This is a genomic window from Vibrio sp. Isolate34, from assembly GCF_022397915.1.
Classification (GTDB): domain Bacteria; phylum Pseudomonadota; class Gammaproteobacteria; order Enterobacterales; family Vibrionaceae; genus Vibrio.
Window position 1 is genome coordinate 1 of sequence record NZ_JAKEUO010000016.1, and the last position, 57,671, is coordinate 57,671.

General features: G+C 45.9%; 47 protein-coding genes, 5 tRNA genes, 3 rRNA genes and 2 pseudogenes (1 of these 57 running past the window's edge). 30 read left to right on the forward strand and 27 right to left on the reverse strand.

Annotated features, from left to right (window positions below):
- From L1D22_RS16465 to L1D22_RS16480, 4 genes are all read left to right on the forward strand, one after another.
- Window positions 1-217: ribosomal RNA gene (locus L1D22_RS16465) — 23S ribosomal RNA — on the forward strand; the annotation flags it as partial.
- A gap of 122 nt (window positions 218-339) precedes the next feature.
- Window positions 340-455 (forward strand): 5S ribosomal RNA (gene rrf / locus L1D22_RS16470).
- A 133-nt stretch (window positions 456-588) separates the two neighbouring features.
- Window positions 589-702: ribosomal RNA gene (rrf, locus tag L1D22_RS16475) — 5S ribosomal RNA — on the forward strand.
- A gap of 67 nt (window positions 703-769) precedes the next feature.
- Window positions 770-846: transfer RNA gene (locus tag L1D22_RS16480), tRNA-Asp, on the forward strand.
- A gap of 121 nt (window positions 847-967) precedes the next feature.
- Here the strand turns inward: L1D22_RS16480 and pssA are convergent.
- On the reverse strand, window positions 968-2,308 hold the full coding sequence (gene pssA, locus L1D22_RS16485; RefSeq protein WP_239830579.1) for a CDP-diacylglycerol--serine O-phosphatidyltransferase: 1,341 nt from the start codon (window positions 2,306-2,308) through the stop codon (window positions 968-970).
- Window positions 2,309-2,399: 91 nt separating this feature from the next.
- The gene (locus L1D22_RS16490; RefSeq protein ID WP_239830580.1) at window positions 2,400-2,831 is read right to left on the reverse strand and encodes a GNAT family N-acetyltransferase; all 432 of its coding nucleotides are present in this window, start codon (window positions 2,829-2,831) and stop codon (window positions 2,400-2,402) included.
- A gap of 66 nt (window positions 2,832-2,897) precedes the next feature.
- On the opposite strand from L1D22_RS16490, the gene murB reads away from it, so the two are divergent.
- Window positions 2,898-3,944, forward strand: coding sequence for a UDP-N-acetylmuramate dehydrogenase (murB, locus tag L1D22_RS16495; protein WP_239830581.1), 1,047 nt, complete (start codon window positions 2,898-2,900; stop codon window positions 3,942-3,944).
- The gene (birA, locus tag L1D22_RS16500) at window positions 3,941-4,906 is read left to right on the forward strand and encodes a bifunctional biotin--[acetyl-CoA-carboxylase] ligase/biotin operon repressor BirA (RefSeq protein WP_239830582.1); all 966 of its coding nucleotides are present in this window, start codon (window positions 3,941-3,943) and stop codon (window positions 4,904-4,906) included. The genes murB and birA overlap by 4 nt, the downstream gene beginning before the upstream one ends.
- Before the next feature lie 7 nt (window positions 4,907-4,913).
- On the opposite strand, the gene coaA is transcribed toward birA, so the two are convergent.
- A complete protein-coding gene (gene coaA, locus L1D22_RS16505) occupies window positions 4,914-5,837 on the reverse strand; it encodes a type I pantothenate kinase (protein ID WP_048657856.1) in 924 nt (307 codons plus the stop codon).
- 210 nt (window positions 5,838-6,047) lie between these two features.
- Here coaA and L1D22_RS16510 point away from each other — a divergent pair.
- The 15 genes and pseudogenes from L1D22_RS16510 to rpoC all read left to right on the forward strand — a co-directional run bounded on the left by L1D22_RS16510 (window position 6,048) and on the right by rpoC (window position 20,477).
- Window positions 6,048-6,123, forward strand: a tRNA-Thr gene (locus tag L1D22_RS16510).
- A 44-nt stretch (window positions 6,124-6,167) separates the two neighbouring features.
- Window positions 6,168-6,252: transfer RNA gene (locus L1D22_RS16515), tRNA-Tyr, on the forward strand.
- A gap of 39 nt (window positions 6,253-6,291) precedes the next feature.
- Window positions 6,292-6,366: transfer RNA gene (locus L1D22_RS16520), tRNA-Gly, on the forward strand.
- Window positions 6,367-6,379: 13 nt separating this feature from the next.
- Window positions 6,380-6,455, forward strand: a tRNA-Thr gene (locus L1D22_RS16525).
- Window positions 6,456-6,549: 94 nt separating this feature from the next.
- Window positions 6,550-7,011: pseudogene (locus L1D22_RS16530) on the forward strand (GTP-binding protein); the annotation flags it as partial.
- A 1-nt stretch (window position 7,012) separates the two neighbouring features.
- A pseudogene (locus L1D22_RS16535) lies at window positions 7,013-7,828 on the forward strand (elongation factor Tu); the annotation flags it as partial.
- Between the two features lies 1 nt (window position 7,829).
- Complete coding sequence (locus L1D22_RS16540; protein ID WP_165901742.1) at window positions 7,830-8,234, forward strand: elongation factor Tu; 405 nt, start codon at window positions 7,830-7,832, stop codon at window positions 8,232-8,234.
- A 223-nt stretch (window positions 8,235-8,457) separates the two neighbouring features.
- Complete coding sequence (gene secE, locus L1D22_RS16545) at window positions 8,458-8,835, forward strand: preprotein translocase subunit SecE (protein WP_017631512.1); 378 nt, start codon at window positions 8,458-8,460, stop codon at window positions 8,833-8,835.
- A 13-nt stretch (window positions 8,836-8,848) separates the two neighbouring features.
- Window positions 8,849-9,397 carry a transcription termination/antitermination protein NusG gene (gene nusG, locus L1D22_RS16550; protein WP_010435556.1) on the forward strand — a complete coding sequence of 183 codons (549 nt, stop codon included), beginning with the start codon at window positions 8,849-8,851 and terminating at the stop codon, window positions 9,395-9,397.
- A 213-nt stretch (window positions 9,398-9,610) separates the two neighbouring features.
- Window positions 9,611-10,039: a 50S ribosomal protein L11 gene (gene rplK / locus L1D22_RS16555; RefSeq protein WP_026084318.1), complete on the forward strand. Its 429-nt coding sequence runs from the start codon at window positions 9,611-9,613 to the stop codon at window positions 10,037-10,039.
- 4 nt (window positions 10,040-10,043) lie between these two features.
- On the forward strand, window positions 10,044-10,748 hold the full coding sequence (gene rplA, locus L1D22_RS16560; protein ID WP_239830583.1) for a 50S ribosomal protein L1: 705 nt from the start codon (window positions 10,044-10,046) through the stop codon (window positions 10,746-10,748).
- 250 nt (window positions 10,749-10,998) lie between these two features.
- The gene (rplJ, locus tag L1D22_RS16565; RefSeq protein ID WP_017060524.1) at window positions 10,999-11,493 is read left to right on the forward strand and encodes a 50S ribosomal protein L10; all 495 of its coding nucleotides are present in this window, start codon (window positions 10,999-11,001) and stop codon (window positions 11,491-11,493) included.
- A 57-nt stretch (window positions 11,494-11,550) separates the two neighbouring features.
- Window positions 11,551-11,919, forward strand: a complete 369-nt coding sequence (rplL, locus tag L1D22_RS16570) for a 50S ribosomal protein L7/L12 (protein ID WP_017060525.1) — start codon at window positions 11,551-11,553, stop codon at window positions 11,917-11,919.
- Window positions 11,920-12,154: 235 nt separating this feature from the next.
- Window positions 12,155-16,183: a DNA-directed RNA polymerase subunit beta gene (gene rpoB / locus L1D22_RS16575; RefSeq protein WP_017631517.1), complete on the forward strand. Its 4,029-nt coding sequence runs from the start codon at window positions 12,155-12,157 to the stop codon at window positions 16,181-16,183.
- Window positions 16,184-16,274: 91 nt separating this feature from the next.
- Window positions 16,275-20,477 (forward strand): DNA-directed RNA polymerase subunit beta', encoded by a 4,203-nt coding sequence (gene rpoC / locus L1D22_RS16580; protein WP_239830584.1) that lies wholly within the window; start codon window positions 16,275-16,277, stop codon window positions 20,475-20,477.
- 280 nt (window positions 20,478-20,757) lie between these two features.
- On the opposite strand, the gene rsd is transcribed toward rpoC, so the two are convergent.
- The gene (gene rsd, locus L1D22_RS16585; RefSeq protein ID WP_239830585.1) at window positions 20,758-21,255 is read right to left on the reverse strand and encodes a sigma D regulator; all 498 of its coding nucleotides are present in this window, start codon (window positions 21,253-21,255) and stop codon (window positions 20,758-20,760) included.
- Between the two features lie 165 nt (window positions 21,256-21,420).
- Between rsd and nudC the strand changes: the two genes are divergently transcribed.
- A complete protein-coding gene (gene nudC, locus L1D22_RS16590) occupies window positions 21,421-22,230 on the forward strand; it encodes an NAD(+) diphosphatase (RefSeq protein WP_239830586.1) in 810 nt (269 codons plus the stop codon).
- A 299-nt stretch (window positions 22,231-22,529) separates the two neighbouring features.
- Window positions 22,530-23,597, forward strand: a complete 1,068-nt coding sequence (gene hemE, locus L1D22_RS16595) for a uroporphyrinogen decarboxylase (RefSeq protein ID WP_017060530.1) — start codon at window positions 22,530-22,532, stop codon at window positions 23,595-23,597.
- Window positions 23,598-23,700: 103 nt separating this feature from the next.
- On the opposite strand, the gene L1D22_RS16600 is transcribed toward hemE, so the two are convergent.
- Complete coding sequence (locus L1D22_RS16600) at window positions 23,701-24,294, reverse strand: uracil-DNA glycosylase family protein (protein WP_239830587.1); 594 nt, start codon at window positions 24,292-24,294, stop codon at window positions 23,701-23,703.
- The gene (locus L1D22_RS16605) at window positions 24,294-25,220 is read right to left on the reverse strand and encodes a D-2-hydroxyacid dehydrogenase (protein WP_239830588.1); all 927 of its coding nucleotides are present in this window, start codon (window positions 25,218-25,220) and stop codon (window positions 24,294-24,296) included. The genes L1D22_RS16600 and L1D22_RS16605 overlap by 1 nt, the downstream gene beginning before the upstream one ends.
- Before the next feature lie 71 nt (window positions 25,221-25,291).
- Here L1D22_RS16605 and L1D22_RS16610 point away from each other — a divergent pair, with 71 nt between their 5' ends.
- Window positions 25,292-25,879: a DUF416 family protein gene (locus L1D22_RS16610; RefSeq protein ID WP_239830589.1), complete on the forward strand. Its 588-nt coding sequence runs from the start codon at window positions 25,292-25,294 to the stop codon at window positions 25,877-25,879.
- Window positions 25,880-25,958: 79 nt separating this feature from the next.
- Here the strand turns inward: L1D22_RS16610 and L1D22_RS16615 are convergent, their stop codons facing one another.
- Complete coding sequence (locus tag L1D22_RS16615) at window positions 25,959-27,110, reverse strand: hemolysin family protein (protein WP_239830590.1); 1,152 nt, start codon at window positions 27,108-27,110, stop codon at window positions 25,959-25,961.
- A gap of 270 nt (window positions 27,111-27,380) precedes the next feature.
- On the opposite strand from L1D22_RS16615, the gene hupA reads away from it, so the two are divergent.
- Both hupA and L1D22_RS16625 read left to right on the forward strand, forming a co-directional pair.
- Window positions 27,381-27,653 carry a nucleoid-associated protein HU-alpha gene (gene hupA, locus L1D22_RS16620; protein WP_004729753.1) on the forward strand — a complete coding sequence of 91 codons (273 nt, stop codon included), beginning with the start codon at window positions 27,381-27,383 and terminating at the stop codon, window positions 27,651-27,653.
- Between the two features lie 47 nt (window positions 27,654-27,700).
- Window positions 27,701-28,399: a DUF1481 domain-containing protein gene (locus L1D22_RS16625; RefSeq protein WP_239830591.1), complete on the forward strand. Its 699-nt coding sequence runs from the start codon at window positions 27,701-27,703 to the stop codon at window positions 28,397-28,399.
- Window positions 28,400-28,577: 178 nt separating this feature from the next.
- On the opposite strand, the gene purD is transcribed toward L1D22_RS16625, so the two are convergent.
- Together purD and purH are read right to left on the reverse strand one after the other, a co-directional pair.
- The gene (purD, locus tag L1D22_RS16630; protein ID WP_239830592.1) at window positions 28,578-29,867 is read right to left on the reverse strand and encodes a phosphoribosylamine--glycine ligase; all 1,290 of its coding nucleotides are present in this window, start codon (window positions 29,865-29,867) and stop codon (window positions 28,578-28,580) included.
- Window positions 29,868-29,951: 84 nt separating this feature from the next.
- Window positions 29,952-31,544, reverse strand: coding sequence for a bifunctional phosphoribosylaminoimidazolecarboxamide formyltransferase/IMP cyclohydrolase (gene purH, locus L1D22_RS16635; RefSeq protein WP_239830593.1), 1,593 nt, complete (start codon window positions 31,542-31,544; stop codon window positions 29,952-29,954).
- 326 nt (window positions 31,545-31,870) lie between these two features.
- Here purH and zntR point away from each other — a divergent pair, with 326 nt between their 5' ends.
- Complete coding sequence (gene zntR, locus L1D22_RS16640) at window positions 31,871-32,302, forward strand: Zn(2+)-responsive transcriptional regulator (RefSeq protein ID WP_239830594.1); 432 nt, start codon at window positions 31,871-31,873, stop codon at window positions 32,300-32,302.
- 121 nt (window positions 32,303-32,423) lie between these two features.
- On the opposite strand, the gene fis is transcribed toward zntR, so the two are convergent.
- The 9 genes from fis to L1D22_RS16685 all read right to left on the reverse strand — a co-directional run bounded on the left by fis (window position 32,424) and on the right by L1D22_RS16685 (window position 42,234).
- Window positions 32,424-32,720, reverse strand: a complete 297-nt coding sequence (gene fis / locus L1D22_RS16645) for a DNA-binding transcriptional regulator Fis (protein ID WP_004729744.1) — start codon at window positions 32,718-32,720, stop codon at window positions 32,424-32,426.
- 23 nt (window positions 32,721-32,743) lie between these two features.
- A complete protein-coding gene (gene dusB, locus L1D22_RS16650; protein WP_164913329.1) occupies window positions 32,744-33,712 on the reverse strand; it encodes a tRNA dihydrouridine synthase DusB in 969 nt (322 codons plus the stop codon).
- A 139-nt stretch (window positions 33,713-33,851) separates the two neighbouring features.
- Window positions 33,852-34,739 carry a 50S ribosomal protein L11 methyltransferase gene (gene prmA / locus L1D22_RS16655; RefSeq protein ID WP_009844690.1) on the reverse strand — a complete coding sequence of 296 codons (888 nt, stop codon included), beginning with the start codon at window positions 34,737-34,739 and terminating at the stop codon, window positions 33,852-33,854.
- Between the two features lie 186 nt (window positions 34,740-34,925).
- Entirely contained in the window at window positions 34,926-36,269 is a 1,344-nt protein-coding gene (gene accC, locus L1D22_RS16660) for an acetyl-CoA carboxylase biotin carboxylase subunit (protein WP_017633389.1), read from the reverse strand.
- A gap of 15 nt (window positions 36,270-36,284) precedes the next feature.
- Window positions 36,285-36,743, reverse strand: coding sequence for an acetyl-CoA carboxylase biotin carboxyl carrier protein (gene accB / locus L1D22_RS16665; RefSeq protein WP_239830595.1), 459 nt, complete (start codon window positions 36,741-36,743; stop codon window positions 36,285-36,287).
- 74 nt (window positions 36,744-36,817) lie between these two features.
- A complete protein-coding gene (aroQ, locus tag L1D22_RS16670) occupies window positions 36,818-37,267 on the reverse strand; it encodes a type II 3-dehydroquinate dehydratase (protein ID WP_010435475.1) in 450 nt (149 codons plus the stop codon).
- A gap of 322 nt (window positions 37,268-37,589) precedes the next feature.
- Window positions 37,590-39,539, reverse strand: a complete 1,950-nt coding sequence (gene acs, locus L1D22_RS16675) for an acetate--CoA ligase (RefSeq protein ID WP_009844693.1) — start codon at window positions 39,537-39,539, stop codon at window positions 37,590-37,592.
- Window positions 39,540-39,757: 218 nt separating this feature from the next.
- Complete coding sequence (locus L1D22_RS16680) at window positions 39,758-40,390, reverse strand: 3'-5' exonuclease (RefSeq protein WP_239830596.1); 633 nt, start codon at window positions 40,388-40,390, stop codon at window positions 39,758-39,760.
- Between the two features lie 11 nt (window positions 40,391-40,401).
- Window positions 40,402-42,234, reverse strand: a complete 1,833-nt coding sequence (locus tag L1D22_RS16685) for a DUF294 nucleotidyltransferase-like domain-containing protein (RefSeq protein WP_239830597.1) — start codon at window positions 42,232-42,234, stop codon at window positions 40,402-40,404.
- 230 nt (window positions 42,235-42,464) lie between these two features.
- Between L1D22_RS16685 and L1D22_RS16690 the strand changes: the two genes are divergently transcribed.
- Both L1D22_RS16690 and L1D22_RS16695 read left to right on the forward strand, forming a co-directional pair.
- Complete coding sequence (locus L1D22_RS16690; protein ID WP_239830598.1) at window positions 42,465-43,670, forward strand: 3-phenylpropionate MFS transporter; 1,206 nt, start codon at window positions 42,465-42,467, stop codon at window positions 43,668-43,670.
- Between the two features lie 129 nt (window positions 43,671-43,799).
- A complete protein-coding gene (locus L1D22_RS16695; protein ID WP_239830599.1) occupies window positions 43,800-47,231 on the forward strand; it encodes a PAS domain-containing hybrid sensor histidine kinase/response regulator in 3,432 nt (1,143 codons plus the stop codon).
- Between the two features lie 95 nt (window positions 47,232-47,326).
- On the opposite strand, the gene L1D22_RS16700 is transcribed toward L1D22_RS16695, so the two are convergent.
- The 4 genes from L1D22_RS16700 to L1D22_RS16715 all read right to left on the reverse strand — a co-directional run bounded on the left by L1D22_RS16700 (window position 47,327) and on the right by L1D22_RS16715 (window position 51,294).
- The gene (locus tag L1D22_RS16700) at window positions 47,327-48,712 is read right to left on the reverse strand and encodes a class II fumarate hydratase (RefSeq protein ID WP_239830600.1); all 1,386 of its coding nucleotides are present in this window, start codon (window positions 48,710-48,712) and stop codon (window positions 47,327-47,329) included.
- 12 nt (window positions 48,713-48,724) lie between these two features.
- On the reverse strand, window positions 48,725-49,111 hold the full coding sequence (locus tag L1D22_RS16705; RefSeq protein WP_017630893.1) for a hypothetical protein: 387 nt from the start codon (window positions 49,109-49,111) through the stop codon (window positions 48,725-48,727).
- 202 nt (window positions 49,112-49,313) lie between these two features.
- Window positions 49,314-51,017, reverse strand: coding sequence for a sodium:solute symporter family protein (locus tag L1D22_RS16710; protein WP_239830601.1), 1,704 nt, complete (start codon window positions 51,015-51,017; stop codon window positions 49,314-49,316).
- Window positions 51,018-51,027: 10 nt separating this feature from the next.
- Window positions 51,028-51,294 (reverse strand): DUF4212 domain-containing protein, encoded by a 267-nt coding sequence (locus L1D22_RS16715; RefSeq protein ID WP_010435433.1) that lies wholly within the window; start codon window positions 51,292-51,294, stop codon window positions 51,028-51,030.
- 413 nt (window positions 51,295-51,707) lie between these two features.
- On the opposite strand from L1D22_RS16715, the gene L1D22_RS16720 reads away from it, so the two are divergent.
- Complete coding sequence (locus L1D22_RS16720) at window positions 51,708-53,459, forward strand: potassium/proton antiporter (protein WP_239830602.1); 1,752 nt, start codon at window positions 51,708-51,710, stop codon at window positions 53,457-53,459.
- Here L1D22_RS16720 and L1D22_RS16725 read toward each other — a convergent pair.
- From L1D22_RS16725 to pyrB, 5 genes are all read right to left on the reverse strand, one after another.
- A complete protein-coding gene (locus L1D22_RS16725) occupies window positions 53,456-54,085 on the reverse strand; it encodes a response regulator transcription factor (protein WP_019821543.1) in 630 nt (209 codons plus the stop codon). The genes L1D22_RS16720 and L1D22_RS16725 overlap by 4 nt on opposite strands.
- A 211-nt stretch (window positions 54,086-54,296) precedes the next feature.
- The gene (locus L1D22_RS16730) at window positions 54,297-56,162 is read right to left on the reverse strand and encodes a protein-disulfide reductase DsbD (protein ID WP_239830603.1); all 1,866 of its coding nucleotides are present in this window, start codon (window positions 56,160-56,162) and stop codon (window positions 54,297-54,299) included.
- 175 nt (window positions 56,163-56,337) lie between these two features.
- Window positions 56,338-56,826, reverse strand: coding sequence for an arginine repressor (locus tag L1D22_RS16735; RefSeq protein ID WP_017630898.1), 489 nt, complete (start codon window positions 56,824-56,826; stop codon window positions 56,338-56,340).
- Between the two features lie 326 nt (window positions 56,827-57,152).
- On the reverse strand, window positions 57,153-57,617 hold the full coding sequence (pyrI, locus tag L1D22_RS16740; protein ID WP_017630899.1) for an aspartate carbamoyltransferase regulatory subunit: 465 nt from the start codon (window positions 57,615-57,617) through the stop codon (window positions 57,153-57,155).
- 15 nt (window positions 57,618-57,632) lie between these two features.
- On the reverse strand, window positions 57,633-57,671 hold the final stretch of the coding sequence (pyrB, locus tag L1D22_RS16745) for an aspartate carbamoyltransferase (protein ID WP_239830604.1). The gene runs 891 nt beyond the window's last position; only the last 39 of its 930 coding nucleotides appear in the window; its start codon lies off the right edge, out of view; the stop codon is at window positions 57,633-57,635.

The following is a 57,671-nucleotide window of genomic DNA, read 5'->3' on the forward strand; positions in this document are numbered from 1 at the left end:
GTTCGGGTTGTCATGCCAATGGCATTGCCCGGTAGCTAAGTTCGGAATCGATAACCGCTGAAAGCATCTAAGCGGGAAGCGAGCCCTGAGATGAGTTTTCCCTGACGCTTTAAGCGTCCTAAAGGGTTGTTCAAGACTAGAACGTTGATAGGCAGGGTGTGTAAGTGCTGCGAGGCATTGAGCTAACCTGTACTAATTGCCCGTGAGGCTTAACCATACAACACCCAAGGGGTTTTGTGGACTCAAAGAGAGACCTTGAATGAGTTTGAWGAGAMATAACTTTTAAATCAGTTTTCCGAATTATTAATTGCCGCTAACGCGTCAATTAAACAAAATTTGCTTGGCGACCATRGCATTGTGGACCCACCTGATTCCATGCCGAACTCAGAAGTGAAACACAATAGCGCCGATGGTAGTGTGGGGCTTCCCCATGTGAGAGTAGGACATCGCCAGGCTTTAAATTAAATCTTTAGGTTGACCGACCTGGAGATATGGACGCTCACTTAGTGAGTTGACCACTGCGGAGTGGTAGTTCAGTTGGTTAGAATACCGGCCTGTCACGCCGGGGGTCGCGGGTTCGAGTCCCGTCCACTCCGCCACTNTTGTGGACCCACCTGATTCCATGCCGAACTCAGAAGTGAAACACAATAGCGCCGATGGTAGTGTGGGGCTTCCCCATGTGAGAGTAGGACATCGCCAGGCTTTAAATTAAATCTTTAGGTTGACCGACCTGGAGATATGGACGCTCACTTAGTGAGTTGACCACTGCGGAGTGGTAGTTCAGTTGGTTAGAATACCGGCCTGTCACGCCGGGGGTCGCGGGTTCGAGTCCCGTCCACTCCGCCACTTATACTAAGCCCAAGTCGAAAGACTTGGGCTTTTTTACGTTTGGAGTTTGACAACTAAGTCGCTATCTCGTAGATACAAAAACGCCTAGCGTTTGCTAGGCGTTGATTGAAACTATTCGCTATAGAATCTGTTTAAGTACTCTGTCTGCTTTGACGCGAGTGATCTTGCGAATCAGCTTCTGAACTTCCGTTGGATAGCTGTCTACTTTATCTAATTGCTTATAAGTACAGATAAGCTGAGTGTGTTGAAGAATGTTGTCTACTTCAGCTTGGAACTTATCAGTTAGGTGATGGTAGTGATCTTGGATAAAGATACCGTTCTCTAGATCGAGTTTCCATGCACGAGGGTTTAGGTTATTGCCTGTTAGGAGCATATAACGCTTATCGACCCAGATACCCTTCAGGTGGAAGCTATTAGAATCGTGTTGCCAAAGTCGAATCGATAGATTGCGGCTGGCAATGTTAGCTTCATTGGCTTTAGCGAAACGGCGCAAGTTCAATTCGTAAAGGTATGGCAAGCCACCGATCGTTTTAAACTCTTCTTCTGGTGAGATAAAGAAATCGTTCGCTGTTTTATCGCCGACAACAATACTGACTTTTACACCACGCTTAAGTGCTTTCTTCACTTCTTTAGCTAGGCTAGGTGGGAAGTTGAAGTAAGGTGTACAGATAAAGATTTCATCTTTAGCTTGAGCGACAAGTTGATTGATGCCTTGATTCAGACGGTTACGTCGTTTTCCAATACCAACTAATGGCGTTACGGCTACTTGCTCTGATGAAACATCCTGACCATCGAATTGGTATTGAGATCGTGCTAGTGAAGCTCGGAACTGGCGAATCGCTGGTTTCAATTCTTTGGTTACTGGCTTGTTCTTATCTGCCAAGTCGTAAACGGCGCTGTCTGAGATCATTTGCTCGTGCACGTAGGTAAACATAGAGTCAGCAAGTGCTGCATTGTTTAAAACATGGTAGCGATCAAAGCGATAGCGGTCATGGTAATTCAGGTAAATATTGTTAAGGCTTGCACCGCTGTATATCACACTGTCATCGACGATAAAGCCTTTTAGGTGCAATACGCCAAAGACTTCTTTACCGCGAACAGGGATGCCGTAGACAGGAACAGAGTGCTGATACTTTTCAGCAAACTCTTTATACATTGCCGCGTTGCCTTCAGAGGACTCTGCGCCAATCAATCCACGTTGCGCTCTGTGCCAATCGACACATACACTCACGTCTAGTTCTGGATTCTTTTGCTTTGCTTCATATAAGGCAGTTAGGATTTCACGGCCAGCCTCATCATCTTCAAGGTACAAAGCGACTAAACTAATACGAGTCGTTGCGCGAGATATCTCATCAAGTAAGCGAGTTCGAAACTCTTGCGCTGATAGTAGTACTTCAAACTTGTCAGGATTCTGCGCTATGGTTGGCAACTGTATGAATGGATTCCTACTGGCAATCATATTGACTGTTTTACCTTAAAAATATGCAAAATTGCGAACCTTTAATTTTACCAAAGGGATTGACCCAAATACTAGATAATCGAGGCATTCTCTAACAATTTTGCTGATAATGCATAGGAATGAGATCTTTTCCGCTATTCGAATAGCGCTCGTATAAAACTCTTAAGCCATTGGGTAGCTGTTTTGTAGCGATCTGTACGAACTGATGTCGTGAGTAAAAGCTGGTGAGGTGAGCGTATGCAAAGCAGTAGTCGTTTTCCGTCAGTGTATGCTGAGCACAATAATCCATAAGCTGAGAGCCTAATTGCTTACCACGGTGTTCTTTTGATATAGCCATTCCGGTAAGTAAGCGAGCATTTTCTATCGTCCGAAAACGCACTACACCACAAAGCTCGTTATCCATCAGCAATGAATAGATAAGCTCACTCTTATTGGCTTTCCCCGTTGGATAATGTTCCTTGTAGAAACGTTTTACGAGGGGAACCTTTACTGGGTCTAATTGGGTAATGATGACATTGTTCATTCAGTCACTGCGCCACTGGTTTATCTGCTGTAGAATGGCTGCAGTGTAAGTTAATTGAATATCGTCATGCAATTCCATCTCAATGCTAGTTTAAAAAACGTTCATACTTTTTCCATCGACCAGACATGTGATGCGTTGGTTGAAGTCACGACTATCGAAGAACTGATTACGGTTTATCAAGACCCTAAATGGTCAACTTTGCCTAAGTTAATACTGGGTAAGGGCAGTAATATGCTTTTTACTGAGCACTTTGCAGGCTTGATTATTGTGAACCAGTTAGCCGGTATTACGTTAACCGAGACAGAGAGTCATCACCATCTACATGTTAATGGTGGTGAGGATTGGCCTAGTTTGGTTAAGTGGAGTGTTGATAAAGGGCTTGGCGGTTTAGAAAACCTTGCAATGATACCGGGGTGCTCAGGTTCTGCGCCTATTCAGAATATTGGTGCGTACGGCGTTGAGCTGCAAGACGTCTGTGAATACGTCGATATTCTCTGTCTGGATACTTATACAGTTAAGCGATTAAGCAAAGAAGAGTGTCTCTTTGGTTACCGAGATTCCATTTTTAAACACGCGCTTTATGGCAAAGCGATTGTTGTCGCGATTGGTTTAACACTGCCGAAAGAGTGGAAGCCATGTAACCATTACGGCCCACTTAAAAGTCTGCCAGCAGAAACACTTTCCCCTAGCACGATATTCAATGAAGTATGTGCTATTCGTTCGAGCAAACTGCCAGACCCTTCGAAACAGGGCAATGCTGGAAGCTTTTTCAAAAACCCGGTGATCACCAAAGATCATTTTGATCGCCTGTTAGCTCAGTATCCAAACATCGTTGGTTACGAGAGTAACGATATGATCAAAGTTGCTGCAGGGTGGCTGATTGATCAATGCCAGTTTAAAGGTGTTACTGAAGGCGGCGCTCAAGTTCACCCAAACCAAGCACTGGTTATTATTAATTATGATCAAGCTTCAGCTATCGATATCCTTAAGCTTGCTGACCGAGTTCGTCAATCTGTCCTGAACAAGTTCGATATTCAGCTGGAACACGAAGTCCGCTTTATGGGGAGAGATAGCGAGACAAGCCTAGATAGAGCTTTGGAGGCATTAGCATGAGGGAACACAGTACCAAGCTAGCACTACTAAAATGCCTTTCCGATGGTGAGTTTCATTCCGGAGAAGACCTTGGTGAGATGATAGGCGTATCAAGAGCAGCTATCAGTAAGCACATTAAAGGGATTCAAGAGTGGGGATTGGATATCTATCGAGTGCAAGGCAAGGGCTACAAGTTGGCTAACCAGTTGGAAATGCTTGACCAAGATAAATTGTCAGCTCCGAGCCCTGACGCTTCGATTGAGCTGATCCCAATCATTGGCTCTACTAATCAACACTTGTTAGAGCGCACGAATACTCTTGAGTCTGGTTCGGTTTGTATTGCTGAATATCAAGCTGCTGGCCGCGGGCGTCGTGGAAGAGAGTGGATATCGCCATTTGGTGCTAACCTGTACCTTTCAATGTACTGGAGACTTGACGCTGGTATGGCTGCTGCAATGGGCTTAAGCCTTGTGGTTGGCGTAGCCGTTGTAGAGGCTTTAGAAGAGATGGGCGTTGAAGGCATCAAGCTTAAGTGGCCGAATGATCTATACCACAATGACAAGAAGCTCGCGGGCATCTTGGTCGAGCTCTCTGGACAGTCAGGTGGCGCAGCTCATATTGTGATTGGTTTAGGACTAAATCTATCTATGGACCCAACAACATCAGGTATTGGTCAACCGTGGACTTCACTTAAAGAAGTGTGTGACGGGAAGGTGCCTGATCGCAACCAATTAGCACAGGCTCTGATTAATGCTTGGGACAAGTCTCTTGTGGATTATGAATTGAAAGGGATGTCTAACTTCGTAGAACGTTGGAATCGCTTAGATAATTTCTTAGGTCGCAATGTTAGGTTGATTATTGGACCTAGAGAAATTGAAGGTGTTGTTCAAGGTATCGATGAACAAGGGGCTGTGCTACTCAAAACTGAGAATGGCATCGAGAGTTATATTGGTGGCGAAATATCGCTACGAAAAGGGGATTAAGGCGTTACTATTTTCTGAGTAACACTTCTTCAACCATGTGGTCTGCGCCTTTTCGTAGGATCAGATGTGCTCGTTCTCTTGTCGGAAGGATATTTTGTTCAAGGTTCAAGCCATTGATTGAACTCCAGATACCTTCCGCTTTGTCCAGTGCCGCTTGATTCGATAATTTAGTGTAATGGCTAAAATACGAGCCAGGCTTGGTAAACGCGCCATCGCGAAACTTCATAAAACGATTGATGTACCACTCTTTGATCTGCTGGCTGTCAGCATCAACATAGAGTGAGAAATCAAGGAAGTCTGAAATAAACACACGATGCGGTTCGTGTGGGTAGTTCATGCCACTCTGTAAAACATTCAGCCCTTCAATAATAAGCACATCGGGTAGGTCGACACACTTAACATCATCAGTAATGTTGTAAGTTAGGTGTGAGTATACCGGTGCGGTGACATTTCGTTTGCACGCTTTAACATCCGAGACAAAATTCACTAGACGCTTGATGTCGTAAGACTCAGGGAAGCCTTTCTTACTCATCAACCCTTTCTCTTCCAACACCTCATTTGGATATAAGAAACCGTCAGTTGTCACTAGCTCAACTTTTGGATGGTTTTCCCAACGCGAGAGTAGGGCTTTAAGCAGTCGTGCAGTCGTACTCTTACCAACCGCAACACTACCAGCAATACCGATGATAAAAGGTGGTGCTTTCTCTTTCTTATCTAGGAACTCATGAAGTACCGAGTTTCTGTTTTGTCTGGCTGCTACATAGAGATTCAATAGGCGAGAAAGCGGTAGATAGATCTCCACAGCCTCTTCCATTGTGAGTTTTTCATTGATGCCTTGAAGCTCTTTTAAGTCGCTTTCAGAAAGTGTCATCGGAACTAAATTCCTTAGCTCAGACCAGCGTTCGCGGTCAAATGACATAAATGGGCTCATACAAAACTCTATAGTGGATAACAAAACAAGTGCATGGAAAATACATCAAGCGATAGATAAATAAAATATCTTCCTGTGCTAGATGCGGGTTAAAGATAGAAACCTTGAGCTAAATTGCCGTATGTAGGAGTTTGGTAAGAGAATTTTGCACTTTTTTTCAATTTACTATTGCAAGGTGGAAAATCATTCAATAAAATGCGCCCCACTTGTGCCGACTTAGCTCAGTAGGTAGAGCAACTGACTTGTAATCAGTAGGTCACCAGTTCGATTCCGGTAGTCGGCACCACTTTCTCCCTTACTTTAAGGCAAGCGAGAGAAAGCTCAAAATTTGGAGAGGTTCCCGAGTGGCCAAAGGGAGCAGACTGTAAATCTGTTGGCACTGCCTTCGATGGTTCGAATCCGTCCCTCTCCACCATATTCTAAAGGTTAAATAGCTCAAACAGAGTTACGTGTTGCGTGCATCGTATAATGGCTATTACCTCAGCCTTCCAAGCTGATGATGCGGGTTCGATTCCCGCTGCACGCTCCAACTCATTTTGTGTGCTGATATAGCTCAGTCGGTAGAGCGCACCCTTGGTAAGGGTGAGGTCCCCAGTTCGACTCTGGGTATTAGCACCAGTCTAAAGCTTCTTCTCCTTTAATAAAGAAAACCATTTTTTTGGTTGCGTGGTCTTATTTTAAGCCACCTAATCCGTACCTAGAGGGACACCCCATGTCTAAAGAAAAATTTGAACGTACGAAACCGCACGTAAACGTTGGTACTATCGGCCACGTTGACCACGGTAAAACAACTCTAACTGCTGCTATCTGTACTACACTTGCAAAAGTGTACGGCGGTGTTGCTAAAGATTTCGCATCTATCGATAACGCTCCAGAAGAGCGCGAGCGCGGTATCACAATCGCAACTTCTCACGTTGAGTACGATACTCCAGCACGTCACTACGCACACGTAGACTGTCCAGGACACGCGGATTATGTTAAAAACATGATCACTGGTGCTGCACAAATGGACGGCGGTATCCTAGTTGTTGCTGCGACTGACGGCCCTATGCCTCAAACTCGTGAGCACATCCTACTTGGTCGTCAAGTTGGTATCCCTTACATCATCGTATTCATGAACAAATGTGACATGGTTGATGACGAAGAGCTACTTGAGCTAGTAGAAATGGAAGTTNACTCCAGCACGTCACTACGCACACGTAGACTGTCCAGGACACGCGGATTATGTTAAAAACATGATCACTGGTGCTGCACAAATGGACGGCGGTATCCTAGTTGTTGCTGCGACTGACGGCCCTATGCCTCAAACTCGTGAGCACATCCTACTTGGTCGTCAAGTTGGTATCCCTTACATCATCGTATTCATGAACAAATGTGACATGGTTGATGACGAAGAGCTACTTGAGCTAGTAGAAATGGAAGTTCGTGAACTTCTTTCTGAGTACGACTTCCCAGGTGATGATCTACCAGTTATCCAAGGTTCTGCACTTGGCGCACTAAACGGCGAGAAGCAGTGGGAAGACAAGATCGTTGAGCTTGCAGAAGCACTAGATTCTTACATCCCTGAGCCAGAGCGTGCAGTAGACCAACCGTTCCTACTACCAATTGAAGACGTATTCTCAATTCAAGGTCGTGGTACAGTTGTAACTGGTCGTATCGAGCGCGGTATCCTACGTGTAGGTGACGAAGTAGAAATCGTTGGTATCAAAGAGACTACTCTTACTACTTGTACTGGTGTTGAAATGTTCCGTAAACTGCTTGACGAAGGTCGTGCAGGTGAGAACGTTGGTGCACTTCTACGTGGTACTAAGCGTGATGACGTTGAACGTGGTCAAGTACTTTCTGCGAAAGGTTCTATCAACCCACACACTAAGTTTGAGTCTGAAGTATACGTACTTTCTAAAGACGAAGGCGGCCGTCACACTCCTTTCTTCAAAGGNAGAAATCGTTGGTATCAAAGAGACTACTCTTACTACTTGTACTGGTGTTGAAATGTTCCGTAAACTGCTTGACGAAGGTCGTGCAGGTGAGAACGTTGGTGCACTTCTACGTGGTACTAAGCGTGATGACGTTGAACGTGGTCAAGTACTTTCTGCGAAAGGTTCTATCAACCCACACACTAAGTTTGAGTCTGAAGTATACGTACTTTCTAAAGACGAAGGCGGCCGTCACACTCCTTTCTTCAAAGGCTACCGTCCACAGTTCTACTTCCGTACAACTGACGTAACAGGCGACATCACTCTACCAGAAGGCGTAGAAATGGTAATGCCAGGTGACAACGTTCAAATGACTGTTGAGCTAATCGCTCCAATCGCAATGGACGAAGGTCTACGTTTCGCAATCCGCGAAGGTGGCCGTACAGTTGGTGCTGGTGTTGTAGCTAAAATCTTTGCATAAGATTTGACGAACCACTAGTAAAAAGGGCATCATTTGATGCCCTTTTTCTGCGCTGAAAAAAGAGTTGAGCGATTTGACATCAATTTCGGCTCTTAGCAAAGAATTAAACGGTCTTTTTGACTAAAATGACTGTTAGATGTGTTGTTTTGCAACGCAAAGGAATGTGCCCTGCAACAGCGGGGTTATTGTCGTCTATATTTAAGACTTATCACAGGTTGGTTTTATGAAAGCAAACGCTGAAACTCCTGATAGCTCAAGCGCAGCAGATACAATGAAGTGGATTGTCGCTTTTGTTCTGTTGGCTGCTGCTGTTGTGGGTAATTACCTGTATGGTGAATTGTCTGTTGTAATTCGCGCTGCAGGTGTAGTTGTGCTGATTGCTGCCGCACTAGGCGTTGCAGCAACAACAACTAAAGGTAAAGCTGCGATCGATTTTGCAAAAGAATCTCGTATGGAGATTCGTAAAGTGGTTTGGCCTACTCGCCAAGAAACTATGCAAACTACATTGATCGTTTTAGCTGTATGTATTGTTATGTCTCTAGTGCTTTGGGGAATTGACGGCATTATGGTCCGTCTAGTTTCTCTAGCAACTGGGGTGTAGAGGGTTCTGATTCATGAGTGAAGCTCCAAAAAAACGTTGGTATGTAGTTCAAGCCTTTTCTGGCTTTGAAGGTCGTGTTGCACAGTCGCTACGCGAGCATATTAAAATGCACAACATGGAAGAACTATTTGGCGATGTGCTAGTACCTACTGAAGAAGTAGTGGAAATGCGTGCAGGCCAACGTCGTAAAAGTGAACGTAAATTCTTCCCTGGCTACGTATTAGTTCAAATGATCATGAATGATGAATCATGGCACTTAGTACGCAGCATTCCGCGTGTTATGGGCTTCATTGGTGGTACCTCTGATCGTCCTGCACCAATCACTGATAAAGAAGCTGATGCTATCTTGAACCGTCTAGAGAAAGCGAGCGAGTCTCCACGTCCTAAGACAATGTTCGAAGCGGGTGAAGTGGTTCGTGTTAACGATGGTCCATTTGCTGACTTCAACGGTACTGTTGAAGAAGTAGATTACGAGAAAAGCCGCATTAAGGTATCTGTATCGATCTTTGGTCGTGCAACACCGGTTGAGCTTGAATTTGGTCAGGTTGAAAAACTGGACTAATACTCTTACCTTTTGAGCAAGTTGTGGATAAATAGTTCATAAGCTGTTCAAAATTAAAGAGTATAAAAAACCACCTTTTTAGGGTTGTTAAAGGCGCGAATTATGATTATAATTTCGCGCCTTTTTGCTTCTGCGGAAGTAAAAAAGAGTTAATTGAAATTATGGGGAGCTCGCCTTACGGCTGGCGCATGTACCCAAATATTAGGAAATATCATGGCTAAGAAAGTTGAAGCTTATATCAAACTGCAAGTTGCAGCTGGTATGGCAAACCCAAGTCCACCGGTTGGTCCTGCTCTAGGTCAACACGGCGTGAACATCATGGAATTCTGTAAAGCGTTCAACGCAAAAACAGAATCTGTTGAGAAAGGTCTACCTACTCCAGTAGTTATTACTGTTTACAACGACCGTTCTTTCACGTTCGTAACTAAGACTCCACCTGCTGCTGTTCTTCTTAAGAAAGCTGCTGGCGTTAAGTCTGGTTCTGGTCGTCCAAACACTGAAAAAGTGGGCACAGTAACTGACGCTCAAATCCAAGAAATCGCAGAAACTAAAGCTGCTGATATGACTGGTGCTGACATCGAAGCAATGAAGCGTTCTATTGCTGGTACTGCTCGTTCAATGGGCCTAGTGGTAGAGGGATAAGATCATGGCAAAACTTACTAAGCGTATGCGCGTAATCCGCGACAAAGTTGACTCAACTAAAGAATACGAAATCAACGAAGCTGTTGCTCTTCTTAAAGAACTAGCTACTGCTAAATTCGTTGAGTCTGTAGACGTTGCTGTTAACCTAGGCATCGATGCTCGTAAATCTGACCAAAACGTTCGTGGCGCAACTGTGCTACCTCACGGTACTGGCCGTGACATCCGCGTTGCTGTTTTCACTCAAGGTGCAAACGCAGAAGCTGCTAAAGCTGCTGGCGCAGATATCGTTGGTATGGAAGATCTTGCTGAGCAAGTGAAAAAAGGCGAAATGAACTTCGACGTAGTTGTTGCTTCTCCAGATGCAATGCGTGTTGTTGGTCAACTAGGTACAATCCTAGGTCCACGCGGCCTTATGCCAAACCCTAAAGTGGGTACTGTAACTCCTAACGTTGCTGAAGCGGTTAAGAACGCTAAAGCTGGTCAGGTTCGTTACCGTAACGACAAGAACGGCATCATCCACACTACTATCGGTAAAGCATCTTTCGGAGCTAACCAGCTTCAAGAGAACCTAGAAGCACTTCTAGTTGCTCTTAAGAAAGCTAAGCCTTCTTCAGCTAAGGGTACTTACCTGAAGAAAGTAAGCATCTCTACTACGATGGGTGCTGGTGTTGCTGTTGATCAAGCTAGTCTTGATACTCAAGCAAACTAATTTGCTTAGGCGCAGATTTAGTGTATACTTCTGCGCCTAATATTTGTGGTTGGGTGGTTTTAAAGCAATTTGAAATCATCTATCCCAAGACCGTAGGCGCTGTCGATTTTCATTAGATTATTGATAGCTTAATAAAACCTACGTAGGCGATGTTGTGGTTTGAAGTGGATTTATTCATTTTTAAATAACATCGTAAACGCTCAATACATTTTGTATTGGGTGCTGTAATCACAACCAGAGGTTAATCCAAATGGCTTTAAATCTTCAAGACAAAAAAGCAATTGTTGCTGAAGTCAACGAAGCTGCCAGTGGTGCACTTTCTGCAGTTGTAGCTGATTCTCGTGGCGTTGAAGTTGGCGCAATGACTTCTCTACGTAAACAAGCTCGCGAAGCGGGTGTTTACATGAAAGTTGTTCGTAATACACTAGCACGCCGTGCGGTTCAGGGTACAGACTACGAGTGTCTAGTAGACACTTTCACTGGTCCAACTCTGATCGCGTTCTCTAACGAGCACCCAGGTGCTGCAGCGCGTCTTTTCAAAGACTTCGCTAAAGAGAACAAAGATTTCGAGATCAAAGCTGCTGCATTTGAAGGCGCAGTTACTGATGCTGAAGTACTAGCGACACTACCAACTTACGACGAAGCTATCGCACGCCTAATGATGTGCATGAAAGAAGCTTCTGCTGGCAAGCTGGTTCGTACTATCGCTGCACTACGTGACCAAAAAGAAGAAGCAGCGGCTTAAGCCTTGCTTTTCACTGGTTGCAAATTAAACTTATTGTTGACTTAAAAGAGAATTGTTATGTCTATTACTAACGAGCAAATCCTAGACGCAGTTGCAGAAATGTCTGTAATGCAAGTTGTTGAGCTTATCGAAGCTATGGAAGAGAAATTCGGCGTTTCAGCTGCAGCTGCAGTTGTAGCTGGTGGCGCAGCTGGCGGCGACGCTGCTGCTGAGCAAACCGAATTCGACGTAATCCTAACTGCTGCTGGCGCTAACAAAGTACAAGTTATCAAAGCTGTACGTGGCGCAACTGGCCTAGGTCTTAAAGAAGCTAAAGGTCTTGTAGACTCAGCTCCTGCAGCGCTTAAAGAAGGCGTTGACAAAGCTGAAGCTGAAGCTCTTAAAGCACAGCTAGAAGAAGCTGGCGCTTCTGTTGAAATCAAGTAATTATTACTTAATTTCATAGCCGCAAGGCTAATGGCTGGTGGTTTATTAACCACCGGCCTTTTTGCGCTGTAGGGCTATGACGAAATTTCCGCTGTTTAACCGTCATAATCCGAGCAAAAAAACAGTCATTTTTTCGAAATGATTGTTCACTACCACTAAACAGCTGTTTGTCACCACCCCCTCTGAAGAGTGTTTTGGGTGGTTTGGGTCACTTATCAGCGAGCTGAGGAACCCCATGGTTTACTCTTATACCGAGAAAAAGCGCATCCGTAAGGATTTTGGTACTCGTCCACAAGTTTTGGACATTCCATACCTGTTATCGATCCAGCTTGATTCTTTCGACAAATTCATCGAACAGGATCCAGAAGGTCAATACGGTCTTGAAGCTGCTTTCCGTTCTGTATTTCCAATTCAGAGCTACAACGGCAATTCTGAGCTGCAATACGTTAGCTACCGTCTTGGTGAGCCAGTTTTTGACGTTAAAGAATGTCAAATCCGCGGTGTTACTTACTCAAAGCCACTACGCGTAAAACTACGTCTAGTTATCTTTGATCGAGATGCACCAGCAGGTACTGTAAAAGACATTAAAGAACAAGAAGTCTACATGGGCGAAATTCCGCTTATGACAGACAATGGTACTTTCGTAATTAATGGTACCGAGAGGGTTATCGTATCCCAGCTGCACCGAAGCCCAGGCGTGTTCTTCGACAGTGATAAGGGTAAGACCCACTCATCAGGTAAAGTTCTTTATAACGCACGTGTAATTCCTTACCGTGGCTCATGGTTAGACTTTGAGTTCGATCCTAAGGATAACTTATTCGTACGTATCGACCGTCGTCGTAAGCTACCAGCATCGATTATTCTTCGTGCACTTGGTAAATCGACTGAAGAGATCCTTGATCTGTTCTTCGACAAAGTGAACTTCGAAGTGAAAGACCAAACTCTTCTTATGGAGTTGGTTCCTGATCGTCTACGTGGTGAAACTGCGTCATTCGACATCGAAGCAAACGGCAAAACTTACGTTGAGACTGGTCGTCGTGTTACTGCTCGCCATATCCGTCAACTTGAAAAAGATGGCGTTGAGCACATCGAAGTACCAGTAGAGTACATCGTTGGTAAAGTTGCATCTAAAGATTACATCAATGAAGCAACTGGCGAGATCATCGTTGGCGCGAACCAAGAGATTAGCCTAGAAGCACTTGCTAACCTGTCTCAAGCAGGCCACAAGGCTCTACAAACTCTGTTCACGAATGACCTAGATCACGGTCCATTCATGTCAGACACTCTACGTGCAGATAGCACAGTAGATCGCATCTCAGCATTGGTAGAAATCTACCGCATGATGCGTCCTGGCGAGCCACCAACGAAAGAAGCTGCAGAATCTCTATTCGAAAGCCTATTCTTCTCTGAAGAACGTTACGACCTATCAACTGTAGGCCGTATGAAGTTCAACAGCTCTATCGAGCGTGAAGAAGAAGAAGAGCGCGGTACTCTGGATGAATCAGACATCATCGAAGTGATGAAGAAACTGATTGGTATCCGTAACGGTATTGGTGAAGTGGACGATATCGACCACCTTGGCAACCGTCGTATCCGTTCTGTAGGTGAAATGGCAGAAAACCAATTCCGTGTTGGTCTAGTTCGTGTAGAACGTGCCGTTAAAGAGCGTCTAAGCCTTGGTGACCTTGATGCAATCATGCCTCAAGATCTTATCAACGCTAAGCCGATCTCTGCTGCAGTTAAAGAATTCTTTGGCTCTTCACAGCTTTCACAGTTCATGGACCAAAACAACCCATTGTCAGAAGTTACGCACAAGCGTCGTATCTCTGCTTTAGGTCCTGGTGGTCTTACTCGTGAGCGCGCAGGCTTCGAAGTACGTGACGTTCACGTAACTCACTACGGTCGTCTATGTCCGATCGAAACGCCTGAAGGTCCAAACATCGGTCTAATTAACTCGCTATCTGCGTTTGCACGTTGTAACGATTACGGTTTCCTAGAAACTCCGTACCGTCGTGTAGTAGATGGTGTAGTAACAGAAGAAGTTGATTACCTGTCTGCAATCCAGGAAGGTCAATTCGTAATCGCGCAGGCAAACACCGTTCTTACAGAAGAAGGTACGTTTGCAGATGAGCTAATCACAGCTCGTCAAAAAGGTGAATCTGGTCTTCACCCTCGTGATCACGTTGACTACATGGACGTTGCGACAAACCAAGTAGTATCTATCGCTGCTTCGCTTATCCCGTTCCTAGAACACGATGATGCGAACCGTGCATTGATGGGTGCGAACATGCAACGTCAAGCTGTACCAACACTTAAGGCTGATAAGCCTCTAGTAGGTACTGGTATTGAACGTAACATCGCAGTTGACTCTGGTGTTACAGCTGTTGCTAAACGTGGTGGTCAAGTTCAGTCTGTAGACGCTTCTCGTATCGTAGTTAAGGTTAACGAAGATGAGTTGGTACCTGGCGAAGCTGGTATCGATATCTACAACCTAACTAAGTACACGCGTTCGAACCAAAACACATGTATCAACCAACGTCCAACTGTACTTCCTGGCGAACCAGTTGCACGCGGCGACGTTCTTGCTGACGGTCCTTCAACAGACCTTGGTGAACTAGCTCTTGGCCAAAACATGCGTATCGCGTTCATGCCTTGGAATGGTTACAACTTCGAAGACTCGATCTTAGTATCTGAGCGCGTAGTTCAAGAAGACCGTTTCACGACTATCCACATTCAAGAACTATCTTGTGTGGCTCGTGATACTAAGCTGGGCTCTGAAGAGATCACAGCTGATATTCCAAACGTAGGTGAGTCTGCTCTGTCTAAACTAGACGAGTCAGGTATCGTTTACATTGGTGCTGAAGTTAAGGGTGGCGACATCCTAGTTGGTAAAGTAACACCTAAAGGTGAAACTCAACTGACTCCTGAAGAGAAGCTACTACGTGCTATCTTCGGTGAGAAAGCATCTGATGTTAAAGATACTTCTCTACGTGTACCAAACTCTGTTTCGGGTACTATCATCGATGTACAAGTCTTCACTCGCGATGGCGTAGAGAAAGACAAGCGTGCACTTGAAATCGAACAGATGCAGCTTAAAGAAGCTAAGAAAGACCTAACGGAAGAGTTCCAAATTCTTGAGGGTGGCCTTCTTAACCGTGTTAAAGCTGTACTTCTGTCTGGTGGTTACTCTGAAGCTAAGCTTGATACTATCGGTCGTAAGCAATGGCTAGAGCAAGTTCTAGAAGACGATGCGCTACAAACACAGCTTGAGCAACTTGCTGAGCAGTGGGATGAGCTAAAAGCAGACTTCGATAAGAAGTTTGAAACTAAGCGTCGTAAAATCACTCAAGGTGATGATCTAGCGCCTGGCGTTCTTAAGATTGTTAAAGTTTACCTAGCGGTTAAACGTCGTATCCAGCCTGGTGATAAGATGGCCGGTCGTCACGGTAACAAAGGTGTAATCTCTAAGATTAACCCTGTTGAAGACATGCCATACGATGAGAAAGGTCAACCTGTAGACATCGTACTTAACCCGCTGGGTGTACCATCGCGTATGAACATCGGTCAGATCCTAGAAGTTCACTTAGGTTTGGCTGCGAAAGGTATCGGTGACAAGATCAACCAAATGGTTAAGGAACAACAAGAACTGCATAAGTTCCGTGAGTTCCTACAGAAGGTTTATGATCTTGGTGATACTCGTCAGAAAGTTGATATTGCTGAACTGTCTGATGATCAAGTTCGTACACTGATCAAGAACCTACGTGGCGGTCTACCGATTGCTACTCCTGTGTTCGACGGTGCTTCTGAGACATTAATCAAAGAACTACTTAAACTGGGTGATCTGCCAGAATCTGGTCAGCTTAAACTGTTTGATGGTCGTACTGGTGATTCGTTTGAGCGTCCTGTAACTGTAGGTTACATGTACATGCTGAAACTGAACCACTTGGTTGATGACAAGATGCACGCTCGTTCTACTGGTTCTTACAGCCTAGTAACTCAGCAACCACTTGGTGGTAAAGCTCAGTTCGGTGGTCAGCGTTTCGGTGAGATGGAAGTATGGGCACTAGAAGCATACGGTGCTGCATATACTCTACAAGAAATGCTAACAGTTAAGTCGGATGACGTTAACGGCCGTACTAAGATGTATAAGAACATCGTAGATGGTAACCATAGCATGGAACCTGGTATGCCTGAGTCGTTCAACGTACTGTTGAAAGAGATTCGCTCGCTAGGTATCAACATCGAGCTAGAAGACGAAGAGTAATCCCTCCTCTTTTTAAAAGAAGATAGGATTATTTGGTAAAAGGGAGCCCGCTGCAGTAGCGAGCTCCTTTAACTCCTTACAGGAGCTGAATGTGAAAGACTTATTAAACTTTCTAAAAGCACAGCATAAGACCGAAGAATTTGATGCAATCAAAATCGGTCTATCTTCACCAGACATGATCCGTTCGTGGTCTTTTGGTGAAGTTAAGAAACCGGAAACAATTAACTATCGTACGTTCAAACCTGAACGTGATGGTCTGTTCTGTGCGCGTATTTTTGGTCCAGTTAAAGACTACGAATGTCTTTGTGGTAAATACAAGCGCCTGAAGCACCGTGGTGTTATCTGTGAGAAGTGTGGCGTTGAAGTTACACAGACTAAAGTTCGTCGTGACCGTATGGGCCACATCGAGCTAGCTTCTCCAGTTGCTCACATCTGGTTCCTAAAATCACTGCCGTCTCGTATCGGTCTACTAATGGATATCCCTCTACGTGATATCGAACGTGTTCTTTACTTCGAAATGTACGTAGTAACTGAACCAGGTATGACTGATCTAGAAAAATCTCAGATGCTTACTGAAGAAGAGTATCTGGATCGTCTAGAAGAGTGGGGTGACGAATTCACTGCTAAGATGGGTGCTGAAGCGATCAAAGATCTGCTTGCAACAATGGACCTTCATCAAGAAGTGGAAGAAATGCGCGAAGAGTTGGAAACAACTAACTCTGAAACTAAGCGTAAAAAAGTTACTAAGCGTTTGAAGCTAGTTGAAGCGTTCATCCAATCGGGCAACGACCCACAATGGATGATCCTGACTGTACTTCCAGTGCTACCGCCAGATCTACGTCCTCTAGTACCACTAGATGGCGGTCGTTTTGCGACTTCTGATCTGAACGACCTTTACCGTCGTGTTATTAACCGTAACAACCGTTTGAAGCGTCTTCTAGAGCTAGCTGCTCCGGACATCATCGTACGTAACGAAAAGCGTATGCTGCAAGAGTCTGTTGATGCACTTCTAGATAACGGTCGTCGCGGTCGTGCGATTACAGGTTCGAACAAGCGTCCTCTGAAATCTCTTGCTGATATGATCAAGGGTAAACAAGGTCGTTTCCGTCAAAACCTTCTAGGTAAACGTGTAGACTACTCTGGCCGTTCTGTAATCACAGTAGGTCCATACCTTCGTCTACATCAGTGTGGTCTTCCTAAGAAGATGGCACTTGAGCTATTTAAGCCGTTCATCTACAGCAAGCTAGAAACTCGTGGCATGGCTACGACAATCAAAGCTGCTAAGAAGATGGTAGAGCGCGAAGAAGCTATCGTTTGGGATATCCTAGACGAAGTTATCCGTGAACACCCAGTACTGCTTAACCGTGCACCTACACTTCACCGTCTAGGTATCCAAGCGTTTGAACCAGTACTAATCGAAGGTAAAGCGATTCAGCTTCACCCACTAGTGTGTGCGGCATACAACGCCGACTTCGATGGTGACCAAATGGCGGTACACGTGCCTCTAACTCTAGAAGCACAGCTTGAAGCTCGTACACTGATGATGTCGACGAATAACATTCTGTCGCCAGCGTCAGGTGATCCGATCATCGTACCTTCTCAGGACGTTGTATTGGGTCTTTACTACATGACTCGTGAAAAGATCAACGTGAAAGGCGAAGGTATGTACCTTGCTGGCCCTGAAGAGGCTGAGAAGGCATACCGTACTAAGACTGCTGAGCTACACGCTCGCGTTAAAGTTCGTATCACTGAGACCGTAGTAGACGAAGATGGTAACAGCACTACTGAAACGAAGATGGTTGATACAACTGTCGGCCGTGCAATGCTATGGCAAATCGTTCCAGCTGGCCTACCGTACAGCATCGTTAACCAAAAGTTAGGTAAGAAGCAAATTTCTACCCTTCTTAACGAAGCGTACCGTAAGCTTGGTCTTAAGGACACAGTAGTATTCGCTGACCAAATCATGTACGCAGGTTTTGCATACGCGGCACTTTCTGGTGTTTCTGTAGGTATCGACGATATGGTTGTACCTCAAGCGAAATACGATGAAATTGAATCTGCTGAAGAAGAAGTTCGTGAAATCCAAGAGCAATTCCAATCTGGTCTTGTTACTGCGGGTGAGCGTTACAACAAAGTTATCGATATCTGGGCATCTACGAATGACCGCGTTGCGAAAGCAATGATGGATAACCTATCTTCTGAAACAGTTATCAACCGTGACGGTGAAGAAGAACAGCAAGAATCGTTCAACAGCATCTACATGATGGCCGACTCGGGCGCACGTGGTTCTGCAGCTCAGATTCGTCAGCTAGCGGGTATGCGTGGTCTGATGGCGCGTCCAGATGGTTCAATCATCGAAACGCCGATCACTGCGAACTTTAAAGAAGGTCTAAACGTCCTTCAGTACTTTATCTCAACGCACGGTGCTCGTAAGGGTCTTGCGGATACAGCACTGAAAACAGCAAACTCGGGTTACCTAACTCGTCGTCTAGTAGACGTTGCTCAAGACGTTGTAGTACACGAACATGACTGTGGTACGCATGAAGGTATCGACATGATGCCTCACATCGAAGGTGGTGACGTTAAAGTTGCACTTTCTGAGCTTGCTCTAGGTCGTGTAGTAGCTGAAGATGTTCTTAAGCCTGGTACTGAAGATGTACTGATTCCACGTAATACTCTGATTGATGAGAAGTGGTGTCAAATCATGGAAGACAACTCAGTAGATAGCATGAAAGTGCGCTCTGTTGTTACCTGTGATGCAGACTTCGGTTGTTGTGCACAGTGTTACGGTCGTGACCTAGCACGTGGTCACCTAGTGAACCAAGGTGAAGCAGTTGGTGTTATCGCTGCACAATCTATCGGTGAGCCGGGTACACAGCTAACGATGCGTACGTTCCACATCGGTGGTGCGGCATCTACTGCAGCAGCAGAGAACAGCATCCAAGCTAAGACAACTGGTACTGTGAAACTTCACAACGCTAAGTTCGTAATCAACAAAGACAAGAAGCTAGTTATCACTTCTCGTGCATCTGAGATGACGATTATTGATGAGTTCGGTCGTACTAAAGAGAAGCACAAACTTCCTTACGGTTCGGTACTGAGCAAAGCGGACAACGACGCAGTGGAAGCTGGTGAAGTTGTAGCTAACTGGGAAGCGCACACTATGCCAATCATCACTGAAGTGGCAGGTCGCATCCAGTTCGTTGATATGATCGATGGTGTAACTGTTTCTCGTCAAACGGATGATCTAACTGGTCTTTCTTCTTCTGAAGTTACAGATGCAGCAGCTCGTCCAGCAGCAGGTAAAGATATGCGTCCAGCTATCAAACTTGTTGACGAGCAAGGTAACGATGTAATGATCCCTGGTACTGATATGCCAGCTCACTATTTCCTACCTGGTAAAGCGATTGTAAACATTGAAGATGGCGCTGAAGTTGGCATCGGTGACACACTATCTCGTATCCCTCAGAAATCTGGCGGTAACAAAGATATCACCGGTGGTCTACCACGCGTAGCAGACCTATTCGAAGCTCGTAAGCCTAAAGAGCCTGCGATCCTTGCTGAGCACACAGGTACTGTGTCTTTCGGTAAAGAAACGAAAGGTAAGCGTCGTCTAGTAATCACTCGTGAAGGTGGTGACACTTACGAAGAGATGATTCCTAAACATCGTCAATTGAACGTGTTCGAAGGTGAGAAGATTGAGCGTGGTGATGTAATCGCCGATGGTCCTGAAACTCCACACGATATCCTGCGTCTACGTGGTATCCACGCAGTAACTCAGTACATCGCGAACGAAGTTCAAGAAGTTTACCGCTTACAAGGCGTTAAGATTAACGATAAGCACATTGAGACTATCGTTCGTCAAATGCTACGTAAGTGTACAATCACTCATTCTGGTGACTCTCAGTTCCTACCTGGCGAACAAGTTGAGTACCACAATGTTAAGATTGCTAACCGTAAGCTAGAAGCTGAAGGTAAAGAACTAGTACGTTTCGAACGTGATCTACTAGGTATTACTAAAGCATCTCTTGCAACTGAGTCATTCATCTCAGCTGCATCGTTCCAAGAAACGACTCGCGTACTAACAGAAGCTGCGGTTTCTGGTAAGCGTGATGACCTTCGCGGTCTGAAAGAGAACGTAATTGTTGGTCGTCTGATCCCAGCTGGTACTGGTTTCGCATACCACCAAGAGCGTCAAGCTAAGCGTGAAGAAGAGCAAGAAGGTCCTTCAGCTGAACAAGCTACTGACAATCTAGCAGCACTTCTAAATGCTGGTTTCTCTTCAGAAGAGTAAGCTCTACGAGTAGTCTCTAAGAGATAAGAAAAAGGCACCTTCGGGTGCCTTTTTTGTATCTGGCGTTTGGGTTATTGGTATGTGAGTTTAGGCGTGTTTTTACTGACGCTAGCCGGTGAATCACGAGCATTGATGGAAAGAGGATAATCGTGGATGAGTCGAGGGGACGGATTAGCAGTTTGCTGGTGGTACTTAGGCTTTAATAGAGCTGAGTGGTTAGGAGAGTTATAGGCAAAACAAAAAGCTTGCACAGAGGCAAGCTTATTAAGGATTCAGCTAACTAAGCGCCTGGTGGAATCGCTAAACTGTCTGCAATAAGCTGGATAAGATGATCTTCTACTTCAAAACGTACTTCGAGTAGTTCACCTATTTTTGACATATCTTCTTCGAAGTTAGGCAACTCATCGTCTGCATTTACTTTAACGTACTTATCATTGAACTCTAGAAGCGGCTCGGTTGTGAGTACGATCTTCGCGTAAGTTGTATCAATCTCGTCATTGGTTTTAAAGCCTGTTGCTTGCCATTTTTTCATGACCATATCGTAGATCTTAAAATGACCCTCTGAGATATAATCGACAACATGATCGCAGAATGAGCTTATTTCTTTAGGAGAAGGGAGTTCAACAACGTTTGATTGCCCGTTGCTAGCTGGCTGCAAGGCACCTAGCTTACAATATTCGACGATGAGAGCTTGTCGAGTTTCGAGCCAATGATCGATGACCTCATTAGAGCCACCCCATTGTTCTTGTATTTGTTTGAATTTATTTAGCATGACCATGTCCTCATGATCTGATCACAACCTTGTGATCAAGTAATTGCCTAAGCAGGGTCCGTTTTATTGGTAGCTACTAAAAGTAATAGCTTGAAATATTCTCTGCTACAACTCTAGTATGAAATTAGATTGCCAGTAAAATGAACGAACTGCAAGCAATGAGGCATAGGGATGTTAAAAAAAAGTGATAACAAAATGACAGATCAAGCTTATTGGTGCGTCGTTTCTGGTAGTGATATTTGGGTTAATAATGATCAGTTTCCGTTTGGCTCTGCTGAAGAGCTAGAGCTGAGTGTTGAGCATGCGATTTGTATTGGCCAACATCAGGGGCGTAAGGTGTATTGGTTGAACGACTGTGATGTTGAGCGTGAGCTGACGATGGTCAACCTAAGAGAGTTATTGCACTGGCCTGAATCGAGCTTTCTTACTGCAAGTAAAGCCATCCAATATGGCCATATGACCCAAAGTATGCGTTTCTGCCCGCAGTGCGGTGGTCGTAATCACCTGAATCACAATCAGGTGGCGATGCAGTGTGGTGACTGTAGAACTCTTCATTATCCTCGCATCTTCCCGTGCATCATTGTCGCTGTGCGAAACGACAACAAGATATTGCTGGCACAACACCCAAGACATAAAACGGGCATGTATACCGTGATAGCGGGCTTCCTAGAGGTTGGAGAGACCTTAGAGCAGTGTGTGGCGCGTGAAGTCAAAGAAGAAACGGGCATCGATGTGGGTAATATTCGTTACTTTGGCAGTCAGCCATGGGCTTTTCCATCGAGCATGATGATGGCCTTTCTGGCTGATTATGCGGGTGGTACCCTCAAGCCTGATTACAGCGAGCTATCCGATGCACAGTGGTTTGATGTGACGGCTCTACCTGACGTGGCTCCGGTTGGTACCATTGCGAGACAATTGATTGAGAAAACAGTCGATGACGTGATGAAAGGCGAAGTAACTGAGCAGGTACTCGAGCACTAAATGGCCTGCAATTGTATTTGGCCTATGGGTGGTCAAAAGCTAAAAAAAACCCTCCACAAGTGGAGGGGGTAAGTAAGATGTCGTTATGAGATGCTGAGTAGTGACTACTCAGGTGTTATAATTGTAATTTTCGCTAGCGAACAAATTTTTAACATGCTCCCTTAATTGGGTGCAAATTAAGCATTGATTTAAAAGTTAATAACTTGATCTAGGTTGCAAAGCACACAGCTTTTACCCCTCAATCAGTGTTAGAATACTTGCCATTAAAACTAGACAAGATTGAATTGGAATTTAACGGAATGACCGAATTAAAAAACGATCGCTATTTACGCGCACTTTTAAAACAGCCTGTTGATTACACACCGGTATGGATGATGCGCCAAGCTGGCCGCTATCTTCCAGAGTACAAAGCAACGCGTGCAGAAGCAGGCGACTTCATGTCTTTGTGCAAAAACGCGGAACTTGCATCAGAAGTAACCCTTCAACCTTTACGTCGTTTCCCGCTTGATGCGGCAATCTTGTTCTCAGACATCCTAACTATCCCTGATGCTATGGGCTTAGGTTTGTACTTTGAAACAGGTGAAGGTCCTAAGTTCGAGCGTCCTATCACATGTAAAGCTGACGTAGAGAAAATTGGCCTACCTGATCCAGAAGGTGAGCTTCAATACGTAATGAACGCTGTGCGTCAGATCCGTAAAGACCTGAAAGGCGAAGTGCCACTGATTGGTTTCTCTGGTAGCCCATGGACTCTAGCGACATACATGGTTGAAGGTGGAAGCTCTAAAGCGTTCACTAAGATCAAGAAGATGATGTACGCAGAACCACAAACACTGCACCTGCTTCTAGATAAGCTGGCTGACAGTGTGATTGAATACCTAAACGCGCAAATTAAAGCGGGTGCTCAATCAGTAATGGTATTTGATACATGGGGTGGTGTATTGACTCCTCGTGATTACAACCTATTCTCACTGCAGTACATGCACAAAATCGTTGATGGCCTAATCCGTGAAAACGAAGGTCGTCGTGTTCCAGTTACTCTGTTCACTAAGAATGGCGGCATGTGGCTTGAGTCTATCGCAGCAACTGGCTGTGATGCTGTAGGTCTAGACTGGACGATCAATATCGCAGACGCGAAAGCTCGCATTGGCGACAAAGTGGCACTGCAAGGTAACATGGACCCTTCTATGCTTTATGCTCAACCAGAACGTATTCGTGAAGAAGTAGGTAGCATTCTTGAAGGCTTCGGTGACGGTGGTACAGGTCATGTATTTAACCTAGGCCACGGTATTCACTTAGATGTGCCGCCAGAAAACGCTGGTGTGTTCGTTGACGCTGTTCACGAACTGTCTAAGCCTTACCATAAGTAATTCTGTGTAAGATGATTGAGCGCTGCTGGGCAACCCGCAGCGCTTTTTTGTTGCCGTCATATCAGCATTCAATATTCGTTGAATTTCGACAGTGTACAGTTAATTAAGCATTTGGATCATGGTAGGCCAAATGCTCTGAGATGTGCATTCGGATATAAGGAATGACGTCTCTCTCAAACCAAGGGTTCTTCTTGAGCCAGATATTATTGCGTGGTGAAGGGTGGGGAAGTGGTAAAAACTCCGGTGCCCAAGCTTGCCAGTTCTTGACTGTCTCAGTCAGTGTTTTGGTTGTCCTTTCCTTTAAATAATAGTTTTGCGCGTACTGACCAATCAATAGTGTCATTTGGATATTGGGTAGTGATTGCAGTACTTTCTGATGCCACAACTCAGCACATTCTGGTCTTGGAGGGAGGTCGCCACTTTTTCCTTTCCCCGGGTAACAAAACCCCATCGGCACAATCGCGACTTTTTGTTTGTCATAAAAAGTATCGCTGTCTATCCCTAGCCACTCTCTTAATCGCTCACCACTGGCATCATTCCATGGGATGGAGGATTCATGCACCTTGATGCCCGGCGCTTGGCCTATGATCAACAAGCGCGCGTTTGGATGTGCTTGAATGACAGGGTTGGCACCGTGCGAAAGGTGAGGCTCACACGCTGTGCATTGTCGTATCTCTTTAAGTAACGAAGAGGGCATCAGTAGCCTTTATCAAAATCAATGACATGGTTCAGTGTAAAACCATCTCGCCATTGTTTGTAATTCTCTGCGAAGATCTCGACCACTTGTCTTGGCTCACTGAGTGCAGCGATGTGTGGCGTAATCGTCACTTGCGGGAGTTTCCAGAACGGGTGGTCTTGCGAAAGGGGTTCGCTTTCAAATACATCTAAAAATGCGTGTTCTACCCATCGGTTTTTAATCGCTAACAGCAAGGCTTTGTTGTCTAAGCTTTCCCCTCTGCCGACATTAAACAGCAGCACATTAGAACAATAACTGAGAGTGGTTTGATTAAGTAGTTGATGGGTTTCAGATGTCGATGGCAGGGTATTGACCACAATATCTGCTTGCTTGAGGGCGGCTTCTAACTCATTGATGTGGAATGTGTCTTTGAAGGTCTCTTGCTTTGATGGAATGCCTGTGCGGTTGACGCCAATGGTATGAATGCCAAACGCTTCAGCGGTTTTTGCTAAATGACTACCAATAGACCCCGTTCCTAGAATCACCATGGTTTTGTCAGTTAGGCTAGAATAAAGCTGAGGCTGCCAGTTTCGTTGCTGTTGTTGCTGGTGGTAATGAGGAAAGTGTCTAAAGTGGCTGATTGCGTAACCTAAAACGTACTCCGCGATAGCAGGGCCGAAGATACCTTTGACATTGGTCAGCGTGTAATCCTGACGAAGCTCTGGTTGAGTGAGCTTATTGATGCCAGCGTAGGTGCTTTGTACCCAATCAAGCGTTTTAAACTCGTTAAGACGATCGGCTATCAGGGGAGGCGAGGCTAATACAATCTCAGCTAACTCGGGGTTTTGAGTGATTTCTAAGTCGGGTAAATCCTGGTTTAGAATCAGTTGCGTATAGGTATCGTCATGCTCAGTAAGAATATAGAGCTTATTCGTAAAATTGTTCATCGGCTTACCTTTTCCCCCCAGGGTTTATCAAGTACACTTTCGTTGTCTTTTTCTGCAATTATTGAGTGACTATGCTTCAGAATCCACTGCAGGTTCGTCTTGAAAAGTTAGAACCTTGGCAACAAATTACCTTTATGGCGTGTCTATGTGAGCGTATGTACCCTAACTATGCCATGTTTTGTGAGAATACAGAATTTGCGGAAGCTCGAATCTATCGTGATGTTTTGGATAGCATTTGGGAGATCCTAACGGTTAAAACGGCAAAGGTGAACTTTGAACGTCAACTAGAGAAAGTAGAAGAACTATTCCCTAGCGCAGATGATTTTGACTTCTATGGTGTTTACCCTGCAATGGACGCTTGCCAAGGCTTAGCAACGCTGATCCATGGTCTGCTTGACCGTGAGCACATGTTTGAAGCTGTGATTAAAGTGAGTCAACAATCGGTGAAGACGGTTGCTGAGCTTGAGTTTGCTCAAGGTGCAGATGAAGTGATAAACGAAAATCAGAAAGAAAACGAAGCGGTGTGTGAAGAGTGGGATGTTCAGTGGGCCATTTTCCGACCTCTACGCGAAACGACTGAGCGCGACCTAGAGCTTATTAAAGACCTACGCCACGAACTGCGTGAAGACCCAGTCAGTAACATTGGTGTCGCGTTATAATTCGTTATCGCATTAAAGTACGAATAAAAATAAAGGCTCCTTGGGAGCCTTTATTGTATCTGACGATATCAAATTTAGATTAAGCGTCTTTTTTCTCTTCTTTTGGCGCTTGCTCTTCATCCGCCGTTTTTGAATCAGAGGTTTCGTTGTCTGCTGGAGTTTCTTCCTCTAGCTCGTCCTCTTCATCGCGGTTTTCGATAACACCGTGTGTCTCTTTCCACTTCTCCCAGCGTTGAAACGCCAGTTCTTGCATGTCAGTAGTCTTATCCGCTTCGTCGACGATCTCTTCACCGACAAGGTGCTCAAAGATGTCTTCTAGGGTGATGATGCCCTGAATTGTGCCGTACTCATCAACAACCAGAGACAGTTGCAGGCGGTTCGCCATCATTTGGTCAAAGGCTTTCGCTAGGCCCATGTTGTTCAGTAACACGTGAATAGGACGCATCACTTCTCCTAGCGCTTTTTCACCACAACCGGCTTGCTGCAATCTAAACAGTTCCAAGCGGTGGACAAAGCCGATGATGTTATCACTCTGCTCGCTGTAGACCAGTGGGCGAGAGAATGGCGTGTCTTTGTGTTGCTCAAGGAAAGTATTCACACTCATTTCCGCATCAACACGGAACACAACTGGGCGTGGTGTCATTACTTGAGTCACAGGCACGTCTTGAATGCCAAGTAGGTTGCTCAGGATTTTTGATTCACCTTCTGCAAACTCACCGCTCTCTTTTGCCAAAATTGCCATTGCAGACAACTCATCCCGCATTTTTGGCGCTTGGTGACCGCGAGCCAGACGCTTTGTAATTTGCTCTGAGAACCAAACAAACGGAGTTAGGAAGAACACCATCCAACGAAGTACAGTTGATGATGCTGGAGCAAGTTGACGCCAGTAGGTTGCACCAATCGTTTTTGGAACAATCTCAGACAAGACCAAAATACCCAGAGTTAGCACGGCTGAGAATACACCCAACCATTGGCTACCAAATACAACCGCTGCTTGTGCACCCGCTGTCGCTGCACCGATAGTGTGCGCGATGGTGTTGAGCGTTAAAATTGATGCCAGTGGACGGTCAATATCTGTTTTCAGTTTGTCTAATGACTCTGCTGCAGGGTGCCCATTTTGTTTTAGTTGAGCAATGTAGCTCGGACTAATACTCAAAAGTACAGCTTCCAAAACAGAACAAATGAAAGAGACTCCAATAGCAATGGAGATGTAAATAGTTAGCAGCAGCATGTTTGCCCTTAAATTAAATTGTACGCTTTATCAGCGATTCAGCGTGGATTATAGAGAAAAAGTAGTGGCTAGGTCATCATTAATTTTGCGCTGAGCCCCTTTTAAACAAGGGCTTGCTCAATAAAATCAGTAACAAATTGTGAGTTATTACTCATATTATGGCTAAAACTACGGCATTAGAGCTAAAGATCGACGACAAACCTTTGCCAGATGGGGCATTTATGTTTTAGAGTGAATTGAATTCAAAAATACAAAGAAGGGAAACCTAAAATGAACAAGACTCAATTAATCGACTTTATTGCTGAAAAAGCGGACCTTTCTAAAGCACAAGCTAAAGCAGCTCTAGAAGCGACTCTTGGCGGTGTTACAGATGCTCTTAAAGATGGCGATCAAGTTCAGCTAATTGGTTTTGGTACTTTTAAAGTAAACCACCGTGCAGCTCGCACTGGTCGTAACCCAAAAACTGGTGACGAGATCCAAATCGCTGCTGCAAATGTTCCAGCATTTGTTGCAGGTAAAGCGCTGAAAGATTCAGTGAAATAATCTAAACTGTACCGAGGTAGTCGTATTCCACCTCGGTACAGGTTTTTATGAAAAAAGCATTTCTTCTCGTTTCACTATTATCTACATTTCTCATTGGCTGTTCTTCAACAAGCCCTCGCAAAAACCTAGAGCAATTTGAAACTCATACCGGCGGCCAAGTCATGGGCGACGCGACAAGTTTCTATTGGGTCACCAACAAGCTAACACAACCTCATACTTCAGCTGACTACGTCACTGTGGGCGATTACGGCTGGTACCAAACTGACTATGCCTGGTCGGAAGGTGTACTGCGTGAATTCATTCGTGAAGGCGAACAGCGTAATTCATCGAATGAGCTAGTCCCTTATCTCGTCCATGTGCGTTTCAATAAGCCAGGCGAAGCTGTTTATCAACAGTATCGTCTTAACAACAAGATCTTACCTATCCAAGTTAAACAGCTTGAGAACTACCAGAAAGAAGCCAAGTCGGTTCTAGAGACCACAATGAAGCAGTATGACGAAGGTTTTCGACTGATTCAGGGGTACTGGAATGGTAGCTCTTTCGAAACATGTTCTGGCGGAGAATTTGATAGCTTTGAGTTTAATCAAACCTTACCAAGCTTCGTGATTGACCGATTGGCGTCTGTGGAAAACTATGCCGCGTTTCTAGGCAGCAATTCACTCGGTAAAATGTCGGTTGAAGAGTTACTGATGTTAGCTGATGACAGCCATGACTGTGTGACAAGGCCATCATTACTGAAAGAGTAGTGAGCAATCAAAGAATTAAGAGTATTTGGCCTATGGTAGGCCAAGTGCTGATTTATCTGTACAGCCGCAGATTAAGTAATAAAAAGGCGCCTTAGAGGCGCCTTTTTTCATTTTGTTGCGAACAGTCTTTTGCGGTCATTCACTTACCGTATTCGGATTAAGCGAGTGACAGTATTGATTACTGCTCTTGCTCGCGCGCAATCGCGCGGTAACCAATGTCATTGCGGTGGAACATACCATTCCAGCTAACTTGCTTCGTTAACGCGTAAGCGCGCTCCTGAGCCTCAGAAACCGTGTTACCTAGCGCTGTTGCACAAAGTACACGGCCGCCGTTTGTCACAACGTCGCCAGCTTCGTTATTTGTAGTACCTGCGTGGAAAACCTTTTGGCCTTCAACTTCGCTTGTTGGTAGTGCAATAACATCGCCTTTTGCGTAGTCAGCAGGGTAGCCGCCAGCTGCAAGAACAACACCGATCGAAGCGCGTGGATCCCACTTAGATTCTGCTTCGTCCAGCTTCTCGTCGATAGCCATTAGGCAAAGCTCAACAAGGTCTGACTCCATACGCATCATGATAGGTTGCGTCTCAGGGTCGCCGAAGCGGCAGTTGTATTCGATAACCTTAGGTGTGCCGTCAGCATCGATCATTAAACCAGCATAAAGGAAACCAGTGTAAGGTGCGCCTTCTGCATCCATACCACGTACCGTTGGGTAGATAACTTCCTCAAGGATACGGTTGTGGATTTCAGGAGTCACAACTGGAGCTGGAGAGTAAGCACCCATACCGCCAGTATTCGGACCAGTGTCTTTGTCGCCAACACGTTTGTGGTCTTGGCTGGTGGCCATAGGAAGAACGCTAGAACCGTCAACCATTACGATGAAGCTTGCTTCTTCGCCTTCAAGGAACTCTTCAATCACCACGCGACTGCCTGCTTCGCCAAATGCGTTGCCAGCAAGCATGTCTTTGATTGCGTCTTCAGCTTCTTCAAGTGTCATCGCAACGATAACGCCTTTACCTGCCGCAAGACCATCAGCTTTCACTACGATTGGTGCGCCTTGCTCACGTACGTAAGCGATAGCAGGATCGATCTCAGTGAAGTTTGCGTAGTAACCTGTTGGGATGTCATGACGAGCTAGGAAGTCTTTCGTGAATGCTTTAGAGCCTTCAAGCTGCGCTGCTGCTTGAGTTGGGCCAAAGATAGGCAGACCAACTTCGCGGAATGCGTCAACCACACCAATAACTAATGGCGCTTCAGGGCCAACGATTGTCAGTTCGATTTTTTTCTCTTGAGCAAACGCGACTAAACCTGCGATGTCTTCAACACCGATGTTTACGTTTTCAAGTTTCGGCTCAAGCGCAGTACCTGCGTTACCTGGAGCAATGAATACTGTTTCAACGTTTGGGTTTTGTGCTGCTTTCCAACCTAAAGCATGTTCTCTGCCGCCAGCACCGATGATTAATACGTTCATGTTTCAATCCTTAAGTCTTTAATTCTTAAAAGCCTCTCAAAGTTGAGAGGCTTGATAACTAATAATCGTTAGATAAACAGGAAATTAGTGGCGGAAGTGACGCATACCCGTAAAGATCATCGCCATGCCGTGTTCGTCTGCTGCTGCGATAACTTCGTCATCACGCATAGAGCCACCCGGTTGGATAACACACTTGATGCCAGCTTCTGCTGCCGCGTCGATACCGTCACGGAATGGGAAGAATGCATCTGATGCCATTACACAACCTTCAACCTGTAGACCTTCGTCTGCAGCTTTGATGCCTGCGATTTTCGCAGAGTAAACGCGGCTCATTTGGCCTGCGCCCACACCAATAGTCATGTCGCCTTTTGAGTAAACGATCGCGTTAGATTTAACGTACTTCGCTACTTTCCAGCAGAATAGCGCGTCTTTTAGCTCTTCAGCTGTAGGTTGGCGCTTAGAAACCACTTTAAGGTCATCTTCAGATACCATGCCTTGGTCGCGGTCTTGAACTAGCAAGCCACCGTTAACGCGTTTAACGTCAAAACCGGTTGTCTTAGTTGTCCACTCACCACACTCAAGTAGTCGAAGGTTTTTCTTAGCCGCTACGATTTCTATTGCTTCAGCAGAAACAGAAGGTGCAATGATAACTTCAACGAATTGACGCTCAGTGATAGCCGTTGCTGTCGCTGCGTCTAGCTCGCGGTTGAATGCGATGATGCCGCCAAATGCAGACGTTGGGTCTGTTTTGAATGCACGATCGTAAGCTTCTAGGATGTTTTCACCTAGTGCTACACCACATGGGTTAGCGTGCTTAACGATTACACATGCTGGCTGGTCGAACTCTTTCACACACTCAAGTGCTGCATCAGTGTCAGCGATGTTGTTGTAAGAAAGCGCTTTACCTTGAATTTGGCGAGCAGTAGACACTGACGCTTCTTCTGGGTTTGCTTCAACGTAGAATGCTGCTGCTTGGTGGCTGTTCTCACCGTAGCGCATGTCTTGTTTTTTCTCGAACTGTTGGTTGAACGTGCGAGGGAACTTAGACTCTTCGTCACCTTCTTTGTTCTCGCCGTAGCTAGGAACCATAGTGCCGAAGTAGTTTGCGATCATGCCGTCGTAAGAAGCCGTGTGCTCGAATGCTGCGATAGCTAGGTCGAAGCGAGTCTCTAGCGTTAGCGATTTCTCGTTCGCGTCCATTTCAGCAACAACGCGCTCGTAGTCGTGAGCGTTCACAACGATAGTCACGTCTTTGTGGTTTTTCGCTGCAGAGCGAACCATTGTAGGACCGCCGATGTCGATGTTCTCAACAGCATCAGCAAGGGTACAACCTTCTTTAGCAACGGTTTCTGCGAATGGGTATAGGTTTACAACAACCATATCGATAGGGTTGATACCGTGAGTTTCCATCACGTCATCGTCTTGACCACGACGGCCTAGAACACCACCATGAACTTTTGGGTGCAGAGTCTTAACACGGCCATCCATCATTTCTGGGAAACCAGTGTAGTCAGATACTTCTGTAACAGAGATGCCTTTTTCAGCAAGCAGGCGAGCAGTGCCACCGGTAGATAGGATATCTACACCACGGTTAGCAAGAGCTTGTGCAAATTCAACGATACCAGTTTTGTCTGATACGCTGATTAGAGCGCGGCGAATTGGACGAGCGTTATTCATGCTTCCATCTTCCTCAAATTCATGGGGTTAAAATAAAGATATTTGCCAAAAAAGAACTTGTTTCTATCTTCTTAGCGTGGATTATCTTAGATACCAGTTAAGAGATAAAATATTGGCCAGTTTTGGTAAAGACCTTTTGGGTTTGTCTTATGATCTCGCTATAAGATAACCAACTCCAAATTTGATGGCGCAGATTCTAACTAATTTATTACAAAAAAGCTCGCGCAATCGTTTGGCATCTCAAAATTAATTATTAAAAGTGCCATTTCAGCCTGAAAAGTAACGATAAGGTTAATTGTGGAATGGACGAAAGAGTAGGAAAAAACATGTTCCAGATCGGTGAATTAGCGAAACGATGCGGTGTGACGGCCGATACCTTGCGATTTTATGAGAAGAATAATCTGATTGCGCCAGCCAGTCGCAGTGAGTCGGGTTATCGTCTCTATGATGAAAATAACCAGAAACAGGTGACCTTTATTCTCAAATCCAAAGAGTTGGGGCTGAGTTTGGATGAGATTAAAGAATTGCTTGAGATTCGTTTGGAAGCGACACAGCACAGTTGCGCCGAAGTGAAGTCGATTACCACAACCAAGCTGGAGATGATTGATGAGAAGATTACTGAGCTCACCAAGATTCGCACTGCACTCAAGAAGATTAATGATGCGTGTTGTGGCCACATAGATGACGATGCGAGCCATTGTTCTATTCTGGCAGCCTTAGACTCAGCAAACCTTGATAAGGGGCGTTGCTGTAGCTAACAGCGCCTTTTATAACCAGTTCTGATACTAGATTTTTTCTGGTACTCAATCGACAATCTAAAAAAAAGCCAAACTCAATCAATGAGCTTGGCTTTCAATTCAATTAATTACGAAAGAACGATTAGTTCATGCCGTATTTTTTAAGTTTCTTGCGAAGAGTACCGCGGTTGATACCCATCATAGTTGCTGCGCGAGTTTGGTTACCGCGAGTGTACTGCATGATGGTGTCTAGTAGTGGCTGTTCAACTTCAGCTAATACTAGTTCGTATAACTCGCTGACTTCTTGACCGTTTAATTGAGCAAGGTAGTTTTTCAATGATGCTTTCACTGAATCACGTAGTGGTTTCTGCGTGATTTGGTCTTGTGATGTTACTGTAGTCACTGTCAATGCTTCTGAAGTCAGATTTTGTTCGAACATATTCGGTCTAGCTCTTCTCGTAATTATGGTGCAACGTTATCAAAATAACCTTCTAGCGCCTCAAGCTGCAGATCACCTGCTTCGAGTGCGTTGAAGGTACGGCGAAACTCACTCGCTTGTTCATGCTCTTTTAGATACCAACCCACATGCTTACGAGCGATGCGAGGGCCTAAAAACTCTCCATAGAATTCATGCAGAGCGTTAACATGACCAAGCATGATGTCCTTCACTTCCAAGATTGGGAGTGGGTCCATCGTGGTGCCGTTTTCCAAATAGTGTAGGATTTCGTTAAAAATCCACGGACGACCTTGGGCAGGACGACCAATCATCAAAGCGTCAGCGCCGGTGTACTCCAGCACAAACTTAGCTTTTTCCGGGCTATCGATATCACCGTTAGCAATAACCGGAATAGATACAGCTTGTTTCGCCGCTTTAATGTGTTTGTATTCTGCCTCACCTTTGTACATACAAGCGCGAGTTCTCCCGTGAAGGGCAAGTGCCTGTATGCCGCAGTCTTCGGCTATTTTAGCGATTTGGACACAGTTTCTGTTATCTGTATCCCAGCCTGTACGAGTCTTTAACGTTACTGGAACGTCGACTGCGTTTACAACAGCCTTCAAGATCTCTTCAATGAGTTCTGGATGCTGAAGTAGGGCAGAGCCCGCAAGCTTCTTATTCACTTTTTTGGCTGGACACCCCATATTGATATCGATGATTTGCGCACCGTTATCGACATTGAATTGAGCAGCCTCGGCCATAAGCTGTGGATCTGCACCAGCGATTTGTACTGAACGAATGCCCGATTCGCCTTCATGTACCATACGCTGCTGAGACTTCGACGTTTTCCAAACCTTAGGATTGGAGGACATCATTTCACTGACTGCCATCCCCGCACCATAGCGAAGACACAACTCACGGAATGGTCTATCCGTTACGCCAGCCATTGGAGCGACGATTAGATTGTTCTTAAGTTGATAATTTCCGATTTTCAAAACGTCATCACAGTTCTGTACCAGCAAGGGCGCGCATTTTACGCATTTTTTCGCTGCGTGAAAAGACTAATATTTGAGCATTTACAAATTGTTTTTGTAATTTGCATAAAATTCAATCAATTAGCGCCCAAAGTCTTGTCTAGCCTTGCTTGCGACCAGAGATACGACACCACTCTTGTTGCTCGATGATCGGATCAATGTGAAGCTCATCACGATAATAAGTCGCAACATCTTCCGCTTGTGTATCTAAAACACCCGACATCGCCAGCACACCATTTGGCTTAACTAGGCCTTTAATGATGCCTGAAAGGTCGCGTAATGGACCTGCAAGAATGTTGGCCACAACAACGTCAGCCAGTAAACCTTCAGGCTGATCTTGTGGCAAGAACACCTCTAGTTGCTCAGCAACGCCATTGCGTTGTGCGTTGTCTTTTGATGCAAGCAGAGCTTGAGGATCAATGTCGATCCCGATAACTTTTGCTGCGCCAAGTTTGATCGCTGCGATCGCTAGGATGCCTGAACCACAACCGAAGTCGATCACGGTTTTGCCTGTTAGGTCTAGGCCTTCAAGCCACTCAAGACACAATGCCGTTGTTGGGTGAGTACCTGTACCGAATGCAAGACCTGGATCCAGCATTACGTTTACAGCGTCAGGCTCAGGGATATCGCGCCAGCTAGGGCAGATCCATAAACGCTCACCAAACTTCATTGGGTGGAAGTTGTCCATCCATTCACGTTCCCAATCCTTGTCTTCAATTTGCTCTACTTTATGAGCAAAGTCTGCAGGGAACATGTTGCTTGCTTTAATCTGCGCTAGAACGACACCAGTATCAGTCTCAGCGTCGTAAAGCGCGAGAATGTCAGTATCACCCCAAAGGCGAGTTTCACCCGGCAGAGGCTCAAATACAGGGGTATCTTGTGCATCCAGGAAAGTTACAGAAAGAGCACCAGTCTCTTCCATTAACATGTCGCCGATTTGTTCGGCATTTTCATTGGTAGCATTAAGCTTGATTTGAATCCAAGGCATGGCTGCATCTTCTATATGAGAAAAATTGGATGGCGAGTCTAGCAGAAAATATGAGCAAATTCACCAAAACCCCACGGAATAAAATGGGGATTAAAGATTGAGTTTTTCGGTGCTCTAAAAACAAAAATGCTCACCGAAGTGAGCATTTTAAATGTTCTTAAAAGAACCGATTACTTAGGGCTAGTTTTATTGCAGACCAAGCTTCTTCTCAAGGTAGTGGATGTTCGCACCACCGTGTTGGAAGTTTTCGTCGTTCATAATAGACAGTTGAAGTTCAGTATTAACGTTAATACCTTCAACAATCATTTCACCCAGTGCATTCTTCATACGAGCGATAGCAACATCACGGTTCTCACCGTAAGTGATCAGCTTACCAATCATTGAATCGTAGTGTGGTGGCACTGTGTAACCTGTGTAGATATGAGATTCCCAACGTACGCCCATGCCGCCAGGTGCGTGGAAACGTTCAATCTTACCTGGAGAAGGTAGGAAACGAACTGGATCTTCCGCATTGATACGACATTCGATTGAGTGGCCACGCAGTTTAATATCATCTTGTGTGAATGATAGAGGCTGGCCAGCAGCAATACGCAGTTGCTCTTTCACTAGGTCGATACCCGTTACCATTTCAGTAATCGTGTGCTCAACCTGGATACGAGTGTTCATTTCGATGAAGTAGAACTCACCGTTCTCGTATAGGAATTCAAATGTACCTGCACCGCGGTAACCAATCTCAAGACAAGCACGAGTACAGCGTTCGCCGATGTACTTACGCATCTCTTCAGTGATACCTGGAGCGGGTGCTTCTTCCACAACTTTCTGGTGACGACGCTGCATTGAACAGTCACGCTCACCTAGGTGGATAGCATTACCTTGGCCATCTGCAAGCACTTGTACTTCAATGTGACGTGGGTTTTCTAGGAATTTCTCCATGTAAACCATGTCGTTGTTGAAACATGCTTTTGCTTCAGCACGAGTCATCGCGATAGCTTCTGTTAGTTCTGCTTCAGAACGAACAACACGCATACCACGCCCGCCGCCGCCGCCAGATGCTTTGATGATTACTGGGAAACCAATGCGCTTAGCGTGCGCTTTGTTTTTCGCGTCGTCGTCATCAAGAGGACCATCAGAACCTGGTACACAAGGTACGCCAGCTTTCTTCATTGACGTGATAGCTGACACTTTGTCACCCATCATGCGAATGGTTTCAGCTTTAGGGCCAACAAAGATAAAGCCACTACGCTCTACCTGTTCTGCAAAGTCTGCATTTTCAGATAGGAAGCCGTAGCCAGGGTGAACGGCTACTGCGCCTGTAACTTCAGCAGCGCTGATGATACGAGGGATGTTCAGGTAGCTATCGATACCACGAGCTGGACCGATACAAATGGTTTCGTCTGCAAGCAGTACGTGCTTAAGATCACGGTCAGCTGTTGAGTGAACAGCTACCGTTTTAATGCCAAGCTCTTTACATGCACGCAGAATACGTAGTGCAATCTCACCACGGTTCGCGATTACTAATTTATCTAACATAATGAGTGCTCTCTATTATTCGATAATGACTAGAGCTTGGTCGAATTCTACTGGTTGACCGTCTTCAACTAGGATAGCGGTAACAACACCAGACTTATCAGCTTCGATTTGGTTCATCATTTTCATTGCTTCAACGATACATAGAGTTTCGCCAGCTGTTACTGATTGACCAACTTTAACGAATGGTTTTGCGTCTGGGCTTGGAGCGCCGTAGAAAGTACCAACCATTGGAGAAAGAACTTGGTGGCCCGTTGGAACTGCTGGAGCCGCTGCTTCTGCTGCTACAGGTGCCGCTGCCGCAGGAGCTGCTGCCGCTGCTACAGGAGCTGGAGCTGCTGCATATTGAACAGGTGCTACAGGTGCAGTGCTGTTACGACTGATTCGTACTGACTCTTCACCTTCAGAGATTTCTAGCTCAGAAATACCAGACTCTTCAACCAATTCGATTAGCTTTTTGATTTTGCGAATATCCATTGTTTCTTTCTCTTTATCTGTTAATTGAACTTACTCTATGACTGAGTAGGTTAGTAATAGTTCGTTGTTTATGTTTACTTTGAGTTGAGCTTGCTGAGCGCAGCGGTCAAAGCAAATTGATAACCTTGGGCACCTAAGCCACAAATCACACCTTCTGCTTTATCAGATAGGTAAGAGTGGTGACGGAATGGTTCACGTGCGTGAACATTCGATAGATGGACCTCAATAAATGGGATCGCAACGCCAAGTAGTGCATCACGCAGTGCCACACTGGTATGTGTAAAGGCTGCTGGGTTGATAATGATAAAATCAACATTTTGATAAGCACTATGGATCGCTTCAATCAGTTCATACTCGCGATTTGACTGTAAGTGAGATAGCTCAACATCGTGTGCTTTCGCTTGCTCGGTCAATGAGCTAATAATCTGGTCAAGTGTTTGAGAACCGTAGTGTGCCGGCTCTCTTAGGCCTAACAGGTTAAGGTTTGGGCCATTTAAAACTAGAATGCGAAACTTTGTAGACATCGTGGGGCTATCTTCCTTTATCGTGTTTACGAACGTGAATGTTGCCATTTTATTGAAAATTTGCGGTTAATTTCTAGTGAGAAAAACCCAAATTTAAAAATTAGAACCAGATTATAGCTAATTCAGCGCAAATCGCAGCAATTTACTGGTCTAATCTCCTATTGATACAGCATGGAATTGTTACCAACTTAACAAAAAAGTGCCTTAGCCTTAATTTGGGGCGGGATATTTGAGATCAAGATCAGCCATAAAAAAACCGCCACATAGGTGACGGTTTAGGTAAGGTCTGTTTTAAACAGTAATCCAGGGTGTGACTGGTTGCTTATGCCAGTTCTGCTTTCTCGGCAATCAGCTTATCAACCACACTTGGGTCTGCCAAAGTAGAGGTATCACCTAGGTTACCTGTATCACCGGTAGCAATCTTACGCAGGATACGACGCATGATTTTACCTGAACGAGTTTTCGGTAATGAGTCGGTCCAGTGCAGTACATCTGGCGTTGCGATTGGGCCAATCTCTTTACGTACCCAGTCTTTCACTTCTTTATGAAGTTCAGCTGTTGGGAACTCGCCATCATTCAGCGTGATGTAAGCGTAAATTGCTTGGCCTTTAATATCGTGAGGAATACCCACAATCGCTGCCTCTGCAATCTTATCGAACGCTACTAGAGCCGATTCAATCTCTGCAGTACCCATACGGTGACCAGACACGTTAAGTACGTCATCAACGCGACCAGTAATCCAGTAGTAGCCGTCTTCATCACGACGCGCGCCATCACTGGTGAAGTACATGCCTTTAAACGTAGAGAAGTAAGTCTGTTCAAAGCGGTCATGATCGCCATGAACAGTACGCATTTGGCCCGGCCAAGAATCTAGGATTACTAGGTTGCCGTCAGTTGCGCCCTCAATGATGTTACCCATGTTATCAACCAGTGCCGGTTGTACACCGAAGAATGGACGCGTTGCTGAACCTGGTTTTAGGTCGGTTGCGCCCGGTAGTGGTGCGATTAAGATGCCGCCCGTTTCAGTTTGCCACCATGTATCAACAATTGGAGACTGCTCATTACCAATCGTTTTGTAGTACCACTCCCACGCTTCTGGGTTGATAGGTTCACCTACTGAGCCCATGATTCTTAGGCTGTCACGAGAAGTACCTTCAACCGCTTCATTGCCTTTCGCCATCAATGCACGAATAGCCGTTGGCGCAGTATAAAGAATATTAACTTGGTGCTTATCGACCACTTCACTCATGCGGCTGGTGTTCGGGTAGTTCGGCACGCCTTCAAACAGAATGGTTTTTGCACCATTAGCTAGCGGCCCGTATACAAGGTATGTGTGACCCGTGATCCAACCCACATCGGCTGTACACCAGAAGGTTTCGCCTTCTTGGTAATCGAATACATATTTAAAGGTCATCGCTGCATAAACAAGGTAACCACCTGTGGTGTGCATAACACCTTTAGGTTTGCCCGTTGAGCCTGACGTGTAAAGGATGAACAGTGGATCTTCTGCGTTCATCTCTTCTGGTGGGCAATCTGCCGATACGTTTGCAATAGCATCGTGCCACCAAACATCACGGTGTTCATGCCAAGCAACATCACCGCCAGTACGTTTGAATACCACAACCTTCTCGATGTTCTTCACTTCAGGGTTAGTTAGCGCTTCATCAACGTTTTTCTTAAGTGGAACAGCACGGCCGCCACGCACGCCTTCATCGGCAGTGATAACGACTTTAGAATTTGAATCGATAATACGACCAGACAGAGCTTCTGGTGAGAAACCACCAAATACTACCGTGTGAACTGCACCAATACGGGTACATGCCAGCATTGCTACTGCCGCTTCTGGCACCATTGGCATGTATAAACAAACCACATCACCTTTACGTACGCCTTGCTCTTTCAGAGCATTTGAAAACAGGCACACTTCTTTGTGTAGTTCATTAAAAGTTAGGGTTTTATCATCGGCAGGATCATCGCCTTCCCAGATGATAGCGACTTCATCACCGCGTTCAGCAAGGTGACGGTCGATACAGTTAGCCGATACGTTAAGCGTGCCATCTTCAAACCAGCGGATGTCGATATGACCAGGGTCGAAAGAGGTATTCTTTACCTGTGTGAAAGGCTTAATCCAATCAACGATTTTTCCATGTTCACCCCAAAAGCCTTCAGGGTCAGAAACAGATTGCTGGTACATGGCTAGGTAAGTGTCATTATCCGCGTGTGTGGTTGATTTAATATTTTCTTTTACCGGATAAACGTGGGCTTCACTCATTGCATCTCTCCTTGTGCCTACATTCCTAATGAACTGGCAACTTCCTTTGTGTTCAGTTTTTAGGTCTATTACAGAACCGTCTTTGTGTTATCACTCTCGGCTAGGACGGCGATTTCCACAATTAGACTTTAGGATGAGACGCCGCTTTTCACTTACAAAATAGCGAGTTAAGTTCATTTTTGAGATGTTGCTCTCTATGTAGAAAGCCAGTGGTTGAATTAAGAATAAGAAGAGTTGAAGCGGGGCAGGTCACCGTGTTTCAGGCGAACAAAGATCAGCGCAGCGGAGATAGCGTCTTGTAATGCATCATGTTTATTGACCGGAATCGGCAAATCAAGCTGGCGACAGATGGCATCCATACTGAGATCGAAGTAGGCATTGGGCAACTGTCTTTCGAGTTTGTCTTGATAGAGTTGGCTCACTTCGACTAATCGGTTAGGCAGCGGAAATCCGAGCTGTTTTAAACAGGCACGGTCGAGAATTTTCTTGTCATAGCGGATGTGATAGCCGACTAAAGGACGATTACCAATGAAGCTTAGTAGCTCAATTAGAGCCTGTTTTTCTTCGATTCCATGCTTGAGATCTTGATGGCGAATGCGGTGGATTTTTATCGAATTGCAATCGAGCGATTGAGGCGCCCGCAGCCGCACTTCAAAAGGTTGGCTGGTGATGATTCGGTTACCGATGATCTTCGTTGCGGCAATGGTCACCAGTTCGGCTTGATTGGGATCGAGGCTGGTGGTTTCACAATCGAGTGAAACATATTCTTGATGAACAGGCGCAGTAAACAGAGGCTGATACGGAGAGCCTTTGAGCTTGTGATGCCAGTAGTAGCGAACCAGTCTATTCATCGTTCAATCGCCTAGTCCCTTATTTGATAGTGGTAGCCGAGCCATTGCTTGAATTTCTTAACCACGTGCAGGCTATGACGAAGCAGATCTCGGTCAGCTCGTTCCATTAGTTTGACGTCTATTTTATTGCTGCTGTGTTGTTGCGATAGGCGTTGCGATAAGCGCCACTTAAAGAACTGCTTGAGCGCTTCATTGAGGTTATCCGCGGTGCTTTGCTCTAGTACCTTCTTACTCACGAGATGCTCAATGCGTTCGAAGGTGTTATTGACCGTCACACCATGTTCAAGGCTCAGCGCTCTGACACCGTGCACGAGAGGGAAAATACCGCCTTGTTTGATGTCGAGTCCTGACTTGGATTGTTTCACATTACCAAACAGGGTCAGGGGAACCGAGAAGTTCAGAGCAGGGCGGCAGAACTCGGTCAGAATCAACTCTTGTCCGAGCATCAAATCACTCAAGTGCTGTTTGACCGGTTTGAGTAGTTCTCTGTTTCCCGCCACGGCGTGTGCGTCCGCCATGATGGCGATATCCATCACGGTCTCTGGCGTTGCTTTTCTTACCCAACTGGTGAGGGTTTGTTTCCACTCTTGCTCTGAATGCACCCATTTCGGATTGTTGACCATCACGTTGCCCGGGCATAACGGATACCCCAATTGCTGCAGTGTGTGGGTGAGGTCGTTCATGGCACTTTGACATTGATGCCACTCCAAACCATCTTGAATAATCAGAGCGTTGTCTTGATCGGTTTTGAGAATTTGCTCCCCGCGCCCCTCAGAACCCAATACGATCAGGCAGCAATGATTGTGCAGCGCTGGCGGGATAACCAACTCAAACGCCTTCTCTATAATCTGTTCATTTACTGCTGAAATTAGCTCCATGATAAAGCGTGTACGAATGCCATTACTGAGTAAGCTTTCGACCAATTGACGCTGCTTGTTGGAAGCCATGGCCAACTCTTCAATGCTGGTGGCTCGCGCAATTCGCAGAGTTAGCACGTGCGAGTGAGTGGAGAACGCACTGAGTATTTGCGTCATATCGACCATGCCCACTGCGTTTTGACCATCACAAACCATCAGCCTTTTTACACGATTTCGGGTCATAGTGATCATGGCATTAAACAAAAAATCGCCTTGATTAACATGTAAAACAGGGAAGGTTGCTATCTCGCCAACCGCAGTATCGAGCGGGAGATTATCGAGCATCACCGCGTGCAATAAATTGGTTCGTGTGACGATTCCATACGGAAAGGTACATGATGATCCAAAAGCTTTTGGATCATCATGATCTAAATGAACCAGAGCCGAGTCCAACCCTTGCTCTTTAAGGGTTTGAGTCACTTGGTTAATCGGTTGTTCGGGTTCGAGTATCAGTGGTGGGTGATAAATAGATTCGTCGACTTTGGTCAGTATGAACTCAGCAAGATTCTGTTGCTGCTGAGCCGCTTCAATCAATGCTTTTCGGGTTGAGAGGTTACTATCAAAATAAGCCGCGAACTGACCATTGGCGTGGTAAAGCTCAAGGAAGATATCGGTTGGTAATAGATAACTTAAGGTATCTTCCAGCGCGATATATTGGTGCTTGGTGTGAGGCTCAAACTGACTACGCACATCGAAAATATCGTCATTGGCATAGTGCGCGTAGATCTCACCATCGCTGCTGGCACGCTCTTCGACGGCCCCTTTAATCAGAATATGCAGATGGCGACTTGGGCGGTCGGCCTCCAAGATCACCTCGTGCGCTCGGTAATAAACCACATCTAATGAGGAACGCAGCGTTAACTGTTCCGCGTCGGACAGGCTGTCGAAGGGCGGGTGCTGCATATTAAATTTATCAGGCATAAGCATCGAAACAATTGGGAGTCTTTACTTAGTCTGGCAAATTACCAGCGAAGCTCCAGACGACTTTAGTCTAAATGCGAGAATGGGTATCGATGAGAGTGAGATATTTCATTGAAATGCGATATTCAAACTAATTGAATATGGGAATACTATCCCAGTAATAATTCCCTTTTTCATCGTATGCGAGATAGGCATAATTAGTGCTGCCTTTTTCCGCACATTTTTATAGGTTATTTATGTTTAGCCCTTCCCCTTATGGCTGGATCTCTCAGTATTTTCTTGGTTTCTTTTTTGCCTATGGCGTTTATCTGCCATTTTGGGCGCTGTGGTTTGAAGACCAAGGCGTTTCTGCGGGGGACATTGGTGTATTGATTGGTGTGGGTTTGGCTACGCGTTGTGTTGCCAACTTTGTGATAACACCACGTATCTATAAAGTTGAGCATTTAATGCCAGCACTGCGTTGCCTCAGTTTTGTCGCGCTATTATTTGTTGGTTTCCATTTCTTTACTGGTGGTAGCTTTTTATTGATGCTACTAGCAACGGTAATGTTCAACCTCTGCTATGGACCGATTATTCCGCTCTCGGATGCAATGGCGAACCATTACAGCCGTCTTAAGATGCTCGACTACGGACGTACACGCTTGTGGGGTTCAGTGGCATTTATTGCGGGTTCTACCGTGGTTGGTTATCTGGTGGCTGAATTTGGCACGGATATGATCTTATATACTGCGCTGGCAGGGGTGTTGGTTTCTCTGTTGCTCGCGATGAGAAACCCAAACGTGATGCCGGTGACAGAGTCTGAGCAAGTCGCTGAAAGACCTAAACTTGGCCAACTATTACGTGAATCTTCGGTAGTGAAGTTTCTTGCATTGATGGCACTGCTTCAAGGAAGCCACGCCGCGTATTACAGTTTTAGTGCGATTTACTGGAAAGAGGCGGGGCACTCTGAGGCTATCATCGGTTATCTGTGGAGCTTGGCTGTGGTTGCTGAGGTGGCAGTATTTGCTCTGAGCAAGCGACTGTTTGCTGGATTATCATTACGCACTCTGTTTGTGATTGCTGGCATCGGGGTTATGGCTCGTTGGGGGATCACCGCATCAACGACCGCGATTCCAGTATTGATAGTGGCTCAGCTGTTGCACGGGGTGACATTTGCGATGGCACATATCGCTGCGATTCAATACATTCAGTCTCAAGAGTCGAACAAAATGGTGGCACTGCAGGCGCTTTACAATGCGATACCACTTGGTGCTTTTATCGCGATAATGACGACCCTAAGTGGTTGGGGCTACGAATTGTGGGGCGCGAATATCTTCTGGGCGATGGCTGCGATGGGTGGACTGGCACTGTTTATCAAGCTGGATGAAAGAAGCTCTGTGGTTGAGATTAATCAAACAGTCGCGGAAAACTCGGATTCAAAGCAATCTGAAGCACATAGTTAATGGCTACGCTTGATATTTAAAGCCCAAAGCACAGAATTTAAGCGATGCGATTGAGTTAATTCCACATCCTTAGTTAAATGAAACCTCTCCCTATGGAGAGGTTTTTTATGGATGAAGAAAGGGTTTTCAATGCAAGGATGGGTAGTAATTCCAGTCTCTTTAGCCTACTTGGGCGTGTTATTTCTGATCGCTTGGTATGGAGACAGGCAGGTTCGTTGGCTATCGCGTTGGCGCCCGTGGATCTATAGCCTTTCTATTGCGGTGTATTGTACCTCTTGGACCTTCTATGGAACGGTGGGTCAGGCGAGCAATAATCCTTGGTCTTTTTTACCCATCTATCTCGCACCGATTTTGGTCTTCACTCTCGGCTGGCGGATCTTAGCGCGGCTGATCTTGATAGCGAAGCGTGAACACATTACCTCTATTGCCGACTTTATCGCGGCTCGCTACGGAAAATCCCAAGGCTTGGCGGTGGCTGTCACCGTGATTGCTGTGGTCGGTATTCTTCCTTATATCGCGTTGCAATTGCGTGGTATCACCATGGGGTTGGATATTGTTGCTCCGAGTCTGGCTCAAGACTTTGGTTATCAGGATTATCACGTCTCTTGGTTTGTGGTTGGCGCACTGGCCATCTTTACGATGTTGTTTGGTACCAGGCACATCGACAACACGGAACATCACCGTGGCATGATGATGGCGGTGGCATTTGAGTCCATCGTTAAGCTGGCGGCATTCCTGATTGTTGGTCTGTTTATTATGTATCTGGCTATGAGCAGCGACAAGATCGACCTGTTAGATGTGGCTGCGAGCACTTATGAATCGCCGAATATTCCGACCTTAATTATTCATACCGTTTTAACCATGTTGGCGATTGTCTGTCTGCCACGCCAATTCCATACCATGGTGGTTGAAAACGAACGCCCTCAAGATCTGCACACAGCACGTTGGTTATTTCCGCTTTATCTGATTTTAATGGGGTTGTTCGTATTACCAATTGCGTGGGCAGGTCAGGGATTATTGACCGACATGCCAGCCGATACTTACGTTATCAGTGTGCCAATGGCAGAGGGTGCTAATCATATCGCTTTGCTCGCTTTCCTTGGCGGTACTTCTGCTGCGAGTGGCATGGTGATTGTCTCGACCATCGCGTTAGCAATCATGGTTTCGAACGATTTAGTGATGCCTTTGCTTCTGCGTCGTATGCGCTTAACTCAAAGAACACATCGTCATTTTTCGGGGCTGTTGCTCGTTATTCGTCGCGGGTTGATCTTGTTGCTGCTTCTTGGCGCTTGGTTGTTCTATCAGGCGCTCGACACCATTCATTCCTTGTCTGCAATTGGCTTTCTTTCGTTTGCGGCGATTGCTCAATTCGCTCCGGCGCTGATTGGCGGTTTGTACTGGCGTCCGGGTAACAGAAAGGGTGTGTATGTCGGCTTAATGGTCGGTTCGGTGATCTGGCTGATTACTCTAATGAGTCAAACCAGCATGTTGGCAGGCGATAGCGAAAGTAACCTTTTGCTGTGGATTATCACGCCGCCAGAGTTGCTCAGTAGCTGGAATATCAGCAGTTCGAATTGGGGCATTGTGCTGAGTATTGTGCTTAATACCTTGTGCTATGTCGTGGTTTCGATGTCGACAAGACCAAGCCTAAGTGAGCGCTTACAATCGGCAGCATTTGTTGGTACGCCGCTGCCTGAGAATGAAAATATCAGCCTTTATCAGAACCGTGTGACGGTCGCTGAATTAGAGATGTTGGCGTCGCGCTTTGTTGGTCGAAAGCGAGCGAAAAGCGCCTTACACAGCTATTGGCAACAACACGGACAGCCGCTGCTTCCTAATCAACAAGCGCCCGCAAGTTTGATTCGACATGCAGAGCGCGTACTCGCGGGTGTGTTTGGTGCCTCTTCCGCTAAGTTAGTACTTACTTCTGCTTTACAAGGCAGAAACATGCAGCTTGAAGAGGTCGCGACCATCGTTGATGAAGCCTCTGAACTGTATGATTTCAGCCGTGGCTTACTGCAAGGTGCGATTGAACACATAGGCCAAGGTATTGCAGTAATAGACAAACAGATGAGGCTGGTGGCGTGGAATCAACGTTACTTAGAGTTGTTTGAATTCCCCGCGGGTTTGATTCAGGTTGGGCGACCCATTTCAGATGTGATTCGCCATAATGCAGAGCAAGGTTTGTGTGGTCCGGGTGACCCAGAAGATCACGTTCGCCGCCGCGTTTATCACCTTGAACAAGGCACGCGACACACCTCTTCTCGTATTCGTCCTGATGGTCGAGTGATTGAGGTACAAGGTAACCCGATGCCAAGTGGCGGTTTCGTAATGAGCTTCACTGATATCACGGTATTCAGACAAGCAGAGCAAGCACTAAAAGATGCCAATGAAACCTTGGAATCGAGAGTTCACGAACGAACTCAAGAGCTCGAAAAGCTGAACCATCGCTTGGTCAAGGCGACACAAATCTCTGACCAAGAATCGCAATCTAAGAGTCGTTTTTTAGCCGCGGTGAGTCACGACTTGATGCAGCCACTCAATGCCGCGCGTTTGTTTGCTTCATCACTTTCTGAAGTAGCAAAGGAGCAAGAGGTGAAGCAGCTTTCGTCTCATATCGAGAGTGCACTTGGAGCAGCAGAAGACCTGATTGGTGACTTGTTGGATATCTCTCGACTGGAGTCTGGCAAGCTAGAAACCAACATTCACGCGATTGCTGTGCACGATGTGCTAACCAACTTAAATGCGGAATTTAGTGCTTTAGCGAGACAACAAAAAATTGAGTTCAAGATGATTCAATCATCATTGTTTATTCACTCTGACCCTAAGTTGTTGAGGCGTGTGATTCAGAACTTTTTGACTAACGCCTTTCGTTACAACCCAGAAGGGAAAGTGGTACTCGGGGCGAGACGAGTCAATGGTCAGGTACGAATTGATGTGTGGGATAACGGAACTGGTATTGATGAAGACAAGCAGCAAGAGATCTTCGAAGAGTTTACTCGTGGTAGCCAAGTGCGTGCAGACCAAGGCTTGGGGCTAGGGCTCGCCATATCTAAAGGTATTGCTCATGTGCTTGGTCATCAAATATCGATGCGTTCATGGCCGGGGCAAGGCAGTGTTTTCTCTATCACCTTAGCGAGAGCGGAGCAGGTCGCTCCGGTTGTGCAAGCTTCAGCGCCAATGGCGACCAGTGATATCGAGCACTTGAAGATACTGTGTGTCGATAATGAGCGCGAGATTTTGGTCGGAATGGAGAACCTGATTGGACGTTGGGGTTGTGAGGTTAAGACCGCGGTTGATCTGGTCGAAAGCTTGAAGTGTCTCGACGATGATTGGCAGCCGGATGTGATCTTCTCTGATTATCGTCTCGACAATGGTCGAACTGGTCTAGAAGTGTTGCAACAGTGTCGCTTGCGCCTTGGAGATTCCTTTGAGGGTGTCATTATTAGTGCTGATAGAACCGATGACATGTTGGCAGCGATAAAGGCCAATAGCTTTAGCTTCATTGCCAAGCCAGTGAAACCGTTAAAGCTCAGAGCAGTACTGAACCGTGTGAGTTAATGAAACTAACGGCAAGTGTGAAAAAGGCCTCGTATGAGGCCTTTTTTGTCTCTGCTATTTTAGCAAGCTTCAGCAAATGTTTGTCAGCTTGCTAACTAACCTGCAATACCACCCTGCGTCAGTGTGGTTGGATCTAGCAGCTTGCTGAGTTCTTCTCGGCTGAGATCGGTTTCTCTTTCTGCAACATCAAGAATAGGCAAGCCCTCTTTGTAGGCCTTCTTGGCAATATCAGCAGCTTTCAAGTAACCAATAACAGGGTTGAGTGCAGTCACTAGAATAGGGTTTTTAGATAAAGCCAAATCAAGGTTGTCTTGGCGCACCGTGAAGGTTGCAACGGCTTTATCTGCTAAGGCGACAGAGCTGTTAGCTAAAAGCTCTATACTTTCTAATACGTTATGAGCAATCACTGGCAGCATCACATTCAGTTGGAAGTTGCCTGATTGGCCTGCCACAGTAATGGTGGTGTCGTTACCAATCACTTGTGCTGCTGCCATTGCGGCGGCTTCTGGAATCACAGGATTTACTTTGCCGGGCATGATAGATGAGCCTGGCTGTAGCGCCTGCAATTCTATTTCACCCAAGCCTGCTAATGGGCCTGAGTTCATCCAGCGAAGATCGTTTGAGATCTTCATGATCGCAACTGCTGCAGTTTTGAGCTGACCCGAGAATGCAACGATCGCGTCTTGGCTGCTGAGGTTGAAAAAGAAGTTTTCACTTGAGTTAAAACTGATCTTTGTCGATTGAGACAGGTTACTTGCAAACTTATCGGCAAAGCGTGGGTCGGCATTGATGCCTGTGCCCACCGCCGTTCCACCTTGAGCAAGTGCTTTGATAGCAGGTAGGGTGCTTTCAATGGCTTGCTTAGCGTGTTCAATCTGGAATTTCCAACCACCAAGCTCTTGAGCAAAGGTAATTGGCATCGCATCCATTAGGTGAGTACGGCCTGTTTTTACTACCTCGGTTAGTTCTTGCTGTTTAACGGTAAGTGCTTCTGAAAGGTGAGTTAATGCAGGCAGCAGTTTGTTTTCAGCCATCAGAGCGACACTGACTTGAATTGCGGTTGGTACCACATCGTTGCTGCTTTGGCCCATATTGACGTGATCATTCGGATTCACGTCCCCTTGCAAACTTCTTGAAGCGAGTGTTGCAATCACTTCGTTGGCATTCATGTTGGAACTAGTACCAGAACCAGTTTGGTAAACATCGATCGGGAATTGTTCGAGGTATTTACCATCGATGATCTCTTGGCTCGCTTCGGCGATCGCGTTGGCAATATCACCTTCCAATAAGCCCAACTGAGCGTTGGTGTCTGCGGCGGCCTGCTTAATGAATGCCAATGCTTGAATGAAGCTGGCTGGCATCTTGTGTGAACTAAAGGCAAAGTTATCTGCAGCACGTTGAGTTTGTGCTTGGTATAGCGCATCGGCAGGGACTTTTACTTCCCCCATGCTGTCTTTCTCAATTCGATATTGTAGGGTCATCTTCTATCCTTGTTAGCCAAGTGGGGCTTGGACTTGTTGTAGTGTTTGGCTGAGATTCAAAAAACGCGCTTGGCCTTGAGGTTGCTGGCAGTAGTGGCGTTTCAAATAAAATAGTGGTGAGTGAATAGAGTCTAGGCAGATATGTCGAAAGGCGAAACTGCGCTCTGGAGACTCAATCGCTTCAATCAAATGGAAGAAAACTTGGCGCAGGTACAGCTCACACAACAAGATATTTTCTTGGGCGGCGTGCTTTTCATAGTAAGCGGAAAGCGTCAGTGCGCACTCGATGTAGTCTCGAATCACAAATGGCTCATGGCCTTGAACTTGCTCTAATGAAGCAAAGCGATCTTGTGCTTTGTAAAACCTCGAATAGAGACCCTGCTGTTCTTTCATCATCATTTGCATCTCTTTATTTGATGTTAATGATAATTATTATCAAATGAAATTTTAAAAACAACCCTTTGTTTGTCTTTTTATAAAATGAAACGGGAAAAGAAAAAGCCGATACATAACGTATCGGCTTTCTGAGATTCAGTACTTAATCCCTACAATGTAAGTACTGATTCATTTTTTGCTAAACATCTGTGTTTAGTGGTCGTGCTTAGTGGTCGTGAGCTTCACCTGCACCTTTCGGGTAACGGATGTTCTCAACCATGTCTTGTACATCTTGTGGTACTTCAGCTGTTACTTTGTTTACAGCAATCGATACTACGAAGTTTAGACACATACCTAGCGTACCGATGCCTTCTGGGCTGATACCAAACCACCAGTTTTCAGGTGTGCTTGCTGCTGGGTTAATGAACTTGAAGTAGATGATGTAGCTTGCTGTGAAGGCAATACCTGACAACATACCTGCAATTGCGCCTTCCTTGTTCATCTTCTTGTAGAAGATACCTAGGATAATCGCTGGGAAGAAGGATGCTGCCGCTAAGCCGAAGGCAAACGCTACTACCTGTGCTACGAAGCCTGGTGGGTTAATACCTAAGTAACCTGCACCGACAATCGCGACCATGGCAGCCAAACGAGCGGCTAAGAGCTCTTGCTTGTCGGTCATGTTTGGTCTGAAGCCTTTCTTCAACAAGTCATGTGAAATCGACGTTGAGATAACCAGTAATAGACCCGCGGCAGTTGATAGTGCGGCTGCTAGGCCACCTGCTGCTAGTAGTGCTACAACCCAGTTTGGTAGTTTCGCTAGCTCTGGAGAAGCCAGTACGATGATGTCACGGTTGATCTTCATCTCGTTGCGTTCATCGCCCGAGTAGAACATTTTTCCATCGCCGTTCTTATCTTCCCAACCTACTAGGCCAGTGCTTTCCCAGTTTTTGTACCAGCTTGGTGCGTCTGCTGCTGCGACACCTTGCATGTCAGGGCCGTTGATTGTTTCGATCATGTTTACACGAGCGAATGCTGCAACGCCTGGTGCTGTTGTGTATAGCAATGAGATGAACAGTAGAGCCCAACCCGCTGAGATACGAGCATCACGTACTTTTGGTACCGTGAAGAAACGAATGATTACGTGTGGAAGACCCGCAGTACCGACCATTAGAGCCGCACAGATGAAGAATACATCTACCATGCTCTTGTTACCTTCGGTATAGGCGGTAAATCCGAGTTCTTCGGTGAGTCCATCCAGTTTATCAAGTAGGTATACATCCGTGCCTGATAGCGTAGAGCCCATACCAACTTGTGGAAGTGGGTTACCTGTCATCATGATTGATGTAAAGATTGCTGGAACAAGGAAGGCGAAAATGAGGACACAGAATTGAGCTACCTGCGTATAAGTGATGCCTTTCATGCCACCAAGTACTGCGTAGAAGAACACAATACCCATACCAATGATGATACCTAGGTTAATGTCGACTTCTAGGAAACGAGAGAATACAACACCTACACCACGCATCTGACCTGCAACGTATGTGAATGATACGAAGATTGCACAGAATACCGCTACCATACGTGCTGTTTTCGAGTAGTAACGTTCGCCGATAAAATCAGGAACCGTAAACTGACCGAACTTACGTAGGTAAGGTGCTAAACATAGCGCAAGTAGTACATAACCACCTGTCCAGCCCATTAGGTAAACCGCACCGTCGTAACCAACGAATGAGATGATACCTGCCATTGAGATGAATGACGCTGCCGACATCCAGTCAGCGGCTGTCGCCATACCGTTTGCGACTGGGTGTACACCACCGCCCGCAACGTAGAATTCACTCGTAGACCCTGCGCGAGCCCAGATTGCGATGCCGATATACAGTGCGAAAGTGATACCGACGAGAATAAACGTCCAAGTTTGAATATCCATGTTCTAGCCTCTAGTCTTCCTGTACGTTGTATTTTTTGTCGAGCGCATTCATGCGAACAACGTAAATAAATATCAGCGCCACGAAGGTGTATATCGAACCTTGCTGAGCGAACCAAAATCCTAGCTTGAACCCGCCAAACTGAACGGTATTGAGGGCATCCACAAATAAGATGCCAGCGCCGTAAGACACTGCAAACCAGACCGCGAGCAGTGTTCCCATAATTCCCAAGTTTTCCTTCCAGTAGGCTTGAGCATGTTCCGTAGATTCGAACGCCATTGCCTTCTCCTTTATTCCGTTTTCGTAGAAACCGTTTTTGTAAAATAGCGTGTTAACGTAATGTTACGATTTAGAATGTAGCAAGGATGAGTCAAGGGATCTGTGCAACTTTAGTCGGGATACTATTGGCGCTAATGTACTGAAATATGGGAGTTAGGAGACAGAACCATAGAAAAATGTGATGTTACAGGGTTGTTAAGTTAGCCAAAGGTCTAACAAAGAGGGATGAATTAGAGTGCGAGTCATAAAATTTAACAACTAAATGACTGAGAAACGGTATTTAGTCCTGCGTATGACACGAAGGGAAACATAAGTTTGTTATAGTAACTAAAGCACTTTCATCGGCCGTGCCATGCTTAGCGGCAGAAGATCAACATGCTTATATCTTGAGTTTTATTCTTTGGGGGAACGAATTGGACGCAATAACTATCAACCACTTATTTTTAACTGGTGCGGTGCTCATCGCCATCAGTGTGCTTTTCTCACAAGTGTCCTCGCGATTGGGCGTTCCGATTCTTTTGATCTTTTTGTTCGTTGGTATGTTGGCGGGTGAAGATGGTCCGGGTGGTATTAATTTTGATGATTACTCACTGACTTATTTGGTGAGTAACCTCGCGCTTGCCGTGATCTTGCTGGATGGCGGTATGCGCACCAAGGTCGCAAGCTTCAAGGTCGCGTTCTGGCCGTCGCTCTCATTAGCGACAATAGGCGTAGCCTGTACTGCGACTCTAACCGGTTTAATGGCCGCGTGGCTGTTTGACCTGTCACTGATGCAGGGTATTTTGGTTGGTGCGATTGTTGGTTCAACCGATGCGGCAGCAGTATTCTCTTTGTTGAAAGGGCAGAGCCTTAACGAGCGTGTTGGCTCAACCTTAGAGATCGAATCGGGTACCAATGACCCAATGGCAGTCTTCCTGACGGTGACTTTAATCGCACTACTTGGCACCCCAGATGCTGAGATGGGAATGAACTTCCTACTGAAAAGCTTCGCGATGCAGTTTGGTGTCGGTACGCTTATCGGGCTTGGTGGTGGTTGGGTTCTATGGAGTCTAATCAACCGAGTTCAACTGGCTGATGGCCTGTATTCGATTCTGGTGCTCAGTGGCGGTGTGGCTCTGTTTGCCTTCTCTAACATGCTTGGCGGTAGTGGCATCCTATCGATTTACCTAGTGGGCTTGTTCATTGGTAATCGTCCGACGCGCTCTCGACACTCGATTCTTAATGTCCTTGATGGCATGACCTGGCTAAGCCAAATCGTTATGTTCTTGGTGTTGGGTCTATTGGTGACACCATCGACCTTGATGGACATTGCTCTTCCTGCGTTAGCACTGGCTTTCGGTATGATCTTGTTTGCTCGTCCACTGTCGGTTTGGTTGGGTTTGCTGCCGTTCAGAAGCTTTACTACCAAGGAACGCTGGTTTGTTTCTTGGGTCGGTTTACGTGGCGCAGTGCCGATCATTCTGGCTGTGTTCCCGATGATGGCTGGCCTGCCTAACGCTCAGCTTTACTTCAATATCGCCTTCTTCGTGGTTATGGTGTCGCTGATTGTTCAAGGCGGCAGCTTAATGAAAGTCGCGAGATTGGCTCAAGTGACACTACCTCCAACACCGACACCGATTTCGCGTACAGGCATTGAAATCTACCCTGCCAGTGAGTGGGAAATGTTTGTCTACAAGCTGAAAGAAGAGAAGTGGTGTGTGGGCGAACCACTGAAGCGCTTGTCTATGCCGGAAGGAACGCGAATTACTGCACTGTTTAGAAAGGATGCCTTGCTTCACCCATCGGGCAGTACCGTGCTAGAGGCGAACGATATTCTCTGTGTGCTTGGCCAAGATAAAGATCTAGATAGCCTAAGTGAGCTATTCAGTGAGGCCCCTTTGGCCGAAGACGCAGCTCGATTCTTTGGTGACTTCTTCCTTGAGGTTGGGCTATCGATTGCCGCGGTGAGTGATTGCTATGGCATTGAACTTGGCTCGGAAGAAGAGCGCGACATGACGCTAAAACAGTTGGCTGAACGCGAGCTTGGCGCACACCCAGTATTGGGAGACAGCTTCGAATGGCATGACATCAATTGGGTAGTCGCAGAGATAGATGATCATAAAGTCGTCAAGCTGGGTTTATGTTTGCCTAAGACGACTTTAGAAGAGGATATGAGTGAAGCCTAGTTATGGACTTCTTGTAGCAAGATAACTGCTTGAGTTCGGTTTTTCACATCCAGTTTGCGGAAGATGGCTGTCATATGTGCCTTGATGGTCGCTTCCGAAACATTCAATTCATAGGCGATTTGCTTGTTCAGCAGGCCGTCAGAAAGCATCCCTAATACCTTGTACTGCTGAGGCGTCAGTGTGGAAATCTTTTCCGCAAGGTCGCTACAGGCAGCATTGTTGGTAATCAGCCCTTCTGGGAAGAACGGGTCGCCATTCAGCACTTGATTGAGTGCGCTCACCAATTCACGCATATCACTCGACTTAGGAATGAAGCCAAACGCACCATGGCTCTTCACTTGAGTCACTACGCTGGCATCTTCACTGGCAGAAATCACCACAATCGGCAGATCTGGGTATTCAGCACGAAGTTGAATGAGACCAGACATACCATTTGCTCCCGGCATTTTCAGGTCGAGAAGTAGCAGATCGGGCTCGTCTTCTTTCTTAAGCAGAGTCAGTAAGGCGTCGAGAGAATCAGCCTCAAGCAGGTTCGCACCGCTGATCGCCATATGAACTGACTGAAACAGGGCGTTGCGGAAGAGAGGGTGGTCATCAGCAATGATGATGGTATAGGTCGAGTCCATGACGTTCATACTTTTAACAATTTAGTTAATATTTATTATCATCCTGATTGAGTATGTGGACAATATCTATGCATTAAAAGTCTGAACCATATCGACTTTTATCCCTGTTCTTGGAAAGCGTTTCCTATAATCACAAAAAAGCCGCACTGCCATCTCGTTATGAGGAGCAGTGCGGCTTTTGTGAGTGCTTGTATTTAGACGAATGTTGTCGTTATAGCTGGTGGCCTTGCATGTGTTTTAAGAATACATCGGCAGGCATAAAACCAGTCACACGAGCATTTGGAACATGGTTACCCTCGCCATCCCAGAACTCAATCGTTGGCAAGCCGAGTACCTGCAATTGTTTAAGCAGTTCAATGTCTTGAGGCATGTTTCTTGTTACGTCAGCTTGCAGTAGTACGAAGTCAGAAAGCTTGTTCTCAACATCAGCTTGATGGAAGGTGTACTTCTCGAACTCTTTACACGCCACACACCAATCGGCGTAGAAATCGAGCATCACAGGTTTACCCAGTTTTTTCGCTTCGATGAGTTGTATTTCGAGCTCTTCAACCGTGTTGATGCGTGCAAATTGGATGTGTTGCTGTTCTACCGTTACGTTCTTCTCCGCAAACCAATAGTTCAATGCAGGCTGTGCCGAAGCGAACAAGCCAAGCATTGCGATGATGCCTACCGCGCTCTGTTTCCAACCGCCGAATGGCAGTGCATTCTTGCTGTGGTACAGCCAACCAAAGGCGATGAAGCCAAGACCTGACCAAAGTACCGTTGCCCATAGTTCAGGGATAATACGCTCTAGCAGGAAGATAGGTGCTGCTAGCAAGATAAAGCCGAATACGATTTTTACCTTGTCCATCCAGCTGCCTGCTTTCGGCAGTAGCTTATTACCAAATACCGCAACCAAAATCAGTGGGATACCCATACCCATCGCCAATGCGTACAGAGCAATTGCGCCGGTAAACAGGTCACCACTTTGAGCGACATACAACAGTGCACCGGATAGTGGTGCTGTGGTACAAGGTGAACACACCAAGCCCGAGATAGAACCCATCGCGAATACGCCCAAGGTATTGCCACCTTGCTGCTTGTTACTTTGGTTGTTGAGCCATGTTTGGATGCTGCTTGGCAGTTGCAGGTTATAAACGCCAAACATCGACATGGCTAACGCCACGAATAGAACGCTCAATGCAATTAACACGTAAGGATGTTGCATCGCCGCTTGGAACTGCATACCCGCAGAGGCAACCACTAAACCCAACAGGGTGTAGGTTAGTGCCATACCTTGCACGTAGATGAAGGACAACATCAGCGCACGACCTTGGCTGAGCTTGCCACCACCTAATACGATACCCGTTAGAATCGGGTACATCGGCAAAACGCACGGTGTAAAGGCTAAGCCAACACCCAGTGCGAGGAATAATAGTGGTGTCCACCAACTGTCACCGAGCTTATCGGCTAGGCTCGCTTCTTTTGAAACGGGTGCACTTGATTGTGGAGTTGTGTTAGTTGCAACGTCTGCTTTTGGAGATGCTTGCTGTGTTGAAACATCGGCCCCACTGTTTGCAGCCGATGACTCTTGCGACGCTGCATTGGCTTGAGAGTCGCTTGAACCTGAACCTGAACCTGAAGCCGTAAATGGTTCAATATCGATGATTCTAGTCTCGGGTGGATAGCAGAAACCTGCGTCCGCACAGCCTTGATATTTAACAATCAGCTGTGAACCATCTTGGTAACTCTGTAGCGGAACTTGCACGAATAACGGCTGGGTATAAATGCTCACCTCACCAAAGAATTCATCTTGGTGTGGTTTACCATCTTCTAATTCAACGTTACCGATCGCGAGATTTTGCCCAGTGAAAGAGAGACTATGTTGGTAGAGGTAGTAGCCTTCTTTTACCTGCCAGTCGAGAAGCACTTTGCCATCTTGCTGGTAGTAATTGAAAGGGAAAGCTTGGTCTACAGGGACAAAACCGTTGTTATTGCCTCCGAAGCTTGGCTCGGCGTTGTCATTTCCAAAAAGCGCCCACGCAGGCTGGGTGAATAGGGAAATACAAACAAAAAGTAATGTGGCAAGTCGTCGCATACTATTTAGTCATCAAAATGGAGTTGAAGGTATCTTAACTCAATCAGACCGTAATAGTTTGTGATTAGTTTCATCGACCAGCAAATATCCGCTAGGGCGGGTGAGCCACCTTCGTAGGCAGTCGAGAGAGAGTTTGCAGCGCAACTGCAATGAACAGACCTTGCCAATAAGTCATTTAGGCAACGCCCAAGCGTGCTTTGACCACTTGTTCGCAAGCATCAATGTTAGTCGTGTCTTTCGGGATAATTAACACGGTATCGTTGCCGCCAACGGTGCCGATAATCTCGGTATGTGGATCGATATCAACCAATCGTGCGACCAACTGTGCACAACCTGGGTGGGTTTTTACTATCACCATCGCTTGGTTATGAGTAATCAACTCAATTTGCGATGAGATGGATGCATCGACACGAACTGGTGCGCTTTCAACGGTGATGCAGTACACCTTTTTTCCACAGGCGTTCTGGATTTTTACCACGCCAAGTTGTGACAAAATACGAGATACGGTCGATTGGCTAATACCGGTATAACCGATCTCAACCAGTTTCTCGCGCAGTTGATTTTGGGTCGAGAAGCTTTGTTGTTGTAGTAAGCGTTTGCACGCTGCAGTCAGTGTTTTATCTTCAGCTGAATACAAGCAACCGTGCTCAGTGATTTCGTTCATGAACAACTCCTTAAGGTCAACGTGTGGATATCGCTTGTCCATAGCGCCGAACGCACTCCCAAAGCCGTAGAGTACGATTATTAATAGGGCTTACCGATGAATCCCGAAGTAAAGAAGGGAGGGTATGCGAGATGTATGATCATCTATGCATTGAGTCTATCACTAAAGGATAGTTATCTTTTTGAAGGTGATCACCAAATAATATTCTGGTTTATTGCTTTTATTTTGGGGTTTTATTCTTTGGTTAATGGATATTTATTCCGGCTTGGGAATAAATATCCATGCTATTTAAGTGGCTTTTGTTGCGAAGGTAATACAGCTAAGGGTTAGCGAATTTCATTCATGATCTCGCGAGAGAATACTTTTTCACAATAGTGACATTTTAGCTGCACTTTTTCTTGTTTTAGCTGCACTTTAAAGTGACTTTCGACAGGTTCACCGTGTGAAATGCAGTTGCTATTTGGGCAAGAGAATACACTGTGGATTTGCTCTGGCAGCACAAGGGTTAGCTTGTTAACCACTTTATACTCTTCAATCTGATTGACCGTTGCCTGCGGAGCATAAAGAGCCAATTGGTTGGCTTGTTCCTTGGTCAGGAAGATGTTCTCAATCTTGATTAGGTCTTTATGGCCTAGTGCCGATGATGGCAGGTTTAACCCCATAGTGATGCGTTGTTCTGTCTTATGCAGCTTAAACAGTTTAAGGATTTTGATACCAAGGTGAGCAGGGATGTGGTCAATCACGCTGCCGTTACGGATCGCTTCTACTTGTAGCTGAGTTTGTTTAACCATGACTGTTTCTCCTGCTTATAAAGTGTCGTTAAGAACTAGAGCTAATAGGGCTTC

Bases quoted from the DNA above. Each gene is read 5' to 3' on its own strand.
- L1D22_RS16730 (WP_239830603.1), bottom strand. From the start codon at position 56,162: ATGCGACGACTTGCCACATTACTTTTTGTTTGTATTTCCCTATTCACC.
- secE (WP_017631512.1), top strand. From the start codon at position 8,458: ATGAAAGCAAACGCTGAAACTCCTGATAGCTCAAGCGCAGCAGATACA.
- aroQ (WP_010435475.1), bottom strand. From the start codon at position 37,267: ATGTCTACAAAGTTTCGCATTCTAGTTTTAAATGGCCCAAACCTTAAC.
- L1D22_RS16695 (WP_239830599.1), top strand. From the start codon at position 43,800: ATGCAAGGATGGGTAGTAATTCCAGTCTCTTTAGCCTACTTGGGCGTG.
- L1D22_RS16610 (WP_239830589.1), top strand. From the start codon at position 25,292: ATGCTTCAGAATCCACTGCAGGTTCGTCTTGAAAAGTTAGAACCTTGG.
- hupA (WP_004729753.1), top strand. From the start codon at position 27,381: ATGAACAAGACTCAATTAATCGACTTTATTGCTGAAAAAGCGGACCTT.
- nudC (WP_239830586.1), top strand. From the start codon at position 21,421: ATGTTAAAAAAAAGTGATAACAAAATGACAGATCAAGCTTATTGGTGC.
- rplJ (WP_017060524.1), top strand. From the start codon at position 10,999: ATGGCTTTAAATCTTCAAGACAAAAAAGCAATTGTTGCTGAAGTCAAC.
- L1D22_RS16540 (WP_165901742.1), top strand. From the start codon at position 7,830: ATGTTCCGTAAACTGCTTGACGAAGGTCGTGCAGGTGAGAACGTTGGT.
- L1D22_RS16680 (WP_239830596.1), bottom strand. From the start codon at position 40,390: ATGAATAGACTGGTTCGCTACTACTGGCATCACAAGCTCAAAGGCTCT.
- rplL (WP_017060525.1), top strand. From the start codon at position 11,551: ATGTCTATTACTAACGAGCAAATCCTAGACGCAGTTGCAGAAATGTCT.
- rplA (WP_239830583.1), top strand. From the start codon at position 10,044: ATGGCAAAACTTACTAAGCGTATGCGCGTAATCCGCGACAAAGTTGAC.
- L1D22_RS16710 (WP_239830601.1), bottom strand. From the start codon at position 51,017: ATGGATATTCAAACTTGGACGTTTATTCTCGTCGGTATCACTTTCGCA.
- L1D22_RS16725 (WP_019821543.1), bottom strand. From the start codon at position 54,085: ATGGACTCGACCTATACCATCATCATTGCTGATGACCACCCTCTCTTC.
- L1D22_RS16690 (WP_239830598.1), top strand. From the start codon at position 42,465: ATGTTTAGCCCTTCCCCTTATGGCTGGATCTCTCAGTATTTTCTTGGT.
- accC (WP_017633389.1), bottom strand. From the start codon at position 36,269: ATGTTAGATAAATTAGTAATCGCGAACCGTGGTGAGATTGCACTACGT.
- L1D22_RS16615 (WP_239830590.1), bottom strand. From the start codon at position 27,110: ATGCTGCTGCTAACTATTTACATCTCCATTGCTATTGGAGTCTCTTTC.
- L1D22_RS16715 (WP_010435433.1), bottom strand. From the start codon at position 51,294: ATGGCGTTCGAATCTACGGAACATGCTCAAGCCTACTGGAAGGAAAAC.
- L1D22_RS16605 (WP_239830588.1), bottom strand. From the start codon at position 25,220: ATGAACAATTTTACGAATAAGCTCTATATTCTTACTGAGCATGACGAT.
- zntR (WP_239830594.1), top strand. From the start codon at position 31,871: ATGTTCCAGATCGGTGAATTAGCGAAACGATGCGGTGTGACGGCCGAT.
- L1D22_RS16700 (WP_239830600.1), bottom strand. From the start codon at position 48,712: ATGACCCTACAATATCGAATTGAGAAAGACAGCATGGGGGAAGTAAAA.
- purD (WP_239830592.1), bottom strand. From the start codon at position 29,867: ATGAACGTATTAATCATCGGTGCTGGCGGCAGAGAACATGCTTTAGGT.
- L1D22_RS16490 (WP_239830580.1), bottom strand. From the start codon at position 2,831: ATGAACAATGTCATCATTACCCAATTAGACCCAGTAAAGGTTCCCCTC.
- birA (WP_239830582.1), top strand. From the start codon at position 3,941: ATGAGGGAACACAGTACCAAGCTAGCACTACTAAAATGCCTTTCCGAT.
- L1D22_RS16685 (WP_239830597.1), bottom strand. From the start codon at position 42,234: ATGCTTATGCCTGATAAATTTAATATGCAGCACCCGCCCTTCGACAGC.
- rsd (WP_239830585.1), bottom strand. From the start codon at position 21,255: ATGGTCATGCTAAATAAATTCAAACAAATACAAGAACAATGGGGTGGC.
- L1D22_RS16625 (WP_239830591.1), top strand. From the start codon at position 27,701: ATGAAAAAAGCATTTCTTCTCGTTTCACTATTATCTACATTTCTCATT.
- L1D22_RS16705 (WP_017630893.1), bottom strand. From the start codon at position 49,111: ATGATGATGAAAGAACAGCAGGGTCTCTATTCGAGGTTTTACAAAGCA.
- prmA (WP_009844690.1), bottom strand. From the start codon at position 34,739: ATGCCTTGGATTCAAATCAAGCTTAATGCTACCAATGAAAATGCCGAA.
- pssA (WP_239830579.1), bottom strand. From the start codon at position 2,308: ATGATTGCCAGTAGGAATCCATTCATACAGTTGCCAACCATAGCGCAG.
- acs (WP_009844693.1), bottom strand. From the start codon at position 39,539: ATGAGTGAAGCCCACGTTTATCCGGTAAAAGAAAATATTAAATCAACC.
- L1D22_RS16735 (WP_017630898.1), bottom strand. From the start codon at position 56,826: ATGAACGAAATCACTGAGCACGGTTGCTTGTATTCAGCTGAAGATAAA.
- fis (WP_004729744.1), bottom strand. From the start codon at position 32,720: ATGTTCGAACAAAATCTGACTTCAGAAGCATTGACAGTGACTACAGTA.
- rpoB (WP_017631517.1), top strand. From the start codon at position 12,155: ATGGTTTACTCTTATACCGAGAAAAAGCGCATCCGTAAGGATTTTGGT.
- rplK (WP_026084318.1), top strand. From the start codon at position 9,611: ATGGCTAAGAAAGTTGAAGCTTATATCAAACTGCAAGTTGCAGCTGGT.
- L1D22_RS16600 (WP_239830587.1), bottom strand. From the start codon at position 24,294: ATGCCCTCTTCGTTACTTAAAGAGATACGACAATGCACAGCGTGTGAG.
- accB (WP_239830595.1), bottom strand. From the start codon at position 36,743: ATGGATATTCGCAAAATCAAAAAGCTAATCGAATTGGTTGAAGAGTCT.
- pyrI (WP_017630899.1), bottom strand. From the start codon at position 57,617: ATGGTTAAACAAACTCAGCTACAAGTAGAAGCGATCCGTAACGGCAGC.
- murB (WP_239830581.1), top strand. From the start codon at position 2,898: ATGCAATTCCATCTCAATGCTAGTTTAAAAAACGTTCATACTTTTTCC.
- nusG (WP_010435556.1), top strand. From the start codon at position 8,849: ATGAGTGAAGCTCCAAAAAAACGTTGGTATGTAGTTCAAGCCTTTTCT.
- purH (WP_239830593.1), bottom strand. From the start codon at position 31,544: ATGAATAACGCTCGTCCAATTCGCCGCGCTCTAATCAGCGTATCAGAC.
- coaA (WP_048657856.1), bottom strand. From the start codon at position 5,837: ATGAGCCCATTTATGTCATTTGACCGCGAACGCTGGTCTGAGCTAAGG.
- hemE (WP_017060530.1), top strand. From the start codon at position 22,530: ATGACCGAATTAAAAAACGATCGCTATTTACGCGCACTTTTAAAACAG.